51 protein-coding genes, 4 tRNA genes and 1 riboswitch (1 of these 56 cut by a window edge) are annotated in these 55,708 nt (G+C 60.0%); of the genes, 22 read left to right on the top strand and 33 right to left on the bottom strand.

Annotation, left to right across the window (positions count from 1 at the left end; genetic code table 11):
• The 3 genes from ACB040_RS14650 to ACB040_RS14640 form a co-directional block, all read right to left on the bottom strand.
• On the bottom strand, nucleotides 1-73 hold the start of the coding sequence (locus ACB040_RS14650) for a YafY family protein (RefSeq protein ID WP_338773213.1). Its footprint begins 632 nt before the window's first position; 73 of the gene's 705 nt are visible here — the first part of the coding sequence; the start codon lies at nucleotides 71-73; the stop codon falls past the left edge of the window.
• Nucleotides 74-138: 65 nt separating this feature from the next.
• Entirely contained in the window at nucleotides 139-1,098 is a 960-nt protein-coding gene (locus tag ACB040_RS14645; RefSeq protein WP_338773216.1) for a helix-turn-helix domain-containing protein, read from the bottom strand.
• Nucleotides 1,099-1,193: 95 nt separating this feature from the next.
• Entirely contained in the window at nucleotides 1,194-1,964 is a 771-nt protein-coding gene (locus tag ACB040_RS14640) for an MBL fold metallo-hydrolase (RefSeq protein WP_338773218.1), read from the bottom strand.
• 280 nt (nucleotides 1,965-2,244) lie between these two features.
• Here ACB040_RS14640 and ACB040_RS14635 point away from each other — a divergent pair, with 280 nt between their 5' ends.
• Both ACB040_RS14635 and ACB040_RS14630 read left to right on the top strand, forming a co-directional pair.
• Nucleotides 2,245-2,658, top strand: a complete 414-nt coding sequence (locus ACB040_RS14635; protein WP_005339298.1) for an Hsp20 family protein — start codon at nucleotides 2,245-2,247, stop codon at nucleotides 2,656-2,658.
• Nucleotides 2,659-2,750: 92 nt separating this feature from the next.
• Nucleotides 2,751-3,191, top strand: a complete 441-nt coding sequence (locus ACB040_RS14630; protein ID WP_005339297.1) for an Hsp20 family protein — start codon at nucleotides 2,751-2,753, stop codon at nucleotides 3,189-3,191.
• Between the two features lie 72 nt (nucleotides 3,192-3,263).
• Here the strand turns inward: ACB040_RS14630 and ACB040_RS14625 are convergent, their stop codons facing one another.
• Complete coding sequence (locus ACB040_RS14625; RefSeq protein WP_164535751.1) at nucleotides 3,264-4,514, bottom strand: valine--pyruvate transaminase; 1,251 nt, start codon at nucleotides 4,512-4,514, stop codon at nucleotides 3,264-3,266.
• A 293-nt stretch (nucleotides 4,515-4,807) separates the two neighbouring features.
• Here ACB040_RS14625 and ACB040_RS14620 point away from each other — a divergent pair, with 293 nt between their 5' ends.
• Nucleotides 4,808-5,041: a hypothetical protein gene (locus ACB040_RS14620; protein ID WP_100652158.1), complete on the top strand. Its 234-nt coding sequence runs from the start codon at nucleotides 4,808-4,810 to the stop codon at nucleotides 5,039-5,041.
• On the opposite strand, the gene ACB040_RS14615 is transcribed toward ACB040_RS14620, so the two are convergent.
• Nucleotides 4,971-5,795, bottom strand: a complete 825-nt coding sequence (locus tag ACB040_RS14615) for a helix-turn-helix domain-containing protein (protein WP_371155361.1) — start codon at nucleotides 5,793-5,795, stop codon at nucleotides 4,971-4,973. The genes ACB040_RS14620 and ACB040_RS14615 overlap by 71 nt on opposite strands.
• 92 nt (nucleotides 5,796-5,887) lie before the next feature.
• Between ACB040_RS14615 and ACB040_RS14610 the strand changes: the two genes are divergently transcribed.
• On the top strand, nucleotides 5,888-7,015 hold the full coding sequence (locus tag ACB040_RS14610; RefSeq protein ID WP_371155363.1) for a multidrug effflux MFS transporter: 1,128 nt from the start codon (nucleotides 5,888-5,890) through the stop codon (nucleotides 7,013-7,015).
• A gap of 4 nt (nucleotides 7,016-7,019) precedes the next feature.
• Here the strand turns inward: ACB040_RS14610 and ACB040_RS14605 are convergent, their stop codons facing one another.
• The 10 genes from ACB040_RS14605 to ACB040_RS14560 all read right to left on the bottom strand — a co-directional run bounded on the left by ACB040_RS14605 (nucleotide 7,020) and on the right by ACB040_RS14560 (nucleotide 23,782).
• Entirely contained in the window at nucleotides 7,020-7,703 is a 684-nt protein-coding gene (locus tag ACB040_RS14605; RefSeq protein WP_033138525.1) for a response regulator, read from the bottom strand.
• A gap of 58 nt (nucleotides 7,704-7,761) precedes the next feature.
• Entirely contained in the window at nucleotides 7,762-10,350 is a 2,589-nt protein-coding gene (locus tag ACB040_RS14600; RefSeq protein ID WP_043820734.1) for a sensor histidine kinase KdpD, read from the bottom strand.
• A 126-nt stretch (nucleotides 10,351-10,476) separates the two neighbouring features.
• Entirely contained in the window at nucleotides 10,477-11,004 is a 528-nt protein-coding gene (locus ACB040_RS14595; protein WP_371155366.1) for a potassium-transporting ATPase subunit C, read from the bottom strand.
• 62 nt (nucleotides 11,005-11,066) lie between these two features.
• The gene (kdpB, locus tag ACB040_RS14590; RefSeq protein ID WP_371155368.1) at nucleotides 11,067-13,124 is read right to left on the bottom strand and encodes a potassium-transporting ATPase subunit KdpB; all 2,058 of its coding nucleotides are present in this window, start codon (nucleotides 13,122-13,124) and stop codon (nucleotides 11,067-11,069) included.
• A gap of 67 nt (nucleotides 13,125-13,191) precedes the next feature.
• Complete coding sequence (gene kdpA / locus ACB040_RS14585; RefSeq protein WP_338773226.1) at nucleotides 13,192-14,886, bottom strand: potassium-transporting ATPase subunit KdpA; 1,695 nt, start codon at nucleotides 14,884-14,886, stop codon at nucleotides 13,192-13,194.
• Between the two features lie 561 nt (nucleotides 14,887-15,447).
• The gene (gorA, locus tag ACB040_RS14580) at nucleotides 15,448-16,797 is read right to left on the bottom strand and encodes a glutathione-disulfide reductase (protein WP_236272351.1); all 1,350 of its coding nucleotides are present in this window, start codon (nucleotides 16,795-16,797) and stop codon (nucleotides 15,448-15,450) included.
• A 76-nt stretch (nucleotides 16,798-16,873) separates the two neighbouring features.
• Entirely contained in the window at nucleotides 16,874-18,841 is a 1,968-nt protein-coding gene (locus ACB040_RS14575) for an ATP-binding protein (RefSeq protein WP_338773232.1), read from the bottom strand.
• A 118-nt stretch (nucleotides 18,842-18,959) separates the two neighbouring features.
• A complete protein-coding gene (locus tag ACB040_RS14570; protein WP_005355755.1) occupies nucleotides 18,960-22,040 on the bottom strand; it encodes a multidrug efflux RND transporter permease subunit in 3,081 nt (1,026 codons plus the stop codon).
• Nucleotides 22,041-22,055: 15 nt separating this feature from the next.
• On the bottom strand, nucleotides 22,056-23,189 hold the full coding sequence (locus tag ACB040_RS14565) for an efflux RND transporter periplasmic adaptor subunit (protein ID WP_005339268.1): 1,134 nt from the start codon (nucleotides 23,187-23,189) through the stop codon (nucleotides 22,056-22,058).
• Nucleotides 23,186-23,782, bottom strand: a complete 597-nt coding sequence (locus ACB040_RS14560; protein WP_252656587.1) for a TetR/AcrR family transcriptional regulator — start codon at nucleotides 23,780-23,782, stop codon at nucleotides 23,186-23,188. Before ACB040_RS14560 ends, ACB040_RS14565 begins: the two co-directional genes overlap by 4 nt.
• A 232-nt stretch (nucleotides 23,783-24,014) precedes the next feature.
• On the opposite strand from ACB040_RS14560, the gene ACB040_RS14555 reads away from it, so the two are divergent.
• The 5 genes from ACB040_RS14555 (at nucleotide 24,015) to ACB040_RS14535 (ending at nucleotide 25,172) form a co-directional block, all read left to right on the top strand.
• A tRNA-Arg gene (locus ACB040_RS14555) sits at nucleotides 24,015-24,091 on the top strand.
• A 51-nt stretch (nucleotides 24,092-24,142) separates the two neighbouring features.
• A tRNA-His gene (locus tag ACB040_RS14550) sits at nucleotides 24,143-24,218 on the top strand.
• Nucleotides 24,219-24,238: 20 nt separating this feature from the next.
• A tRNA-Leu gene (locus tag ACB040_RS14545) sits at nucleotides 24,239-24,324 on the top strand.
• Nucleotides 24,325-24,400: 76 nt separating this feature from the next.
• A tRNA-Pro gene (locus ACB040_RS14540) sits at nucleotides 24,401-24,477 on the top strand.
• Between the two features lie 179 nt (nucleotides 24,478-24,656).
• The gene (locus ACB040_RS14535) at nucleotides 24,657-25,172 is read left to right on the top strand and encodes a ricin-type beta-trefoil lectin domain protein (protein ID WP_216960166.1); all 516 of its coding nucleotides are present in this window, start codon (nucleotides 24,657-24,659) and stop codon (nucleotides 25,170-25,172) included.
• A gap of 34 nt (nucleotides 25,173-25,206) precedes the next feature.
• Here ACB040_RS14535 and ACB040_RS14530 read toward each other — a convergent pair whose 3' ends face one another.
• The 8 genes from ACB040_RS14530 to ACB040_RS14495 all read right to left on the bottom strand — a co-directional run bounded on the left by ACB040_RS14530 (nucleotide 25,207) and on the right by ACB040_RS14495 (nucleotide 33,173).
• A complete protein-coding gene (locus tag ACB040_RS14530; protein ID WP_279467508.1) occupies nucleotides 25,207-26,022 on the bottom strand; it encodes a Cof-type HAD-IIB family hydrolase in 816 nt (271 codons plus the stop codon).
• Nucleotides 26,023-26,111: 89 nt separating this feature from the next.
• Nucleotides 26,112-27,152 (bottom strand): alpha/beta fold hydrolase, encoded by a 1,041-nt coding sequence (locus ACB040_RS14525; RefSeq protein ID WP_338773235.1) that lies wholly within the window; start codon nucleotides 27,150-27,152, stop codon nucleotides 26,112-26,114.
• Complete coding sequence (locus ACB040_RS14520; protein WP_338773237.1) at nucleotides 27,152-27,811, bottom strand: CatB-related O-acetyltransferase; 660 nt, start codon at nucleotides 27,809-27,811, stop codon at nucleotides 27,152-27,154. The genes ACB040_RS14525 and ACB040_RS14520 overlap by 1 nt, the downstream gene beginning before the upstream one ends.
• Nucleotides 27,811-28,542 carry a tRNA (guanosine(18)-2'-O)-methyltransferase TrmH gene (gene trmH, locus ACB040_RS14515; protein ID WP_005355744.1) on the bottom strand — a complete coding sequence of 244 codons (732 nt, stop codon included), beginning with the start codon at nucleotides 28,540-28,542 and terminating at the stop codon, nucleotides 27,811-27,813. The genes ACB040_RS14520 and trmH overlap by 1 nt, the downstream gene beginning before the upstream one ends.
• 44 nt (nucleotides 28,543-28,586) lie before the next feature.
• A complete protein-coding gene (gene spoT, locus ACB040_RS14510) occupies nucleotides 28,587-30,704 on the bottom strand; it encodes a bifunctional GTP diphosphokinase/guanosine-3',5'-bis pyrophosphate 3'-pyrophosphohydrolase (RefSeq protein ID WP_005339255.1) in 2,118 nt (705 codons plus the stop codon).
• A 131-nt stretch (nucleotides 30,705-30,835) separates the two neighbouring features.
• Nucleotides 30,836-31,111: a DNA-directed RNA polymerase subunit omega gene (gene rpoZ, locus ACB040_RS14505; protein ID WP_005307060.1), complete on the bottom strand. Its 276-nt coding sequence runs from the start codon at nucleotides 31,109-31,111 to the stop codon at nucleotides 30,836-30,838.
• 79 nt (nucleotides 31,112-31,190) lie between these two features.
• Nucleotides 31,191-31,817: a guanylate kinase gene (gene gmk / locus ACB040_RS14500; RefSeq protein ID WP_005357125.1), complete on the bottom strand. Its 627-nt coding sequence runs from the start codon at nucleotides 31,815-31,817 to the stop codon at nucleotides 31,191-31,193.
• Between the two features lie 303 nt (nucleotides 31,818-32,120).
• Nucleotides 32,121-33,173, bottom strand: a complete 1,053-nt coding sequence (locus ACB040_RS14495; RefSeq protein ID WP_371155374.1) for a glycosyltransferase family 9 protein — start codon at nucleotides 33,171-33,173, stop codon at nucleotides 32,121-32,123.
• Between the two features lie 222 nt (nucleotides 33,174-33,395).
• Between ACB040_RS14495 and ACB040_RS14490 the strand changes: the two genes are divergently transcribed.
• On the top strand, nucleotides 33,396-34,109 hold the full coding sequence (locus ACB040_RS14490) for a 3-deoxy-D-manno-octulosonic acid kinase (protein ID WP_005339249.1): 714 nt from the start codon (nucleotides 33,396-33,398) through the stop codon (nucleotides 34,107-34,109).
• Between the two features lie 70 nt (nucleotides 34,110-34,179).
• Nucleotides 34,180-35,043: a sensor domain-containing diguanylate cyclase gene (locus ACB040_RS14485; protein WP_040069586.1), complete on the top strand. Its 864-nt coding sequence runs from the start codon at nucleotides 34,180-34,182 to the stop codon at nucleotides 35,041-35,043.
• Nucleotides 35,044-35,049: 6 nt separating this feature from the next.
• Here ACB040_RS14485 and ACB040_RS14480 read toward each other — a convergent pair whose 3' ends face one another.
• Nucleotides 35,050-35,904, bottom strand: a complete 855-nt coding sequence (locus tag ACB040_RS14480; protein WP_139440370.1) for a carboxylate/amino acid/amine transporter — start codon at nucleotides 35,902-35,904, stop codon at nucleotides 35,050-35,052.
• Nucleotides 35,905-35,946: 42 nt separating this feature from the next.
• On the opposite strand from ACB040_RS14480, the gene ACB040_RS14475 reads away from it, so the two are divergent.
• A complete protein-coding gene (locus ACB040_RS14475; protein WP_338775029.1) occupies nucleotides 35,947-36,405 on the top strand; it encodes a DUF6314 family protein in 459 nt (152 codons plus the stop codon).
• Nucleotides 36,406-36,528: 123 nt separating this feature from the next.
• Here the strand turns inward: ACB040_RS14475 and ACB040_RS14470 are convergent, their stop codons facing one another.
• Nucleotides 36,529-36,690 (bottom strand): hypothetical protein, encoded by a 162-nt coding sequence (locus tag ACB040_RS14470; RefSeq protein ID WP_005339236.1) that lies wholly within the window; start codon nucleotides 36,688-36,690, stop codon nucleotides 36,529-36,531.
• Nucleotides 36,675-37,574 (bottom strand): DMT family transporter, encoded by a 900-nt coding sequence (locus ACB040_RS14465; protein ID WP_005357113.1) that lies wholly within the window; start codon nucleotides 37,572-37,574, stop codon nucleotides 36,675-36,677. Before ACB040_RS14465 ends, ACB040_RS14470 begins: the two co-directional genes overlap by 16 nt.
• Nucleotides 37,575-37,665: 91 nt before the next feature.
• Here ACB040_RS14465 and ACB040_RS14460 point away from each other — a divergent pair, with 91 nt between their 5' ends.
• Nucleotides 37,666-38,625 (top strand): LysR family transcriptional regulator, encoded by a 960-nt coding sequence (locus ACB040_RS14460; RefSeq protein WP_005357110.1) that lies wholly within the window; start codon nucleotides 37,666-37,668, stop codon nucleotides 38,623-38,625.
• On the opposite strand, the gene trpS is transcribed toward ACB040_RS14460, so the two are convergent.
• Both trpS and ACB040_RS14450 read right to left on the bottom strand, forming a co-directional pair.
• Entirely contained in the window at nucleotides 38,604-39,617 is a 1,014-nt protein-coding gene (gene trpS, locus ACB040_RS14455; RefSeq protein ID WP_042054381.1) for a tryptophan--tRNA ligase, read from the bottom strand. The genes ACB040_RS14460 and trpS overlap by 22 nt on opposite strands.
• 192 nt (nucleotides 39,618-39,809) lie before the next feature.
• Complete coding sequence (locus ACB040_RS14450) at nucleotides 39,810-40,247, bottom strand: universal stress protein (RefSeq protein ID WP_335828888.1); 438 nt, start codon at nucleotides 40,245-40,247, stop codon at nucleotides 39,810-39,812.
• 401 nt (nucleotides 40,248-40,648) lie between these two features.
• Between ACB040_RS14450 and fabV the strand changes: the two genes are divergently transcribed.
• The 6 genes from fabV (at nucleotide 40,649) to ACB040_RS14420 (ending at nucleotide 47,633) form a co-directional block, all read left to right on the top strand.
• Entirely contained in the window at nucleotides 40,649-41,836 is a 1,188-nt protein-coding gene (gene fabV, locus ACB040_RS14445) for an enoyl-ACP reductase FabV (RefSeq protein ID WP_338773248.1), read from the top strand.
• Between the two features lie 92 nt (nucleotides 41,837-41,928).
• Nucleotides 41,929-42,453 carry a non-heme ferritin gene (gene ftnA / locus ACB040_RS14440; RefSeq protein WP_005339225.1) on the top strand — a complete coding sequence of 175 codons (525 nt, stop codon included), beginning with the start codon at nucleotides 41,929-41,931 and terminating at the stop codon, nucleotides 42,451-42,453.
• Nucleotides 42,454-42,603: 150 nt separating this feature from the next.
• Nucleotides 42,604-43,788 (top strand): NAD(P)/FAD-dependent oxidoreductase, encoded by a 1,185-nt coding sequence (locus tag ACB040_RS14435; RefSeq protein WP_080764968.1) that lies wholly within the window; start codon nucleotides 42,604-42,606, stop codon nucleotides 43,786-43,788.
• An 81-nt stretch (nucleotides 43,789-43,869) separates the two neighbouring features.
• Nucleotides 43,870-45,543: a sensor histidine kinase gene (locus tag ACB040_RS14430; protein WP_338773251.1), complete on the top strand. Its 1,674-nt coding sequence runs from the start codon at nucleotides 43,870-43,872 to the stop codon at nucleotides 45,541-45,543.
• Between the two features lie 46 nt (nucleotides 45,544-45,589).
• Nucleotides 45,590-46,333: a LytTR family DNA-binding domain-containing protein gene (locus ACB040_RS14425; RefSeq protein WP_058052680.1), complete on the top strand. Its 744-nt coding sequence runs from the start codon at nucleotides 45,590-45,592 to the stop codon at nucleotides 46,331-46,333.
• A gap of 109 nt (nucleotides 46,334-46,442) precedes the next feature.
• Nucleotides 46,443-47,633 (top strand): MFS transporter, encoded by a 1,191-nt coding sequence (locus ACB040_RS14420; RefSeq protein ID WP_040069602.1) that lies wholly within the window; start codon nucleotides 46,443-46,445, stop codon nucleotides 47,631-47,633.
• A gap of 73 nt (nucleotides 47,634-47,706) precedes the next feature.
• Here ACB040_RS14420 and ACB040_RS14415 read toward each other — a convergent pair whose 3' ends face one another.
• The 4 genes from ACB040_RS14415 to ACB040_RS14400 form a co-directional block, all read right to left on the bottom strand.
• The gene (locus ACB040_RS14415) at nucleotides 47,707-48,831 is read right to left on the bottom strand and encodes a 5-(carboxyamino)imidazole ribonucleotide synthase (RefSeq protein WP_338773254.1); all 1,125 of its coding nucleotides are present in this window, start codon (nucleotides 48,829-48,831) and stop codon (nucleotides 47,707-47,709) included.
• Nucleotides 48,828-49,337, bottom strand: coding sequence for a 5-(carboxyamino)imidazole ribonucleotide mutase (gene purE, locus ACB040_RS14410; protein ID WP_202004860.1), 510 nt, complete (start codon nucleotides 49,335-49,337; stop codon nucleotides 48,828-48,830). Before purE ends, ACB040_RS14415 begins: the two co-directional genes overlap by 4 nt.
• A 63-nt stretch (nucleotides 49,338-49,400) precedes the next feature.
• Complete coding sequence (locus ACB040_RS14405; protein ID WP_005321666.1) at nucleotides 49,401-49,703, bottom strand: P-II family nitrogen regulator; 303 nt, start codon at nucleotides 49,701-49,703, stop codon at nucleotides 49,401-49,403.
• Between the two features lie 4 nt (nucleotides 49,704-49,707).
• Nucleotides 49,708-50,634 carry a sodium-dependent bicarbonate transport family permease gene (locus ACB040_RS14400; protein ID WP_005342109.1) on the bottom strand — a complete coding sequence of 309 codons (927 nt, stop codon included), beginning with the start codon at nucleotides 50,632-50,634 and terminating at the stop codon, nucleotides 49,708-49,710.
• A 109-nt stretch (nucleotides 50,635-50,743) separates the two neighbouring features.
• On the opposite strand from ACB040_RS14400, the gene ACB040_RS14395 reads away from it, so the two are divergent.
• From ACB040_RS14395 to murI, 3 genes are all read left to right on the top strand, one after another.
• A complete protein-coding gene (locus ACB040_RS14395; protein WP_302247009.1) occupies nucleotides 50,744-51,646 on the top strand; it encodes a LysR family transcriptional regulator in 903 nt (300 codons plus the stop codon).
• Between the two features lie 35 nt (nucleotides 51,647-51,681).
• A riboswitch (cobalamin riboswitch) is annotated at nucleotides 51,682-51,860 on the top strand.
• Between the two features lie 51 nt (nucleotides 51,861-51,911).
• A complete protein-coding gene (locus ACB040_RS14390; protein WP_338773262.1) occupies nucleotides 51,912-53,777 on the top strand; it encodes a TonB-dependent receptor domain-containing protein in 1,866 nt (621 codons plus the stop codon).
• A 110-nt stretch (nucleotides 53,778-53,887) separates the two neighbouring features.
• Nucleotides 53,888-54,691, top strand: coding sequence for a glutamate racemase (gene murI, locus ACB040_RS14385; RefSeq protein WP_338773263.1), 804 nt, complete (start codon nucleotides 53,888-53,890; stop codon nucleotides 54,689-54,691).
• 7 nt (nucleotides 54,692-54,698) lie between these two features.
• On the opposite strand, the gene ACB040_RS14380 is transcribed toward murI, so the two are convergent.
• A complete protein-coding gene (locus tag ACB040_RS14380) occupies nucleotides 54,699-55,190 on the bottom strand; it encodes an RNA-binding protein (protein WP_005339200.1) in 492 nt (163 codons plus the stop codon).
• Between the last annotated feature and the right edge of the window lie 518 nt (nucleotides 55,191-55,708).

Below are 55,708 nucleotides of genomic sequence, written 5' to 3'. Positions count from 1 at the left end.
CCCCGCCAGTTATGGCGTAACGGTGGCCGCGCAGCAGCTGGAGCAGGGCCAGCAGGCGTTCGGAGCGGGACATGGGATGACTCCTCGGGATTTCTGGTTAGCCTGCCATAGCGGAGTGAGCGGGTATAGAGGATGTCATCAGACATTGTTGCCGCGAAAAGATCGTCGCCACTCGCTGGGGGAGATGGCAAAGCGGGCGCGGAAGTGATTGCGCAGGGAGGTGGCACTCTTGAAGCCGACCAGCTCGGCGATGCGATCGATGGAATGACCGCTCACTTCCAGTAACTCCTGACTGCGCCTGAGCCGCTCCGCCAGCAGCCATTCACCCACTGAAAGGCCGGTTGCCTGATGAAAACGGCGGGTAAAGGTGCGTCGACTCATCAGGGTGTGATCTGCCAGAGAGTCCAGGGTGTGAGGCTCGGCCAGATGGGCACGCAGGTGGTCGAGCAACTGGTTCATCCGGACATCGCGGGTGGAGGCGGGCACCGGCTGCTCGATAAACTGGGCCTGACCCCCTTCCCGGTGGGGCGGGATCACCAGCCGCCGCGCCACCTTGTTGGCGATGGCTGAGCCGTGGTACTGGCGCACCAGATAGAGGCAGCAGTCCAGCCCAGCGGCGGTGCCTGCCGAGGTGACCAGTCCATCATCATCGACATAGAGGGCATTGGTATCGAGCTGCACGCAGGGAAAGCGGCGGCAGAAATCCTGCTCGTACTCCCAGTGGGTCGATGCCTTGCGACCATTGAGCAGTCCGGCGTAGGCGAGCACATAGGTGCCGAGGCAGAGCCCGACCAGCCGGGCACCTCTGGCTCTGGCGGCGATCAGGGCATCGAGCAGTGCCGCCGGTGGCCGGGCTGCCGGGTCATGCCAGAAGGGGATGACGATGATCTCCGCCTCGGCCAGCACCTCCAGCCCATAGGAGGCCTGAATGGTGAAGCCTTGTGCCGAGTGTGCGTGGCGGTTGCCATCGCCGCAGCAGATCTTGAGCTCGAACAGCGGCTGGCCCGGCAGAATATCGCCGAAGATGAGGCAGGGGACGGCGCAGTGAAAAGGGCTGAAGTGATCGAAGGTCACCACGGCAACGCTCGGGGTGGTCATGGTGTTGGCTCCTCTCTACGCGCAGACCTCTCATCATAAGCATTTGGCAGTGAAAGCCGAAGGGCCGTGCGCGCTGTTCGGCATGGCCCAGTCAGTTACAGCGAGAGAGCCTCGCCATCCGCCGGTATCCGCACCCGATCCATCATGCCTCGCTCGGTCAGATAGGTATGAAGTTCCTGACGTGACAGCACGGCGTGGTTGACCGCCTCCATATGGCTGGCGATCAGCGTGGCTTGCGGTGCGGCCTGATAAGCGGCGGCGACATCCTCCTTGCCCATGATGATGGAACCGAGTCCGGGCACCTGTGCATCGCCACAGTTGAGGATGATGACCTCGGGTTGATGCTGTTGCAGGGCTTGTTTGACCGAGGGATGCCAGATGGTATCACCGGCCAGATAGAGGCTCTGTTCATCGGGATGGGAGAAGACCACGCCGCATACCTCTCCCATGCGCTCGCCCAGTACCGCCATCAACTGGTCGCTGCCGTGCTGGCCACCAGTCTGCTGCAGGCGAATGCCGGCAAACGCGGGCTGGTCGCTCAGCAGGCGCACATCCTCAAAGCCACTGGCACGAATGGCATCGGCATCTTTCTGATGTTGCACCAAGAGCGGCAGATGCTTGGGGAGCAGGGCTCTGGCGGCATCATCCCAGTGGTCGGGATGGTCGTGGGTGACGATAACGGCATCCACATCGACCAGCTCATCGAGCGGCAGCGGCAGCTCGACCAGCGGATTGCGCAGCTGGCTGTTGGCGGTGCCCTCAAAGCCGGGGAAGGCCCCCTTGGCCGAGAGCATGGGGTCGATCAGAAAGCGGGTGCCGGCATAGTCGAGCAGCAAGGTGGCGTTGCGAACCTGGGTAATCTTCATGGGATGGCTCCATGTTGGCTGGTGGATATGCAACCAATTATGGGGCGCTAAGCGAGTTGCCATCAGTGGCCCACGGGTCGATTATCATCACCATCGGGCCAACAGGTTGATGTTCTACAGGTCGGCGCGGCCATTTAAAAAATTTGAAAAAATCCCCTTGAAAGGAAAAAGTGAACCCCTATATAGGTAACAAGGCCGGAATGCTCGACAGAGGTTTCGACCAAGCGCCCGTCCATAAGGAGGGCAAACAATCCGTTATCGCTCATAAGAGGGTAATACTATGCGTTCTATCGACTTTTCTCCGCTCTATCGTTCTGCCATCGGTTTCGATCGTCTGGCCAATCTCATCGAATCTGCGGCCAGCAATGGCAATGCCGGCTATCCCCCCTACAACATCGAGCAACTGGGTGACAACGACTACCGCATCAGCATGGCGGTGGCAGGCTTTACCCAGGAAGAGCTGGAGCTGAGCTTCCAGGAAAATCTGTTGACGGTGAAGGGCAACAAGCAGGCCGATACCGGGCGCAACTATCTCTATCAGGGGATCGCCGAGCGTGGTTTCGAGCGCCGCTTCCAGCTGGCCGACTATGTGCGGGTGAAAGGGGCCGACCTGAAAAACGGCTTGCTGCACATCGAGCTTGTGCGTGAAGTGCCCGAGGCGATGAAGCCGCGCAAGATAGAGATCAACGGCTGATAGCTTGAATTCACTGAAATTTTAAAATTTCCCGGGTGCCGATGACGGGCCTGTGGAGAGTTGACCCTGTTGCTTATTAGAAGGATAGGATTATGCGTAACCTCGATTTTTCTCATCTCTATTCCAACGCCGTCGGCTTCGAGCGGATGGCCCGTGAGCTGGAAGGTCTGTTCGAGCAGAAGACCGCCGCTTACCCCCCGTACAACATTGAAAAGCGCGATCAGGATGGCTATCGCATCACAGTCGCCGTGGCTGGCTTCGAGCGCGAAGAGCTGGAGCTGGAGACCGAAAACGGCACCCTCAAGGTGAAGGGTCGTAAAGGGGCCGCGGCCGGTGAACGTCAGTTCCTCCATCAGGGGATTGCCGAGCGTGACTTCGAGCTCGCCTTCAAGCTGAGCCAGCACGTGGAAGTGCAGGGCGCCAAGCTGGAGCATGGTCTGCTGACCATCGATCTGGCCCGTGAGTTGCCGGAGGCGCTCAAGCCCAGAGCCATCCCCATCGGCAAACCCGAGCAGCTGGCGCTGCCCGGCTAAGCAAACCGGGTCGCGATAAACGACAAAGGCCTGCATCTGCAGGCCTTTCTGTTTTTGTATCGCTGGATTGGATTAACCAGCGTAGAGGGTGTTGATCTCGTCGGCCAGAATGGCGATGCCGCGACGCACCAGCTCCTCGCTCTGGGAGTAGTTGAGGCGAATGCACTCCTGGCTGTGACGCCACTCGGGGTCATCGATGCCGGGGAAGAAGTAATGGCCCGGCACGATCAGCAGGTTTTTCGCCTTCAGTCGCTCGTACAGCTCCTGACAGTGGATCGGCAAGCCTTCAAACCAGAGCCAGAGGAAGAGGGCCCCTTCCGGTTTATGAATGTGGAAGCGCGGGTCGGGGATCGCTTCGCGCAGCAGCTGCACCGCCAGCTCCGCCTTCTGCTGATAGAAGGGTTTCACCACCTGTTCGCTGAGGGTGATGATCTCGCCGCTCTCGATCATCGGGATGGTTATGGCAGGCCCCAGACTGCCCGGCGCCAGATTGATGATGCCGCTGAGGTTGGTGATGGCCTGGATGATCTTCTCGTCGGCAATGACGATGCCGCAGCGGGTGCCCGGCAAGCCGAGCTTGGAGAGGCTCATGCAGAGGATGGTGTTGGCGTTCCAGAACGGCTTGGCTTCGCTGAAGATGATGCCCGGGAAGGGAACGCCGTAGGCGTTGTCGATCAGCAGCGGGATTCCCTTGTCGCGGGCGATCTGGTCGAGGTGTTCGATCTCTTCGTCGGTCAGAACGTTGCCGGTCGGGTTGGTCGGGCGGGAGACGCAGATCACCCCGATATCGTCACCTACCTGCAGGCTCTCGAAATCCACGTGGTATTTGAACTGGCCATCGGGCAGCTTCTCGATGGTGGGCTTGTAGGCCACGAAGTAGTCGTCGGCCAGCGCTGAGTCGGCATAGCCGATGTATTCAGGAGCGAGCGGGAACAGCACCTTCTTCTTGCGGCCATCGGCAAATTCGCCAGCCAGCAGGTTGAACAGGTAGAAGAAGGCATTCTGACTGCCGTTGGTCAGGGCGATATTGCGGGCCGAGATATCCCAGCCCAGCTCCTTGCTGAGCAGGGCTGCCAGCGCTTTGGTGAACCTGTCTTTGCCCTGTGGGCCGTCGTAGTTGGCCATCGCTTTGACCAGCTCGCCGTTGTCGAGCAGGCTCTTGGCCTCGGCTTGAAAGCGTTCCAGCATGGCGGGGATGGGGGCCGGATTGCCCCCACCCAGCATGATGGCGTCCGGATTGGTCAGCCCCTGATTGAGGTCATCCATGAGTTGGGTAATACCGGCGTGGCGAGTGAACTTCTCGCCGAACAAGGAAAATTCCATTCAGTGACAGATCCAGATTTGAGTTACGGGGATGTAGCACCATAGCTCAGTTTAAAAGCGGGTGTCGATCAAAAAGATGGGACGTTCCACGTGGAACATGGTGCAAAAATCAAGCGTGGTTAAAAGCACCAACTGTTGGTTTAAAAATGACCGAGCGGGATGCATTTTGCGACTCAATTTGGTATCGAGATATAGTTAATTTAAACAAAATCATCATGTTATGAATTTCGTGAGGATTGGCACAACTATTGGAATAGCTGTCTGGTCATCTCAACCATACCGGAGCAAACCAGATGAAAAGCCTGATCGCTACCCTGATTGTGAGTGCCCTGAGCCTGAACGTGATGGCCAACGAAAATCCGCGGCCCGAGCTGGAGAGTGCCCAGCTGGAGCAGGATGTGCAGAGCGAGTTGCAACAGGCATCCCATGCCGTGGTGAAGGATGCGTTGCATAACCTCAAGCCGCTGGCGCTGGATACCCTGGTGGTGGAAGCGAGTCAGGCTGTGGCGACTCACCCCGAGAGTTGAGGTAGCGCAGGGGGGTCTGTCCTGTATGTTGTTTGAAGAAGCTGATGAAGGCGCTGTCGCTGGAGAACTCCAGCGCAGCGGCAATCCGGCTGATGGACTCGCTTTCGGCCAGCAGCTCCATGGCGCGCAACAGCCGCCACTGCTGACGCCACGCCTGATAGCTCATGCCGGTCTCCCGCACGAAGATGCGGCCAATGGTCTTGTCACTGGCACCCACCCGTTCGGCCAGCCGGTTGAGCCGATCGGGCAGGGCATTCCCCCGTTTCAACTGCTGTAGCCAGTCGCCCAGTCTGGGATCGGTCGGCAGCGGCAACTGCCACGACTCCCGCGGTGCCTGCCCCAACTCCTCCATAAACAGTGCCACCGTTCGTTGCTGCTGCTCTTGCGGTTTGTCCCACGGCCAGAGCGCCATCCGCTCGATCAGTTCGTGCAGCAGCGGATTGACCACCAGCACTTCGACCGTGCCGGGCAACTCGGGGTGCGGCTGGAAGTAGAGGGATCTGTAGGCGACGACACCGCGCATCAGTACCCGGTGGGCAGTGCCCGCTGGCAGCCAGGCGGCGCGGGTGGGCGGCAGCAGGCAGACCCGACCTTCCAGCTCCATGGTCATGCAGCCGGATTGGGCGAACAGTAGCTGATGGCGTTGATGTTGATGCAGGCCCGAGTCGTGCCAGCCGAGGGCGGAGGCAATGCCGATCACGCTGCCCGTCAGCTGGTCGGGGTCAAAAGGGTGATCGGGAAGAATAAAAGCCATGTGTCTTATTTTTGATGTTTATAGTCCTACTTATTGTAATCAGACAGTCGGCATCTCTCTAGAATGGCGACCTCTTGTGAAGGAGGTTTGTCATGAACAACAAGTTGCCACCGCTTTGGCTGGTGGTGGGATTGATGATGTTTCCCCAAATTGTGGAAACCAACTACAGCCCGGTCCTGACCCACATCGCCAGCCAGTTTCGGGTGAGCGAAGGGCAGGCATCCCAGACCCTGTCGGTCTATTTTCTGGCGTTTGCGGTAGGCGTGGTCTGTTGGGGACGGCTCTGCGATCTCATCGGGCGGCGTCCCGCCATGCTGGCAGGTCTGCTTACCTATGGCGTCGGCACCCTGCTGGCGCTGCTGGCCAACCAGTTTGAAACCCTGCTGCTGGCCCGGGTTATCTCGGCCTTTGGCGCCGCCGTGGGCTCCGTGGTGACCCAGACCATGCTGCGCGATAGCTATCAGGGCAGCGATCTGGCACGGGTCTTCTCGGTGATGGGCATAGCGCTCTCCTTGAGCCCGGTGCTGGGGCTGCTCAGTGGCGGCCAGCTGGCGAGCGGGTTCGGCTATCTCGGGGTGTTCAGCGGTTTGCTGATACTGGCGGTAGGCTTGCTGCTGGTGACCTGCTGGCAACTGCCGGAAACCCGTCCGGCCACCAGCCAGCGAGTCGCACTCTGGCCGCTGGCATGTCGGATGATGAAAGATGGCGGGCTTTGGCGCAGTGCCATGCTGGTCGCCCTGTTCAACACCATGCTGTTTGGTTACTACAGTCTGGCCCCCTTCCTGTTTGCCGGATTGGGATTGAGCACCGGCGAGTTTGGTTACTCGGGGATCTTGCTGGCGCTGGCGACTCTGCTCGGCAGCCTGCTCAACAAGCATCTGCTGGGGAGGGGGTGGCTGCCGTCATCTCTGGTCAGATTGGCTTGCGCTCTGGCGCTGGTTGTCGGGCTGCTGGTATGGGCGAGTCAGTCCAGCCTCTGGTTCCTGTTGCCCATGATGGGTGTGGTGGTGGCCTTCGGGCTGGCTATCCCCAATGTGCTGAGTCAGGCGCTGCTGGCCTATCGCGAAGTAGCGGGCAGTGCTGGTGCCCTGTTCGGGCTTGGCTACTACCTGCTGCTCAGTCTGGGGTTGGCGGTGGCGGCCGGATTGCAGGATCTCGGCCTGTTGCTGAGTGGCTGCGGTCTGCTGGCGCTGCTTTGCTGCGGGCGTCGTTCCACGTGAAACATCAGTTGCCGATAAAGCGGTAGCCAATACCGGATTCGGTCTCGATAAGCGTCGGTTGCTGGGGGTTATCCCCCAGCTTTTTGCGCAGGCTGGCGATGACGATGCGCAGGTAGTGGGTATCCTCCTTGTGGCTCGGCCCCCAGATGTCGTTGAGCAGCTGGGTCTGCATCACCAGCTTGCCGGGGTGGCACACCAGCGCCTGCAACAGGGCGAACTCTTTGCGGGAGAGAGGGATCTCCTCGTCCTTCATGGTCACCTTGTGGCTGCTGATATCAAGCGTCAGGCCGCATTGGGGGAAGTGGCGCCGCTCGCCGCTGCTGACGCCAGCCCGCTGGCGCAAGAGCACACGGATGCGGGCCATCATCTCGCCGATGCCGAACGGCTTGCTCATGTAGTCGTTGGCACCGGCATCCAGCAGTCGCACCTTCTCCTGCTCCGAATCACGGGCCGACAACACCAGCACAGGATTGGGGTGGTGTTCGCGAATGGCCTGCAACACCTGAATGCCATCGCCATCCGGCAGACCGAGATCGAGGATCACCAGATCGGGGTTGAGGTGGCGATACTGCTCCAGCCCTTCATTGACCCCCACCGCCTCACTCACCTGATGCCCCTCGGCAATCAGGCTGATCCGCAGAAAGCGACGGATCGCCGCTTCATCATCTATGACCAGAATGTGCGCCATCGAACCTCCAGAGGCGAATGGTGGGAGGGGCTGAGTGACCCGATCTGGCGGTCAACCATCAGACCTCCGGTGAATTGAGAGCGAGCGGCAGGGAGATACGCATGCAGGTGCCGTTGCCATTGGGGCCGGAGAAGGCCCAAATCTTGCCGCCGTGGGCCTCTATCATAGCGCGGGAAATGGCGAGGCCAAGTCCGGTGCCGCGGCTGCCGCAATCGCCAACCGGCTGGGTGTAGAAGAGGTTGAAGATCTTCTCCCGATCCGACTCGGCGATACCGACCCCGATATCGATGATGTCGATGATGAGGTCGGGCTCGGCCACCATCACCTTGAACTCTATGGGGGTGCCTGCCGGCGAGTAGCGGGAGGCGTTGTCGAGGATGTTGACCAGCACCTGCTCGATCAGGGCGCCATGGACATAGAGCTGGGGCACATGCTGATCGAAATGGACCAGCAGCTTGTGCTGGCGCCAGGAGGAGTCGAGCCGCTTGCGGGCGCTCTCCACCAGATCCGCAAGATCGACCCAGTCCCGTTTCAGCTGGAAGTCGGGGGAGCCGATGCGGGTCATATCCAGCAGATTCTGCACATAGCTGTGCAGGCGGCGCGCCTCCTCCTGCACCGAGTGGAGCAGTTCGTCGCGGTCTTCGGCGGGGATCCGGTCACCATATTCCAGCAGGGTGCTGCCAGCCCCCATGATGGTGGCCAGCGGCGTTTTCAAATCGTGGGAGACCGAGGAGAGCAGGGCCGCGCGCATCCGGTCTGTCTCTGCCTGCAACTGGCTGTCGGCCAGCCGCTCGTTGAGGTCGATCCGCGCCAGCGCGGCGCGAATGTCGGTGAGCAGCGCCTGCAGCTGATGCTCGGCGGAGGAGGAGAGCGGATTGGCCAGCGTTATGCCGATCACCAGATCATCGCTGAGGTGGTGATACTGGGCCTCGGCGGCATTGAGGGTGGCGGTGTGGGCCCCGGCGCTCTGCTTCTGGGCCAGACACCAGTCGATAGCCGCCTTGTCGGTCTGGCCGGGCCTGTGCTTCTCGTTGCCGAGCCTGTCGTTGAACTCCTTGTCGATCACCACGGTTGGCTGGCCTAGCGCCAGTGAAATGGCCTGGGCACCTTGTCTCAGCACCTCCTCCGGGCTGCTGGCGGTGGCTAACCCCTGACTGAGGGAGAGCAGGGCATTGCCCAGCTGCTGGGTCTCGCGCAGACCGATCAGCTGTTGCCGCTGGCGGGAGGCGAGGCGCCCCGCCGTCATGCCGACGATAAGCAGCACAAACAGGGTGAGCAGGTCGCTGTGGTTGGCGACGCTCAGGGAAAAGTAGGGGGCGGTGAAGAGCAGATTGTGGGCGATAAAACCCAGCACAGCCGCCAGTGTGGCGGGCACCAGACTGGTGGTGAGGGCAGTCGCCAGCACCCCCAGCACGAAGATGAGCGGCAACGCTGCTGGTGGCAGCCAGTAGGAGAGCCCCCAAGCGGCGGCTGAGGTGATCCCCATGATCACCACTGCCAGCATGCTGTGGTGTATATCCTTCGGGGTCGGGACGCGCATCCCCACTTCGGGCTTCTGCTTCTCGGTATCGACCAGCGTGATTTCGAGCCCCTGCGCCTGCTTGAGCAGGTGCTGCACCAGCGAGCGGCGCCATGGCGCCTTGTGAGGTTTGCCGAGCAGCAGCTGGGAGACCTGTTGCTGTTCGGCGGTCTCCAGCAGGGTGTTGGCGACCGCCGGACTGGAGAGGGTCAGCACCTTGGCACCGAGGTGGGAGGCGAGCGCCAGCGCCTGCTCCACATCGGCCGAGCGGCGGCCATTGCTGTCGACATGCACCACCAGCCACGGGAGCTGACGGCGCTGGGCAAAGCGGTGGCCGTAGCGCACCAGCGCCGAGCCGTGCAGGTCACCGAGGCAAACCATCAGCTTGCCCCGCAGCGGCAAGGTGCTCTTGCCTGCTGCCTGCCACTGCAGTTGCAGATCGCCCTCCACATGGCTGGCGGCAGTCTGCATCGCCAGCTCCCGCAATGCGGTGAGGTTGTTGAGGGAGAAGAAGGATTGCAGCGCCGCCTTGGCCTGATGGGGCACATAGACCTTGCCCTCCTTGAGGCGGCCGAGCAGCTCCTTGGGGGGCAGGTCGATCAGCACCAGACTGTCGGCTTCCAGCAGCACCTGATCGGGCAGGGTCTCTTTCACCCTGACCCCGGTCAGCTGCCACACCAGATCGTTGAGACTCTCCAGATGCTGCACGTTGAGGGTGGTGTAGACGTCGATCCCGGCGTTGAGCAGCTCCTCCACATCCTGCCAGCGCTTCTCGTGGCGGCTGCCGGGGGCGTTGCTGTGGGCCAGCTCGTCCACCACGGCGATGGCCGGTTTGCGGGCGAGCAGGCCGTCGAGATCCATCTCCTCCAGTCGCTGCTGGCGGTGCATGTGGATTTTGCGCGGCATGATGGCGAGCTTGTCGAGCAGAGCCAGCGTCTCCTGACGGCCGTGGGTCTCCACCACGCCGATCAGGATGTCGACCCCCTCTTTGGCCTGTTCCCGCACCGCCTGCAACATGGCGTAGGTCTTGCCGACGCCGGGAGCGGCCCCGAGAAACACCTTCAGCTTGCCCTTGTGCTCCTGTTCCAGGCTCGCCAGCAGGGCGTCGGCCCTTACCTCATCACGCATCCCCATGCTCCTGCATCAGACTTGTCAGCAGGGCGTCAGCGCTTGCTACATCAGCCATTGTTATCCCTATCGAGCCAACCGCCCGTTGCGAAAATCGAGGTCATCACCAAACCGGAATGGGCACCATCAGGCGCCCTTTTGATGATCCAGTTGCAGATTCAGCTGGAGAATGTTGACCACCTGCGGGCCAAGGATACCAGCTTGTGTGGCCGACTTGACCTGCTCCGTCAGTTGGGCGGGATCCAGTCCACGTTCTTTGGCGACGCGGTCGACCTGAGCCAGCACCGCATCCAGCGGCAGGTGGGGATCGAGGCCGGAGGCGGAGCGGGTCAGCATGGCGGGGGCGCTGGTTCCCGGCTGAGCCTTGGCAGCCTGTTCGGCAAACTCTGCCCGCAGTGGCGAACTCATCCCCAGATTGCTGGCGCTGCCGCCTATGGTGTTGAAATCGCTGGCTGAGGGGCGGGGATGGAAGTAGTCAGCTCGCTCGAATTTCTGCCCCAGCAGGGCGCTACCGATGAGTTGCTGTTTGCTGTCGGTCAGCTGGCTGCCGTTGGCCTGCCAGGGGAACAGCAGTTGGGCCAGCCCGGTCACCGCCAGCGGATAACCCACGCCCAGCAGCAGGGTCAGGGTCAACAGGGTTCTGATTGCTATCATGATTCTCTTGCTCCAAATGGATGGCAGGGGATACGGGTCTGACCCGCATCCCGATTATGTCGTTACACCAGACCCAGGCCGGTAATGACCAGGTCGATCAGTTTGATGCCGATAAACGGCACCAGCAGACCACCGACCCCGTAGATCAACAGGTTGCGGCGCAGCAGGCTGGCGGCCGAGCCTTTCAGGTCGACACCACGCAGTGCCAGCGGCACCAGCGCCACAATGATCAGGGCGTTGAAGATGATGGCCGACAGGATGGCGCTCTGCGGGCTGCCCAGCTGCATCAGGTTCAGCACCCCCAATTGCGGGTAGGCGGCGATGAACAGGGCTGGCAGGATGGCAAAGTACTTGGCCACGTCGTTGGCGATGGAGAAGGTGGTCAGGGCGCCACGGGTCACTAGCAGCTGTTTGCCGACCAGCACCACATCCAGCAGCTTGGTGGGGTTTGAGTCGAGATCCACCAGATTGCCCGCCTCCTTGGCGGCCTGGGTACCCTCGTTCATGGCCAGCCCCACATCAGCTTGCGCCAGTGCGGGCGCATCGTTGGCGCCGTCGCCGCACATGGCAACCAGACGACCATCGGCCTGCTCCTGACGGATATAGGCGAGCTTCTTCTCCGGCGTCGCTTCGGCGATGAAGTCATCCACCCCGGCTTCGGCGGCGATGGCGGCGGCGGTTTTCGGATTGTCACCGGTGATCATCACGGTGCGGATCCCCATATGGCGCAGGATCTGGAAGCGAGCCTTGATACCGGGCTTGATTATGTCCTTGAGGTAGACCACCCCCAGCAGTTTCTCCTGAGTGCAGACCAGCAGCGGAGTGCCACCCTGACGGGCGATGCTGTCGACTGACTTGAGCACCAGCTCAGGTACCGCCTTGCGGTCGAGGCTGAGGTAGTTCAACACGGCATCCACCGCACCCTTGCGATATTGATGACCGTTGCGATCCAGCCCGCTCAGCCGGGTCTCGGCGCTGAAGGGGATCACCTTGTCGCTCTCCAGCTGGCTCGGCTTGGCCATGCTCTTGCTGGCCAGAGTCAGGATGGATTTGCCCTCCGGGGTGTTGTCACCCAGCGAGGCCAGCATGGCGGCTTGTGCCAGCAGGGCAGGGTCGACGCCGGGGGCCGGGATCAGCTCATCCGCCATCCGGTTACCGAAGGTGATGGTGCCGGTCTTGTCCAGCAGCAGGGTGCGCACATCACCAGCCGCTTCCACGGCACGGCCAGACTTGGCGATGACGTTCAGCTTCACCAGTCGATCCATGCCGGCAATGCCGATGGCGGAGAGCAGGCCGCCGATGGTGGTCGGGATCAGAGTGATAAAGAGAGCGATCAGGTAGAGACGCGGGACCTGGGTGCCGTTGTAGTCGAGGAACCAGGGCAGGGTGGCGACCACCAACAGGAAGATCAGGGTCAGGCCCACCAGCAGGGCGTCGAGTGCCATCTCGTTGGGGGTCTTCTGGCGCTTGGCCCCTTCCACCAGTGCGATCATCCGATCCAGCGTACTTTCGCCCGGATTGTTGCTGACGCGTACCCAGATCTCGTCGGAGACGACCGTCGTGTTGCCGGTCACGCCGCTGCGGTCGGTACCCGACTCGCGGATGACGGGGGCGGATTCGCCGGTGATGGCGGCTTCGTTGACCGAGGCGATGCCGGCGATTACTTCACCGTCGGCAGGGATCATCTCGCCGCTGCGTACCAGCACCAGGTCCCCTTTCATCAGGCTGGTGGCGGGTACCCACTCGCCCTGACCATCTTTGGCATTCGCCACCCGACGGGCCTTGAGCTGGCTCATGCCCGCCTTCAGGCTGTCGGCGCGAGCCTTGCCGCGCCCCTCGGCCAGGGTTTCCGCGAAGTTGGCAAACCAGAGGGTCAGCCAGAGCCAGGCGGTCAGCTGCCAGGCCAGCGAGGGGGCGACGCCGGAGAGAGGCTGCCCCAGCAGGGACTCCACGGTCGCCATGACTGCGGCCAGCCAGAGGGTAAACAGGATGGGGCTGCCAAACAGCGCCTTGGGATTGAAGCGATAAAGGGCCTCAACCATTGCCTGGATGATCTGTGATTTCTGTTTTTTGCCCTTCACCAACATGGTGTCGGTGCTCATTGCAGTGGACTTGCTCATTGGAAAGCTCCCAGCATCAGATAGTTGGCCATTGGCATCCGGATAGTGATCGACAGGGTCAGGTTCATCAGAATGCACCTCCGATCAGACTCAGATGTTCAGCCACCGGGCCCAGTGCCAGCACCGGCAGGAAGGAGAGGCCACCTATCAGCAGGACGGTGATGATCAGCAGGGTAACGAACAGCGGGCCGCTGATGGGGAAGTCCCCTTCGCTCGTCTCCTGACGGGGCGCGCGGGCCAGCTTACCGGCGATGGCCAGTACCGGAATGATGTAGCCGAAGCGTCCGAGCAGCATGGCCAGACCGATGGCGATGCACTGCCAGTTGTCACCGGCGGCAAAACCGGCGAAGGCGGAGCCGTTGTTGCCGGCAGCCGAGGCGTAGGCATAGATGAGGCGTGACAGACCGTGGGGGCCATCATGGCCGATGATGGTGCTGGCATCCGGCATCAGCAGGGTGACACCACCGATCACCAAAACCCCCACCGGCATGACCAGCATGCTGGCAACCACCCACTTCATCTCGGTGATGCCGAGCCGTTTGCCCAGATAGGTCGGGGTACGTCCCACCATCAGGCCGCACAGGAACACGGTCAGCAGCACGAACAGCATCATGCCGTAGATACCGGAGCCGACCCCGCCGAAGATAACCTCGCCCAGCAGCATGTTGATCATGCCCACCATGCCACCGAGCGGAGTAAAGCTGTCGTGCATGGCATTGACGGCACCGTTGGAGGCGGCGGTGGTCGCCACTTCCCAGATGCTGGAGAGCACAGGGCCGAAGCGGCTCTCCTTGCCTTCCCAGTTGCCAGCCATGTTGCTGGCGTCAGTGGTGAGCTGGGCGAGGGCGGGATCCGGTTTCAGCTCCTGGGAGAGGGAGATGAAGAGCCCCAGCACCAGCATGAGGGTCATAGCACCGAGAATGGCGCGGCTGTGGGCCATGTCCTTCACATAGCGGCCCAGAGTAAAGACCATGGCGGCGGCGATGGTGAGCAGGGCGACCATCTCCAGCCAGTTGGAGAGGGCTGTCGGGTTCTCGAACGGATGTGCCGAGTTGATGCCGAAGAAGCCGCCGCCGTTGGAGCCAAGCTGCTTGATGGCGATCTGCGAGGCCGCCGGGCCGAGGGGCAGCAGCTGCTCCTGACCTTCCACACCGTGGAACGGCAGATAGGCGGAGAGGCTTTGCGGCACCCCTTGCCATACCAGCACCAGCGCCATGATCAGTGCGATGGGCAGCAGCACATAGAGGCAGAAACGCACCAGATCCTGCCAGAAGTTGCCAAGGTTGATGGTCTGCTGGCGGGCGATTCCGCGGAACAGGGCAATGGCGACGGCTGCGCCCGTCCCTGCGGAGACAAAGTTCTGGGTGGTCAGCCCCACCATCTGGCTGAAGTAGGAGAGGCTGGCCTCACCGGAATAGGCTTGCCAGTTGGTGTTGGTCATAAAGCTGACCGCGGTGTTGAATGCCAGTTGCCAACTCAGACCCGGCAGTTGCTGCGGGTTGAGGGGCAGCAACCCCTGCGCCATCAGGATCAGGAACAGCAGACCGAAACCGGCGCCGTTGAAGGCCAGCAGGCTGAGGGCGTAGGACTTCCAGTCCTGCTCCCGTCCATCGGTGCCACAGCAAGCCAGCGTGGCGCGCTCGACCGGTGCCAACCAGCGGATTTTGCCTTCAAATACCCGGTAGATGTAGTTGCCCAGCAGCGGTGCCGGCAGCAGAACCAGCAGCACGAAGGCCACCGGATAGATTATTTCTTGCCACATGTTCTAGTTCCTCACTCGTGGTCACGGTGCGTCAGGGCACGCATTGGATTGCTCACGAGGCTCGGCAGTTTGCTGGCCACCGGGTAGATAATTTCTTGCTGCATATAGGTAGTCCCTCACTCGTGACTGCGCGTGAGTGCGCGCATCAGATAGGCCATCAAGGCGAGGACGAGCAGCAGATATAGCCAATTCATATCGACTCCATTGAGATAATTAGCTGCGAGAGCCGATGTAAGACCATATCGACTCTGTTGGTGTCATTGACGCTGAAAAGGGTATGTAAAACAGGCGTAAAGGCGCCATAAAGCGCCATGTGGCAGGCGTAAAATCGGCGTAAAGAACGACGGATTTGCGAGAGAAATGGCGAGGAGGGATCAAAAACCCGGCCTGAGCCGGGTTTGGGGGAAGGGGTTAGATGGCTGTAGAAGCAGGCTGCTCGTGACAGGCCAACTTCATCTGCCCTTAACGCATAGTGACGAACTCTTCCGCGCTGGTGGGATGAGGCGTAGGAACGCATTTGTTGAAGTTGGCCTGATAATGACAGGCCAACTTCAAACGTACCTATCGCATTGTCACGAACTCTTCAGCACTGGTCGGATGGATAGCCACGCAGTTGTCGAAATCTGCCTTGGTGGCGCCCATCTTCATGGCGACGCCGAAGCCTTGCAGGATCTCGTCCATCGCAAAGCCGATACCATGCAGACCGACCACCTTCTCTTCCGGGCCGACACAGACCAGCTTCATCCGGGTGGGCTGGCGATGCTGGGTCAGTGCCGAGTACATGGCGGTAAACTGGCTGCGGTAGACCTTCACCTGGTCCTCGCCGTATTCGGCGATGGCTTCAGGTTCGGTCAGGCCTATGGTGCCGATGGGCGGGTGGCTGAACACCACGGTCGGCACCAGATCGTAGTTGAGGTGCTCGTTCGGCTTGTTGTTGAACAGCCGTTCGGAGAGGCGACGGCCCGCAGCGACGGCCACCGGGGTGAGCTGGATGCGACCCGTGTTGTCACCCACCGCATAGATGTTGGCGACGGAAGTGTTCTGGAACTTGTCGGTCGGGATAAAGCCCTTCTCGTCCAGCGCGATGCCTGCGGCGGCCAGATTGAGGTTGTCGGTAGCCGGTATCCGGCCGATGGCCCAGATCAGGCAGTCAACGGTGAGGTGGCGACCATCTTCCAGTTGCAGGGTCAGGCTGTTGTCAGCGTTTTTGAGCACGGCTTTGGGAATGGCGTGGGTGTGCAGCTTGGGCCCTTCCTGCGCCATGATTTCGACCAATGTCTCGTGGATCATGGGGTCGAAGTTGCGCAGCGGCGCGTGCTTGCGCACCACCAGATGGGTCTCGGAGCCGAGCGCCTGCATCACCCCTGCGATCTCGACTGCGATGTAGCCCGCACCCACTACGGCAACCCGCTTGGGTTGGCTTTGCAGGTCAAAGAAACCGTCGGAGTCGATACCCAGCTCGGCACCCGGGATCGCCGGAATTTCCGGGCGGCCACCGGTGGCGATCAGGATGTGATCAGCCGTGTAGTGCTCGCCATTAACCTCGATGGTGTTGCTGCTGACGAAGCGGGCGAAGCCCTTGATGACGGTGATCTGGTTCTTGCCCAGCACGTTCTGATAGGACTGGTGAATGCGGCCGATGTAGGCCTGGCGGGACTCGACCAGCTTGGCCCAGTTGAAGTGGTTGAGGGTGGTGTCAAAGCCGTAGTCGGCACCATATTTCAGGGCATCGGCGATCTGGCCTGCATACCACATGGCCTTCTTCGGTACGCAGCCTACGTTGACGCAGGTTCCACCCAACTCTTTGGCTTCAATCAGGGCAACTTTCTTACCGTACATGGCAGCACGGTTGGCAGAGGCGATACCGCCGCTGCCGCCGCCGATGGCGATATAGTCAAAATGCTGTGCCATTGCGAGGTTCTCCGCTCATTAAGAATGCAATCACAGCATGATGGGGATAAAGCGGCTGGCTCACAAGAGCCAGCGCTCAGTTATGTTGGATCGGCAGGCGAATATGGAACTGGGCGCCCTGGCCCGGTTCGCTGGCACAGCTGATACGGCCTTTCAGCAGTTGCACCACCAGGTTGTAGATGATGTGGGTGCCAAGACCGCTGCCGCCCTGACCCCGCTTGGAGGTAACGAAGGGATCGAAGATGCGCGGCAAGATTTCGGGCGGGATGCCGCGGCCGTTGTCCGAGTAGTCGATAAACAGCTCCTCTCCCTGCTGTTCCACCTTGATGGTGATCTTCTTCGGTTTGTCCCAGTTGTCGAACCCGTGGTTGATGGAGTTGAGGATCAGGTTCGAGTAGATCTGGGTAAAACTGCCCGGGAAGGAGAAGATAGACAGCTTGGGATCGCACTGGATATCCACTTCGCACTGGCTCTTCTTCAGTTTGTGGCCAAGCGATACCACCACCTGATGGAGGTTGTCGGCGAGGCTGAAGTTGTAGCGTGCTTCCGATGACTGGTCGACAGCCACCTGTTTGAAGCTGGCAATCAGCTCGGAGGCGCGCCGCAGGTTGCTCTGCAGCAGCTGCATCGACTCGTCGAGGTTGACGGTGAACTCGTTGAGATAGGAGCGCGACAGCTGCTTGGAGTCGATATGGGACTTGAAGTCGGCGACCCGCTCTTGCAGGTAGGAGGAGGCGGTCACGCTGATGCCGATCGGAGTGTTGATCTCGTGTGCCACCCCGGCCACCAGCGAGCCGAGGGAGGCCATCTTCTCCGACTCCACCAGGGTTTGCTGGGCCTGTTTCAGGTCGTCGTACGCCTTGCCCAGCTGGTTGTTGGCTTCACTCAGGCTGCGGGTGCGCTCTACCACCTTGCCTTCCAGCTGTTCGTTGAGCTGGATAATCTCCCGCTCGACCTTTTTCAGTTGGGTGATGTCGTAGCCGAAGCCGATCTGGTACTTGAGGTTGGGGCCATCGTAGAAGGGGACGAAGGTCCATTGCAGTACCAGCTCATGGGCCTGCTGGTCATGCATGATGACCTCTTTGTCGGCCAGTGAACCTTCCGCCGCCAGAATATCGTTCAGCTCTTCCCGTTGCGCCGGGCTGACAAAGAGATCCAGCCAGTTGTGCTGCAACAGCTCCTGCTGGTGGTAGCCGGTCAGCAGTATGGCTGCCGGGTTGATGCTGGCGATGGTCAAATCCGGTTCCATGCAGCAGATGACCATGTTGGCGGAGTTGATCAGGGTGGCGGAGAAGTCCCGTTCCTTTTGCAGTTGTTCGACCGCCTGATGGCGGGCAACCAGCTCGTCACGCAGTCGGGTACGCATCTGGTTGAGGGTGGAGACCAGGGTATCCAGCTCATCAGGTTTCTTGCGTGGCTGCGGGCGGCCTTCCAGCTCCAGCGCCATGTCGAGCCGATCGAGGTTGAACTTCTGGGCGTAGTTGGCGATGCGGTTGATGTGCCTGACCACCAGATAGTAAATGATGATCAGGATGCAAAATGAGACCACCAGGGTCTTGATGGTCTGGCTGACCATGATCAGCACCGATTTTTCGATGAGGCGCTGGTAGATCTGCTCGAGAGAGGCGGCAACGAACAGCTTGCCGACGATTTCACCCTGATAGGTGAGGTTGAATTCGCGGGAGATATCATAGCTTTCCCGCTCGACCCCCTGGGTCAGCAGCGGGACTTCGGAGTTGCCGAGCATCTCCTTGACCATCACGAACTGCATGTTGGGCAGGTTCATGATCCCTTCAATTTGCACTTTGACCTGCTCTTCATCCAGGTTCCACAAGCTGGCTGCGATGGGTTGCAGGAACGAGGCCTCGATCTGGCCGATGCTGTCTTCGATGACGGCGACATCCTTGCGGTAATCCCACGCGAGTTGCAGCGCCGTAATGATCATCGCCAATACGGTACTGCAGACCAGAATGTAGGAGAGCAGGCGATATGAGAGTCCGTTGCGGCCTACGGCCCTGGCGGTCTTGGAGAAGAGTCCTGACATGGCGTCCTTGCGGTCTGGATGTGGTGTTTTTTAGTTTAACTGCTTCATGCACTTATGTCGTCTTTCCTGCGAAGCATAAAAAAGGCCCCGATACGGGGCCTTTGCATGTCATTGATGATTAATGTCCGCCGTTTGCTTTGGGCGGAATGGTTTCATCGAATACCGGCAAGGGTTTGTGCTCGGAAGCCAGATAGGTGTAGATCACCGGCAGCACGAACAGGGTGAACAGGGTACCGATGGCAAGACCTGCCACGATGACGATACCGATGCTGAAACGCTGTGCCGCACCGGCGCCAGCGGCGTAGAGCAGCGGGATCAGACCGGCAATCATGGCGGCCGTGGTCATCAGGATCGGACGCAGACGCACCTTGGCGGCCTGCATCACGGCTTCCATTCGGTTCATGCCGCGCAGCAGCTGCTCTTCCTTCGCTACTTCACAGATCAGGATACCGTGCTTGGTAATCAGACCCACCAGGGTGATGAGGCCCACCTGGGAGTAGATGTTCATGGTCGCCATCCCCCATGCCAGGGCAATCAAGGCCCCGCTGATGGCAAGCGGTACAGAGACCATGATGACCAGCGGGTCACGCACCGACTCGAACTGGATTGCCAGCACCAGGAAGATGATGGCCAGTGCCAGCGCGAAGGTGGCATAGAGCGCATTGCCTTCGGTGACAAACTGACGGGCTTCACCCATGAAGTCGTAACGATAGCCTTGCGGCAGCTTCTCGTCAGCGGTGGTCTGGAACCAGTTGATCGCATCACCCATGGCCACACCCGGAGCCGGAACGGCGCCTATGGTGGCAGAGTTCAGCTGGTTGAAGTGGGGCAGGGCGCGGGGCTCGCCAACCACTTCAATGCTGATCAGGCTGCCGAGCGGGATCGACTTGCCGTCGGCGGCCCGCACGTAGTAGCCCTTGATGGACTCCGGATTGAGACGGTACTTGCGCTCGACCTGCGGGATCACCTCGTAGGAGCGGCCATCCAGGTCGATACGGTTGACGTAACCGTCCGCCATCATGGTGCCCATGGTGATACCTATATCCTGCATAGTGATGCCGTAGGCACCCGCCTTGTCCTTGTCGATGCGGATCTTCATGGTGGCGGAGTCGTAGTTCAGATCGAGATCCGAATAGACGAACTGACCGTTACTCTGCGCCGCTGCCAGAATTTCACCGGCCACCAGGAACAGGCTTTCGAAGCTGTTCGGGGTGGTGATGACGAACTGGATAGGCAGACCACTCGATGCACCCGGCAGTTCCGGGAACTGGAAGGTGGTGATGGCCATACCCGGGATGTCTTTCACCAGATTGGCGACCCGATCCAGCACCTCTTTCTGGCTCGCTTCACGCTGGCTCCAGGGCACCATGGAGGCGATACCGAACGCCTGGTTGGCGTTGAACACCCCGGAGAAGACCTGGGAGAAGGCGATCTCGGGCTGGTCGTCCAGGATCTTGTTCACATCCGCCATGGTGTTTTCGATGTAGTCCAGGTTGGCGTTGGACGGTGCGGTACCCAGCACGGCCATTACCCCCTTGTCCTCTGACGGTGCCAGTTCGCTCGGGATGAACTTGAACAGCAGCGGCAGGCTGGCGAAGACGATGACGGCGAACACCACGATGACGGGGCGCTTTTTCATCACGGCGTGCAGCATGCTGTCGTAGCGATCGGTCATCCGCTCCAGCAGGTGGTGGACTGTGCTCTCGAACTTGCCCGGTTGCTCGTTGGCCTTGAGCATCTTGGAACACATCATCGGTGACAGAGTCAGGGCGATGATGCCCGAGACGAACACGGCACCGGCCAGCGTCAGGGCAAACTCTTTGAACAGAGAGCCGGTGATGCCCCCCATCAGGGCGATAGGCGCGTATACCGCCGCCAGGGTGACCGTCATGGCGATAACCGGTACCGCAATTTCACGGGTACCGATAATGGCAGCCCGGAACGGTTCTTCCCCCTCCTTGATATGACGGTCGACGTTCTCCAGCACCACGATGGCGTCATCCACCACCAGACCGATCGCCAGCACCATCGCCAGCAGGGTCATCAGGTTTATCGAGAAGCCGAACATATCCATCATCATCACTACGCCGATAAGACTGAGCGGAATGGTGATGATCGGGATGATGACCGCGCGGAACGAACCGAGGAACAGGGTGATGACCACCAGAACGATGGCGGCTGCCTCCAGGATGGTCTTGATAACCTCGTGGATGGATTCGTTGATCGCCACGGTGGAGTCATACATCACGTTGAGACGCATGGTGCTCGGCATGTTGCGCTCAAGGCTCGGCAGCAACGCCAGCACATCGTGGGCGATGTTGATGGGGTTGGCTGTCGGCGCGGCGTTGACCGCCATGACCACGGCTTCGCGTCCGTTGGCGCTGGCGCGATAGATGTCGTGGCTCTTCTCGAGGGTCACCTTGGCAATGTCGGAAAGGCGGATCACCTTGCCGTCACGGGTAGCAACGACCAGACGCTTCAGTTCGTCGACATCCTTGACCTGGGTCTCGGCGTTGCCGTTGAACAGGGTAAAGTAACCGGTCGCCTGACCTGTCGCGGACTGATAGTTGTTGCTGTTGAGCACCGTCATCACGTCACTGGCAGTCAGGTTGAAGGCCGCCATCTTGGCCGGATCCAGCCATACCCGCAGGGCAAACTCGACACCGCCGTAGAGGTCAACCTTGGAGACCCCGCCCACGGTAAAGAGCTGCGGCTTGATAACCCGCTCCAGATAGTCGGTGATCTGGCTGGAGTTGAGCTCCGGGCTGGTAAAGCCGAGGTAGAGCACCGCCGTGGTTGAACCGGTGGAGGAGGTGACCGACGGGTCTTCCGCCTCTTTCGGCAACTGGGATCGCACCGAGTTCACCTTCGCCAGGATGTCGGACAGCGCGGCGTTGGGGTCGGTGTTGAGCTTCATGTACGCAGTGATGGTGGAGCTGCCCAGCTGGCTGGAGGAGGTCATGAAGTCGATGTTGTCGGCTTGCGCGACCGCCTGTTCCAGCGGCTGGGTGATGAACCCCTGGATCAGATCAGAACTGGCGCCATAGTAGCCAGTGCTGACGGTGATCACCGTGTTGGTCACCTCGGGGTATTCCCGTACCTGCATCTTGAAGATGGCCTGAAAGCCCAGCAAGGCGATCAGGAAGCTGAGCGAGATCGCCAGCACAGGCCGTTTTATAAATATGTCAGTAAATCGCATCGCAGATCTCCGCGCTTACAGCATCGGGGTTTGTGCCGGAACGGCCAGGGCGTCGTTCTCGACCACATGCACCTTGGTGTCGTTGCTCAGGCGAACCTGACCCGACAGTACGATCTGGTCACCGGCCTGGATGCCGGAGAGCACATGCACATCGTTGCCACGGCGCTCACCGGCCTTGACCACAACCTGCTTGGCTCGCAGCACTTTCACCTTGTTACCCTCTTTGTCGGTCTCTTCGCCCTCTTTGAGCACGTAGACGTTCTGACCGTAAAGGGTGAAGGAGATAGCGCTCTGCGGGATCACGATCTGATCTTTCACCGTCGGCAGAATGATGCTGGCGCGGGCGAACATACCGGAACGGAGCTGACCGTCGTTGTTCGGAATGTCTGCCTGTACCTGGATCAGGCCGCTCTGGAAGTTGACCGCAGGTTCGATGGCGGTGATGTGACCATCAAACTGGGTTTGCGGATAGGCATCCACATTGATCTTGATGGTCTGGCCCAGCTTGATTTTGGAGATATCGGTCTGGGGCACGGTGAAGCGCAGGCGCATCACGCTGGTATCTTCCAGGCGCACGATATCTGTGCCCGGCTGCAGATACTGACCGAGGAACACATTGCGCAGGCCGACCACGCCGCTAAAGGGCGCACGGACTTCACGACGGGCAATGGTCGCCTTCAGACTCTCGATATCTGCTTCCAGCGAGCGATAGGCCGCTTCGGCTTCATCCAGCTGCTCTTTGGAGATGGAGCTGGTCTTGTAGAGGTTCTGGAAACGATCGAACTTGGCTTTTGCCGCCGGCAGCTTGGCCTGGGAGGCGCGCAGATTGGCCCGCTCCACGGTGGAGTCCAGGCTCAGCAGCAGCTGGTCAGCCTTGACCGGTTTGCCCGACTCGAAGGTGATGGCATCAATAGTGCCTGCCAGTTCGGTGGAGAGGGTCACCCCCTGATTCGGCTCGATGAAGCCGATCGCTTCGATGGTCGGTACCCAATCCTGTGCCTTGGTCACCATGGCGGTGACGGGGAACTCGGGTTCCGGCCGGTTGGCCATGTATTGGGCAATCATCTTCTGTTTGAACAAATTGAAGCCGATGACGCTGCCAAACAAGGCGATCGCTATCAGCAACATAATGGCCATCCACTTTTTCATGAACAGGCTCCTGAGGTGGAAAGATTGGGGGATAAAATGGCATTCCAGCTGGCCCGGATCGCGGTTTCCAACTGCGATTCGGTCAGCGTGATGTTGTGAACCCTGCACTGCAGGGCCAGATGCATGACACTGTCCAGACTCAACACCTGGAGTGCCCGTATCGGTAAATCAATAAACAATCCTTGTTCAACGCCCTGTTCAAAAAATCGGTCCAGAGGCTCCCAGGCAGCCAGAATGGCAGGATTGGTCTCCAATTCTGCCCCTAGCGGAGAGCTCTCGTACTGCAATTTGCACCGGATAGCGTTGGGTTCGTTAACAAAAATGGCATGAATATTGAGCCATAATTGGCGAAATTGTTGAAATGAAACTTTATCGATTGCTACATCGGCCATGACCATGGGCACACACTGCAAGATAGTGTGCTGGTGCAGTTGCCGGATCAGATCATCCTTGTCGCCGAAGTAGCGATAGATGGTGCCGGTGGCAACATTGGCCTTCTTGGCGACTTCTGCAATCGACAGACCATGAAAACCCCGTTCACCCAGCACCTCATGGGCCGCGTTGAAGATGCTCTCTTTTTTATCCAGAATCATCAGTGTGACTTTCGATTGAATGAACGTTCATTCATTCTAGATGGGCATCAAATCAAGTCAAGGCAGCAAGGCGATTTGCGACTGCGATCTGCCCCTTTTCGGCTGGCAGCAGGGGAATAGTGGAAGAAAAGTGCGCAATGTGCTTGAAAAAACAACGAACAGTGTTTCGGTGACAGAAAAGTGTAGACAAACCAGCAACCATCATTAATAATGCGCCCCGTTCGACAGCGTAGCGCCCGTAGCTCAGCTGGATAGAGCGCTGCCCTCCGGAGGCAGAGGTCACAGGTTCGAATCCTGTCGGGCGCACCATCAAAAGTGCGTAGGTTAAACGGGCGTTGTTGTGGAACGAAAGCAGCTGTGGTGGCTGTAGCTCAGTTGGTAGAGTCCCGGATTGTGATTCCGGTTGTCGTGGGTTCGAGCCCCATCAGCCACCCCATTTTACAGCTTGTCAGGTACGCGAAGGTGGCGGAATTGGTAGACGCGCTAGCTTCAGGTGTTAGTGCCCCCCGGGTGTGAGGGTTCGAGTCCCTCTCTTCGCACCATACTTGCTGTATGACGAGGATGACCATCAGGTCGTCTTTGTTTTTTTGAAGTAAACTATTTTGAAAGAAATAGCCTCGGTGATTAGCGCAGTCCGGTAGCGCATCTGGTTTGGGACCAGAGGGTCAAAGGTTCGAATCCTTTATCACCGACCAAGTTTAGAAAAACCTCGCTTCGGCGAGGTTTTTTGCTTTCTGGCCTCCGTTGGGCCAGCACTCTCTCCCTGTTACGTCTGTTTACACTCTATTTGGGCAGCGCGCCCCGCCTTTCGGTTATGCTTCAGCCTCGAGTCACTGACAACCGGATGTCATCGGCCCATTTCAGGCATTTTTCCATGAATAACAAAATTTCCTTTGCTTGCTCTCCTGCCCTGCTGGCTGCCTTGCTGCTGGGTGGCTGTACCATCAAGCCGCCATCCACCGATGTGATGATGGGCTCCATTGCATCACAACCGCAGGAGGAGCGTTCTCTCTCCCCCTTGCTGACCAGCGGTGATTTTTGCGTTGCTGTGTCCCAACAGAAGGTGTTGGCACAACCTTGCAGCGGAAAAGACGATCAACTGTTCGAGTGGGATCTGGGTGAGTTGCGCCTGCAGGATCTCTGCCTGCAAGCCAAAAACGACAGCGAAGTGATGCTGGCACCCTGTGACGGTCAGGCGCAGTGGGAGTGGCAGAAAGACAAGCTGTTCAATAGCAAGGTTTCCCGCTGCCTCGATGTGGCCGGACGACGCCATACCCCCGGCACGCCGCTGCGGCTGGCTGAATGCTACGGCGGGGCGAACCAGAGCTTCAGCTGGCAGCGGCCCAATCCCTGGCTGGAGACCCTGAAAAAACAAAGCCTCACATGGTGAGGCTTTGCTGAATCGGATGGCGGGCTGAAGAGGATCAGGCTGCGCTGACGCTCTCCAGCTCGAACAGCTTCTCCAGATAGACGGCGACGCCATCTTCGTCGGAGGTGAGGGTCTGCTCATACTCCGGCAGCGCCATTTTCAGGCGGTCATGGGCGTTGCCCATCACGATGCCGCGTCCCACCATGGTCAGCATCTCGAAGTCGTTCATGCCATCGCCGAAGGCGATCGCCTCCGACATATCGAACCCGTTCTGCTCCAGCACGGCCCGCACAGCATTGCCCTTGTGCACCCCGGCGTGCATCACTTCGAGACAGTCCGGCAGGGAGAAGGTGACGTTGAGCTCATCGCCATAGCGCTGGTTGAGGTGCGCCTCGATCTTCAGCAGCTTCTCGTGGTCGCCGATGTAGAACACCTTGTTGATCTGCTCTTTCGGTTCCTGTTTCAGGTCATCGACCAGACGGTAGGTGAACCCTGACTCGTCGTGGAACTGCAGCAGCCAGGGCAGCTCCTCTTCCACCACCCAGTCATCACCCTGATAGACATTGAGGTGGATAGAGGGGTCGCGCTCCAGGGCAATCAGTTCGGCGGCGATCTCGGTCGGCAGCGGCTGGTTGAAAATCAGCTGGTCCTGTTTGTCATGGACCACGGCGCCATTGGAAGTAATGAGGTAGATGTCCATCCCCAGCGCATCGCGGAAGCTGCGTACGTCAACGTGATGACGGCCGGTGGCGACCACGAATTTCACACCTTGTTCTACCAGGCGGTGCAGGGTATCCCGGGTACGGGGAGAGATCTGGTGCTGCTTGTTGAGCAGAGTGCCATCGAGATCGGATACAACTACCTTGAACATCATTACCTCGGCATCGATTGAAAACAGGGGCAGTTTACCTTAGCCCGCACTGTCACCCCATTTATTTAGGGTTACAAAAAATAGCCAGCTCAGAAGCGGGCGAAAAAGTCGACCATCGCGGTCAGGGCGGGCTGGCGTTTGTCATCGGATTCGATAAACAGTTCGTGCCAGGCTCCCTCGATGCGCAGCGGTTTGCCCCCTTCGCACTTGGCAATAGTGCAGAAGCGATCCTGCGCGGCATTGTCCACCACGCTGTCGCTGCCAGCTTGCAGCACCAGCAGCGGGGTTTTGATGGCGCCCGCATCGGCGATGGCGGCATCGGCACCGGTGATCCCCTGATAAATCCAGTGGGCGGTCGCGCCACCCAGCTTGATCTGCGGGTGCTGTTCGTAGATTTGGCGGAACGCTTGATAGCGGGGCTGGCTGTGAGTCAGTTCGTTATCGGCAAAGCCGTGATCCTGATAGGCGCCCTGACCGGGACCGTATGGAGGCTCACCAATCCAACCGCCGACCGTGCCTATGGTGCTCGCCAATCCCTTGGCCAGCCACTTGGGCAGACCGCCGAGATTGATGCCCAGCATGGGGGAGGAGAGCACGGCCGCCTTGATATCATCGGGCCAGCGTTCCAGATAGCGGGCTGAGATGGCTCCGCCCATGGAGTGGGCCAGCAGGAACAGTTTGGCAGGCTGGTCCGCCATGATGATCTGGTCGTGAAACTGCTTGAGATCGACCACATAATCGTCGAACTGGTCGACATATCCCTTCTGCGGGTCATTCAGCATCCGGCCAGACATCCCCTGACCGCGATGGTCGATAAGGTAGAGGCTGTAGCCCTGACGCCAGAGATCCCACGCCAGCTCCTGATACTTGAGGTAGCTCTCGACCCGGCCATTGACGATGAGGATGGCGCGATCGACCTTGGCTTGCCGCAGCGTAGCATAGCGGATGGTCACCCCATCCTTGCCCTTGAACTCTCCTTCCACCGCATGCTGGCGCCAGAAGTCGGGCAGGGTTTGCTGGTAGAGGCTGGGTACATCGGCTTCGCTGGTGAGCTGATAGGTATTGGTCACGGCAAGGGCTCCGGCAGAAAACAGGGTCAGGGCCAACAGGGAAAGAGAGAGGGATTTCATCAGGCACACTCCTGTTGCCAATGGTGATAAAGGGCGGCGATATCCCCCGAGCAGAGCAGCGTCATGCTGGTTTGCAAGCGGGGCAGGGCCCAGTCCCACCACTGCATCTCTTGCAGCATGAGGATCTGCTCATCACTGAAGCGACGGCGGATCGGTTGGGCCGGGTTGCCGCCGACTATGGTGTAAGGGGCCACATCCTTGGTCACCACGGCGCGGGTGGCGATGACGGCGCCATCACCTATGGTGATGCCGGGCATGATCATCGCTTCCGAGCCGATCCAGACATCGTTGCCAATCCGGGTGTCCCCCTTGCGCAGAAAGCCGCTGCGGGCCCCTTCGCCAAAGGTGTCGGGGTTGAACGGGAAGGTGGAGACCCAATCCAGCCGGTGGCCCTGATTGCCCGCCAGCATGAAGGTGGCGCCCGAGCCGATGGAGCAGAACTTGCCGATGATCAGCCGATCCACCTCGCCCCAGAGGCCGCTCTCCCAGGTGTCGTGGGTCGAGCCATCGCCGAGCAGGTAGCGGACGCAGTGATCCTCGAACGGCTTGCCGTGGTAGTAGCCAGAGTAGTAGCTGTAGTCGCCGGCCTCTATGTTCGGGTTGGTCAGGTGATCCCGGATGATTTGCGATTCCAGCCAGCTGCCAAAAGGGTTTTCCATCACTCCTCCTGTAGGTCGTCCTGCTCGCTCTGCTGCGCCCACCCTTTGCGGGTCAGCTGCATCCGCTGCCACCACTCTTCGTCCGCCAGAATTTCACCGGCCGGGCCGAGCTGGGGGTAGGGCATCTCTTTCTCTTTGCAGAGTTGGGCATAGATAGGATAACCCCCCTCGAACAGGATGCTGTTCTGCTCCTCCAGCGTGAGCGGGCAGCCGCGCTGATAGCAACCGGCCAGCTCGCGCTGACGCTGGGCTTCGTAGAGGATGGCGGCAGCAGCCACCGAGACGTTGAGGGACTGCACCATGCCGACCATGGGAATGACGATATGGTGGTCGGCCAGCGCCAGCGCCTCTTCACCGATGCCGTGCTTTTCCTGACCCACCAGAATGGCGGTCGGTTTGGTGTAGTCGATGGCGCGAAAATCGACCGAGCTGTCAGATAGATGGGTCGCCAGGATCTGCATGCCGGAGGCTTTCAGCTCTGCAACGGCTGTGCCGATATCCGGGTGCAGTTTTACATCCACCCAGTTCTGGCTGCCGCGGGCGGTGCCTTTGCGCTTGTGGATCCAGGTTTTGGGCCAGACGGCGTGTACCCGGTGGATGCCGATGGCATCGGCGGTACGCACGATGGCGGCCAGATTGTGAGGTTTGTGGACCTCTTCCATGCAGACGGTCAAATCGAGCTGACGTTGGGCCAGCATGTCGGTGATGCGCTTGAAGCGTTCGGGGGTCATGGCTTGTCTCTATAAAAGCAGCAGGCGGCTTGCGCCGCCTGTGTTCAGTTCTTCTGTCGGCTCACCTTGAGCACGTTGGGCATCACGCGGATCTTGCGCATGATGTTGGCCAGGTGGATGCGGCTCTTGGTGGTGATGAGCAGGCTGACCTGATAGACCCGGCCATCCTTCTCTTCGGTGCTGATGGCGTGAATATTGGCGCCGGTGGCGGCAATCACGTTGGCCAGCTCGGCCAGCGCACCCTGATGGTTGACGATCTCGATGCTGATACCGGTGCGGAACTCCTGTTCCTGCTCCTTGTCCACTTCCCACTGCACCGGCAGGTACTTGTCCGGTTCCTTGCTGTAGCCCTTGATGTTGCGGCAGGCTTCCTGGTGGATCACCAGACCCTTGCCCGGGCTGATGTGGGCGATAATGGCATCTCCCGGGATCGGACGGCAGCAGTTGGCGAAGGTGACCAGCATGCCGTCGGCACCCTTGATCGGCATCTTCTTGCTGCTGGTTTTGGGCTGCTCTTCCGGCGGCAGTTCATCCCCCAGCATGCGGCGCGCCACCATGACGCTCATGGCGTTGCCAAGGCCCACATCGGCCAGCAGCCCCTGCAGGTTCTCATGCTTGGTATCCGCCAGCACCTGCTTGATGCGTGGCTCGGGGATGTCTTCGATATTCTTGGCGCCCAGCGCATGGTTGAGCAGGCGGCGACCCAGCACCACCGACTCTTCGGTGCGCAGGTTCTTGAGGAACTGGCGGATCTTGGAGCGTGCCTTGGTGGTCACCACAAAGTTGAGCCAGGCCGCGTTGGGGCGGGCGCCCGGCGCCGTGATGATCTCCACCGTCTGGCCCGAGTGCAGCGGGCTGCTGAGCGGGTAGGGGTGGCGGTCGACCCGCGAACCGACGCAGGCGTGGCCGATGTCGGTGTGCACCGTGTAGGCGAAGTCCACCGGCGTGGCGCCAGCGGGCAGCTCCATGATGCGCCCTTCCGGCGTGAACACGTAGATCTCGTCGGGGAAGAGGTCGGTCTTGACCCCTTCGATAAATTCAAAGGAGCTGCCGGCGCTCTGCTGCAATTCCAGCAGGCTCTGCATCCAGCGCTGGGCGCGGATCTGGGCAGTGGTGCCCGAGCTGTCGCCATCCTGCTTGTAGGCCCAGTGGGCGGCAACCCCTTTGTCGGCCATCTGATCCATGAACTCGGTGCGAATTTGCACCTCGACCGGTACCCCGTGCGGCCCCACCAGCGAGGTGTGCAGCGACTGGTAGCCGTTGGTCTTGGGGATGGCGATGTAATCCTTGAAGCGGCCGGGGCGCGGTTTGTAGAGGCTGTGCATCTGCCCCAGCACCCGGTAACAGGTATCTATGTCCTTCACCTTGACCCGAAAGGCGTAGATATCCATTACCTCATGAAATTGCAGCTCTTTTTTCTCCATCTTGTTGTAGATGGAGAAAAGATTCTTCTCGCGGCCACTGACCTGATGCTCGATCCCCGCCTCTTTCAGGCGACCGCTGATTTCGCTCTGGATGGAATCGATGATCTCGCGGCGATTGCCACGGGCGCGGCGCACCGATTCGCGCAGCACGCGGGATCGCATCGGATAGAGCGCCTCGAAGCCCAGCTCTTCCAGCTCGTTCTTCATGGTGTGAATACCGAGGCGGTTGGCGATGGGGGCGAAGATTTCGAGGGTTTCCCGAGCGATACGGCGGCGCTTGTCAGGGCGCAGGGAGCCCAAGGTGCGCATATTGTGGGTGCGGTCGGCCAGCTTGATCAGAATGACCCGGATATCCTGGGTCATCGCCATCACCATCTTGCGGAAGTTCTCGGCCTGCGCCTCTTTGCGATCGCGAAATTTCAGCTTGTCGAGCTTGGAGACCCCGGCCACCAGTTCTGCAACCGCATTGCCGAATTGTTCGGCCAGATCGGCCTTGGTGACAGAGGTGTCTTCGATGACGTCGTGCAGCACGGCGGCCATCAGGGTTTCATGATCGAGGCGCATGTCACCCAGGATTCGGGCAACGGCAACAGGGTGGGTGATGTAGGGTTCGCCACTGGAACGCATCTGGCCTTGGTGGGCATCACGGGCCACCACATAGGCTTGCTTGAGCTTCTCAACCTGCTCTGGCGGCAGGTAGGAACTGGCTATTTCTTTAAGGTTTTCAAATAAATACAAGACAGTCCCCGCAGCGGTGAAACGGCAATTCGTGGAATTGAGGGTATAGCCCTGAGTTTGCGAGGTTTTCGAGCGGTTGTAAATGGGGATGAACAGTCGGCACCCGGGCGGGTGCCAACCGGAGGAATAACTTAACCGCGGCCTTCGGCGATGGCAGCAACGGCAGCCAGCTCGGCGGCTTCCTGCTCTTGCTGTTCGTAGCGGTCCTGGGTGTCCATCACTTGATTGTTCACCAGACCCAGCTCGATCTCACGCAGGGCGATCACAGTCGGCTTGTCGTTCTCTTCGTCGACCAGGGGATCTTTGCCTTGTACCGCGATTTGACGAGCGCGGCGCGCGGCGACCAGCACCAGGTCAAAACGGTTACCTACCTGTTTTACAGCATCTTCTACAGTAACGCGTGCCATGCAGGACTCCAGTGTTTGGGCTTTCTGTATTTAGAAAAGCAGTGTTTAAAAATGACGCAAAAGTTTACTTGTTTTTGGCTTACTCTGCCAGTAGCTGTTGCAGCAAGTTTTTTTGAGCCTGTTGCTGGTGACGCATCTCCAGCCGTTGGCACTCAATAATGGACCTGAGCTGGAACAGCGCTTGCTCGAAGTCTTCATTGATAATGACATAGTCATACTCGTCGTAGTGCACCATTTCGGCAATGGCTTTCGCCATCCGGCCGGCAATCACTTCGGCGCTGTCCTGACCGCGCCCAATCAGGCGGCGTTCCAGCTCTTCGCGGCTGGGGGGCAGGATGAAAATGGATTTGGTCGGCATCTGCTCGCGGATCTGGCGGGCACCTTGCCAGTCGATGTCGAGGAATACGTCGATCCCCTTGGCCAGACAGGCTTCGATGGCGGCGCGTGAGGTGCCGTAGTAGTTGCCGAACACTTCGGCCCACTCCAGAAAATCACCGCGTTCGATCAGTGCCTTGAACTCTTCCACTTGGACGAAGTGGTAGTGTACGCCGTGCTCTTCGCCAGGACGGGTGGCGCGAGTGGTGTGGGAAACCGACAGCTGCATCTTGCCCGCAGCGTTATGTTGGGTCAGCAAGGCATTGAGCAGACTGGATTTACCAGCGCCGCTCGGAGAAGAGATGATATAGAGAGTGCCTTGTTGCGCCATATTATTACCTTTAATCGAAACCGCTGTTTTGGTTGTAGCAGAGACCGCCGTCTTGTGCCCGAAAGGGAGACAGCCAAACGCAAAACGCGGAAAATTCTTGAGTCAGGAGGATGTAAAGGCGGCGAATTTTACCAGAATGCGGCGAATAAAAAAACGGCCGGAATCATATTCCAGCCGATCAAAGTATTCGTAGCTTGCTGCGGGAGCGTAACCCACATCAGCCTGCATTGTGCCTTTGGCTGAGGGCAGAGGCTATCAGGTTATCCCTGCCTGATGGCTCGGAATTCCCGAGGTGCCCTGTCACTACGGCAGCTGACGATCGGCACAGAGCCGATCGAAGGCGGCGATCACCTGCTCGCTGGTGATTTTTCGCATGGCCTCCGGGTCTTTGAGACGGGTGCGCCAGCTCAATTCGGCCAGCGGCTTGCCGGTCTCCTGCTCGACCAGCTTCTGATAGACGCTTACCACGTAGTCGCGGCAGAGATAGGGGCCGGTGCGGGCCGGATTGTGGTGGGCATAGAGGCCGATCACCGGCGTGCCCACTATGGTGGCCATATGGGTGGGGCCGGTATCGGGGGCCAGTACCAGACTCGCCTCGCCAATCAGCGCCAGCAGCTGCTTGAGGTTGGTCTGCCCCACCAGATCGACCGGCTTGCTCTGGCTTAAGCGCTGGATGTCGGCAGCCAGATCCCGCTCCAGCTTGGCCGGCCCGCCACAGAGATAAACCTGAAAGCCCTTGTTGGCGGCGTGATCCGCCAGCGCGGCATAGCCTGCGGCAGTCCAGTTCTTGAAGGCCTTGCTGGCGGCAGCGCAGATAAGCAAGGTCGGTTTGCCGCCAATCTTCTCCCTTGCCCACGCCTGATGTTCGGCGCTGATGGACAGTTGCCAGTCCGGGGTCAGATCCTTGATGCCGAGCTCTTTGGCGAAAGCGAGGAAACCGTCCAGCACATGGGGGGAGGCGGGGGAGGGCACCTTGTGGTTGGTGAACAGCCACTGGCCGTCGTTGGCCCGTTCCCGATCAAACCCGAGTTTGACCTTGGCGCTGATGCCGAGGGTGGCGATGCTGGCTCGCATCGCTGCCTGCAGGTGGAGCAGGGCATCGAATTTGCGCCCCTTGAGGGTCTGCCAGAGATCGCGATAGCCGCGCCATCCCTTGCTCTTGTCGAAGGGGATCACCTCGACGCCGGGCAGATCGGCAAACAGGGTTGCCTCGATTTTGCCGGTGATCCAGGTGATGCGGGTCTGTGGCCACTCCCGCTGGATGACGCGCACCAGCGCCAGTGCGTGGCAGCAATCCCCGATGGCGGAGAGCCGCAGGATGCAGATGGAGGAGGGGGGCGTTTGAAATAGCGGCATGTTGTGGCGCACGGCTGGCAAAAAGGGTGGATGGCATTATGCAAACTCCCCTCTGGATTGTAAAATTGCGCACAATCGTCAGCCAGGATAGGCCGGGCCCAGCGCCATGACCTGTCTCTGCACGTCGTTGATTAAAGGCCACTATTGCGGGCATGCCAGAGCGGCAGCCTCATCGCCAATTGAAAAATTGCGATCCATGACCCACCGAGCGGGATCTCCACGATGCGAGTACAGACCGAACACAACCAGATCTGCTGGTATGCCGAAGGGGCCTTTCGCGACCCCTCTCCCCAGTTATTCGATCCTGCCTGGTGGCAGAACAACCGTCAGGTGGTGGGGACCTCCATCGGACGGGGAGTGACCTGGTTCGTCAAGGATGAGTCCCGCCATCTGGTGCTGCGCCACTACTATCGCGGCGGCATGGTGGGCAAGGTGGTGCGGGATCGCTTCTGGTTCGAAGGGGTCGAGTCGAGCCGTGCCATGGCCGAATACACCCTGCTGGCCAAGCTGTGCGAGCTGGGGCTGCCGGTGCCGCGTCCGTTTGGCGCCCGCATGGTCAAACAGGGCCCCTTCTATCGCGCCGATATCCTGATCGAGCGAATTCGCGGTGCCAAGGATATGGTGGCGCTGCTCAAGCAGGGGCCGGTGGCGACCGAGGTGTGGCACAAGATAGGCCAGACGGTGCGCCAACTGCACGATGCCGGGGTCTATCACGCCGATCTCAACAGCCACAACCTGCTGCTCGATAAAGAGGGCAAGGTGTGGGTGATCGATTTTGACAAGGGTGCGATCCGCTCCCCCGGCGAATGGCAGAAGGCCAATCTGGAACGCTTGCTCCGTTCATTCAATAAAGAGTCTCAACTGCATACCAGTTTCCACTTCGTACCGGAGAACTGGCAGACCTTGATGAACGGGTATCAGGGAAAAGCACTCTGACCCTGTTGCTCGGCGTGAACGCCAATGTTACTTATTGAGCAGGTATTCAGATCCTGTTTCGAGGCGCCCCATGGAAATGCTCAAGACACCTTTGGTCGATGTGACTGCCCGGCTTGATCCGGGTCTGCTGTCTGATGCCATGGCGCTGCTGGAGGCGGGGATCTGGAGCTGGTCAGCCCAACATGGACTGCAGCGTGATCCCTCCTGCCTGCGCCTGTTGGGATTGGGAGAGTGCTGGCCGGATGATCTCGGCTGGCTGGATCGGGTGCATCCCGACGATGTTGCCCGGCTGGAGGATGCCCTGCTCGCCTGCCAGAGCGGCCGCAGCAGCGGTCTGCGCCTCGAATACCGCATTCTGCATCATCACGGTCACTACATCCGGCTGGAAGAGCGGATGCGTCGTGATGAGCGGGGTTATCTGCTGGGGGTCGTCCGTCACCTCGATCCCGCTGCCGTGCTGGTGGAGGAGCGACATGGCACCGATCCGCTGACCGGTCTGGAGAGCCGTGGCCGTTTCGAGCAACTGCTTGAAGAGCGGCTGGCGACCGAGAGCGGCACTTTCAGTCTGCTGCAGTTTTCGGTCGATCACATGGCCAAAATCCAGCAGTTGTTTGGTGAAGCGGCTTGCGACGCCATGCTGGCCAAGCTGGCGCGTATCGTGCGTCACGAACTGCGGCGGGAAGATCCCTTCGCCCGCTGGGATGAGGACGGTTTTATCCTGATGCTCTCCCAGACCGAGCGGATGAGTGCGCTGGAGATCGCCGAGCGGCTGCGCCTCGAGATTGCCGACGCCAGTCTGCTGTCACAGCGGCCGGTCACCGTCAGCATCGGGCTGGTGCAGAGTCAGGCTGGCGAGCAGCTCGATCATCTGCTGGCCCGGCTGGCCAGCTGTCACAGTCAGGCCAGACGGGAGCACAACACCGTCGTCGGCTGAGTGTGGTCAGGGTTGGCCGCGCTTGTCACGCTGGCAGACCCAGAGCGAGGCCAGCATCAGCAGGCCGCCGATGGTCAGCCGGGTCAGGTCGGTATCCTTGCCCCAGAGCAGCAGATTGACCAGCAAGCCGGCCGGAATGAGCGCATTGTTCATGATGGCCAGCACCCCGCTGGTGACCAGCGTCGCCCCCTTGTTCCAGAGGAAGTAGCCGAGGCCGGAGGCACCCACCCCCAGCCAGAGCAGAATGCCCCACTGCAACCCTGACGTCGGATATTGCGGCTTGCCCAGCAGCCACCAGGCGGGCAGTGCGATCACCAGCGCCCCCAGATAGAAGCAGCCGAACACCGCCAGTTGCGGCGGTTGCTCCGCCTCCCTTGCCAGCAGTACCTTGTAGCCCACTTGACCCAGGGCGAAACAGAGGTTGGCCCCCTGCACCACCATAAATCCCAGCACATAGCTTTCGGTCAGGCCGTCGAAGCGGATGACGGCAGCCCCGAGCACCGCCAGCAGGGCACCCCACAGATAAACAGGCTTGAAGCGGCGCTCCAGCAGATCGTGGAGCAGGGTGACGTAGATGGGGGTGAAGATGGTAAAGACCAGCACTTCCGGCACCGTCAGCAGCAGGAAGGAGTGGTAGTAGAAGAGATACATGATGCCGAGCTGGATGGCGCCGAGGGCCATCAGCTTGGCCGCCAGATCGGGGCGCAGCCAGCGGCGGCGCAGGAAGGGGAGAAACACCAGACTGGCGAGGGCGATGCGGGTCAGCACCGAGAAGTAGGCATCCACCTGGCCAGCGAGGTAGACCCCGATAAGGCTGAAGGAGAATGACCAGAGCAGGGTGACCCCTATCAAGTAGTTCATGTGTTTGATTTATCGTCAGTTGTCAATTTTAAGGGGGCTATGATGGCCGAGATGGAAGCGGCAATCCAGCGTTTATGGGCGCGATTGCCACAGGTCGGAGCATTTTCCTTTACCGCCAGCAATGGCGAGGGGTCGGCGACCGACTGGAATGGTCGCGGCGAGGGGGGTGTGCAGGTGACCGATCATCAGGGAGGCTGGCTCTTTAACGAGCGGGGTCGCTACACCACGCCTCATGGCAGGGAACTCGCCATGCACAACAGCTTCTGGTGGCAGCGCAGTGCGCGGGGGATCCGTCTCTCCCATCTGCGTTATGAAGCGCCGGTCGAACTGTTCGAGCTGCTGCCGCAGGGGGATGGCCGCTGGCTGACCGTCGAGCCCCATCTGTGCGGGGCGGATCACTACAGTGCCGAGTTGACCGAGATCGACGGTGGTTTTCTGCTGAGCTGGCAGATCACCGGGCCGCGCAAGAACGAGCGACTCAGCTATCGCTATCTGGTCTGACGCCGGCTGGCTGGCATAAAAAAACCGGCGCAGAGCGCCGGTAGCGGGGGACAAATCGGAGGTTTTTTAAAACAGTCCCAAAACAGGAGAGATAGACTCTCGTCACACATTCAGAGATGGACTTCAGGCATTCAGGGCATAGCTCAGCATGGCTTGCAGCTTGCTATCGAAGAACCAGGGCAGCAGTACCATCAGCAGGCCCAGGATCCCGGCCAGCCGCTGGCGATACTGCCAGCCGGCAATCAGTACCAGACCACCGCACAGTGTGGTCAGGATGCCTGACATAGGGAGACCTCGCGCTGCATACGACGCTGTTGCGCCCACTGGTTCATGGCGACCGAGCCGAGGATCAGGGCCAGAGCAACACCTGTGGTGGGGTGGATCTGCTCGCCGAGGAACAGGGCTCCCAGCATCACACCGAACAGCGGCACCAGATAGTTGCTGAAGGAGGCGAACGTCGGGCCGGCCTTCTGGATCAGCGCCATGTAGAGGAAGTAGACCAGACCGGTACAGAGGGTACCCAGCACGGTAATCGCGCTCAGGGCCTGGGTGCTCGGCAGGGTCAGGCTGCCGAGATCAACCATGAAGGGGGCGACCAGCAGCAACTGGATTGCCGAGGAGATCAGGATATTGCGGGCGACCACGACCGGATGGTCCTTGGCGAAGCGCTTGATCATCAGCAGGCCGATGGCGAAGCAGCTGGCACCCAGCAGGATGGCCATGGCACCGAGCAGACCGGCGTTCATGCCCTGGGAGAGTTTCGGCCAGAACAGGGTGAGTACACCGGCAAAGCCGATGATCACGGAAAGAAGACCGGTTTTGGTGATTCTTTCACCAGAAATAAACAGCGGTGCAGCCAGAATGGTCACAAACGGGATACAACCCATGACCACGGCGGCGATGGCGCTATCCACATACTGTTGGCCCCAGGCGACCATGATGAAGGGGATGGTGGCATCCAGCAGGGCGATCAGCATATAGGTGCGCCACGGGGTGTGCTCACTCTTGAGCCGCATGAACAGGCAGAGCAGACCCAGGGTCAGGCTGCCGCACAGGGCACGACCGGCAGCCACCAGAATGGGGGGCAACTCGGCAACGGCCTGGTGCATGAAAATGAATTGGGAACCCCACAGCAGGCCAATGGCCAGCAATAACAGATAGCTACGCATTTGAATCTCCGATGTATTAAGCCTGCGCATTCTAGGCAATCTGTTACTATGGTAAAAATGAATTGTTGGCATTTAACTATGGCTAATATCGATGGATAGCTCGCTCGCCCGTCTCGACCTCAACCTGCTCGCTGTATTCGACATGCTGATGCAGGAGCGCAATGTCACTCGTGCCGCCGAACGGCTGCATCTCTCCCAATCCACCGTCAGTCACGCCTTGGGGCGGCTGCGGGTGGCGCTGGATGACCCGCTGTTCGTGATGAGTCGGCGCGAGATGATGCCGACCGAGCGGGCCAAGGCACTGGCCGGGCCGGTGCGCCAGGCGCTGGCGATGCTGGAGCAGGGATTGCGGCAGGCCAAGGGGTTTGATCCCGCTACCGCGCGGCGGATTTTCCGCATTGCCACCCCGGGCTCGGTGGAGCATGGGTTGGTGCCGGTGCTGGTGGAGCGGCTCCATCGGCAGGCCCCTCACTGTCGGCTTGAGGTGTGCGAGCTGGCCGACAGCGACTACGAGCGCGAGCTGGAGAAGGGGGAGCTGGATCTGGTGATCGGTTTCGCCGGGGCGAATCATCTCTCACCGCGCTTGTGGCGGGAGGAGTGGTTCAACAACCCGTTGGTCTGCCTGTCGCCGCTCGGCAGCGAGTTGCCCGATGTGCTGACCCCGGTCGAGCTGGTGAGCCGTCCCCACATCCACACTTCCAGCTGGGGCCACAGTCAGGCGATGGTGGAGCTCTGGCTGGCCCGCTTCGGGGTGGAGCGGGAGCTGGGGGTCAGGTTACCGAGCTTTATGGCGGTGCCGCCGCTGATGGCGACCGGCCGCTATCTGGTGGTGGTGCCCGAGATGATCGGGCGCCACTTCTGCCGCTACTACCCGCTGCGGATGCATCAACTCGACCCCGCCATCCCCATCGTCTACCTGATGGCGGGGCACCCGCTGACCGCCCATGACGAGGCGATCGGCTGGTTCAAGAGCCTGCTGCACCAGCTGGTGTTCGACCTCTACGGCGACGATGCGCTCGGGACCCCCGCTCAGCGGATGCTGGCGAAGTAGTCGAGCCCCATGGCGCTTTTCACCTCCGCCAATACCTCATCGGTGATGATGCGGGCCTGCTCGGTGCCCTGATAGAGCAGCTCCAGCAGCATCTTCTTGTCGGCGATGGCCGCGGCCCGGCGCTCCCGCATCGGAGCGAGCAGGGTCTGCAGGCAGTCGTTCAGCACCTGCTTGCAGCGCATGTCCCCCAGTCCGCCGCGCCGGTAGTGGGCCTTCATCTCGGCGACCAGCGCCTTGTCGGGGTGAAAAGCATCGAGATAGGCGAACACCGTATTTCCCTCCACCTGGCCCGGATCGCTCACCTTGAGGTGGTTGGGGTCGGTATACATGGCGAACACCGCCTGCTTGACCTCTTCCGCCGACATGCCGAGCTCTATGGTGTTGCCGAGGGATTTGGACATCTTGGCCTTGCCGTCGATGCCGGGCAGGCGGCCGGTGTCGCTCAGGATCGGCTGGCATTCGGTCAGCACCTCTTTGCCTACCAGAGAGTTGAAGCGGCGGACGATCTCGTTGGTCTGCTCCAGCATCGGCAGCTGATCCTCCCCGACCGGCACATGGCTGGCGCGAAAGGCGGTGATGTCGGCGGCCTGACTGACTGGATAAACCAGAAATCCGGCCGGCAGCGTTCGTTCAAACCCTTTTTGCTGGATCTCCGCCTTGACGGTGGGGTTGCGCTCCAGCCGGGCGACGCTGACCAGATTGAGGTAGTAGCAGGTGAGTTCGGCGAGGGCGGGCAGGGCGCTCTGCAAACAGAAGGTGGTCTTGGCCGGGTCGAGACCGACCGCCAGATAGTCAGCCATCACCTCCAGCACGTTGTCGGTCACCTTGGCCGGGTTGTGGCCGTTGTCGGTCAACGCCTGCAGATCGGCGATCATCACGAATTGACGGTAGTGGTGCTGGGCTTCGACGCGCTGGCGCAGGGAACCGACATAGTGGCCGATGTGCAGTTTGCCGGTGGGACGATCGCCAGTCAGGATTACGGGGTTGTGCATGTCACTCTCTCCAGTTGGGTGAGCCGGGAGGCGACAAAGGGATAAAAACAGTTGACCGCCTCTCGGCGGTCACGGTGTTTTCTTTGGGAAATTTACAATAGAAACGCGGTGCCGCCTGTTTAGGAGCAGCACCACCAGTAGTTGTGATTGAATGCGGTCATATTCATGGCAAATCAAACTACGCCGGTTTCATTACTTCTGCAAGGGGACGACCAGCAGATCGCAGGGCACCGTATTCATCAGCTGACGGGCGCTGGAGGTGAGCAGGCTCCAGAAGCTCTGGCGATGGCCGCACACCAGCAGATCGATCTCGTACTCCTTGACCGCCTGATTGACCCGCTCGCTCAGATCGCCGCAGATCACCAGCTTCTTCTCGATGGGATAGCCCACCGAGGCCAGAAATGCCTCCAGCTTCTCTTTCGCTTCGGCGATCACCTGATCCTGCACGTTGTCGATGTCGATATCGATCATCTCGGTGTAGAGATCCTTGAGGTCCACATCGACATGGATAACCGACAGCTTGGCGCCGTTGGAGCGGGCTCTGTCCACCGCCTTGTCGATCACCTTGCGGTTATCTTCAGAGAGGTCGATCGCGGCCAGAATATGCTTGTAATAGGTTGTTCCACTCATGGGGGTTCTCCTTACCGATCCTTCAGCCCACTATACCAATCTCTGCTGAAACTAAAATGGTGCCTCAGGCACAGTTTTGGGATTTAAATGAGTTTAATGACGTGTGACACAGGGTCCGCCACTCAGTTATTAACCACTATTTGCCTATAAATTAAACAGGAGTTTGACGCCGGTCACACCCCTCGGCTTGCCGATCAGGGGGGAGAGGCATAGGATGGGCCCGTGCTTCGCAATGAACACAAAACAACAAAAAGCATCTGAATACCGCTTTGGGGAGCCACGTGCTCCCTTTTGTTTTTCTGCCTCAATTCCCGCGGCTTTTCTGACTGATAGCGATCCGGCATCAAGTTAATCTCCTTCGATTTGGTTATGCTGTAGCCAGTTTCTTTGGAGGCCTTCCCATGATCATTCATCCCCAGATTCAAGGTTGTGTTGCCCGTAACTGTCACCCCATCGGCTGTCGCGCCGCCGTGCAGCAGCAGATCGAACGTATCAAGGCCGCTGGCCCGTTCAACGGCCCCAAGCGGGTGCTGGTGCTGGGGGCCTCCTCCGGTTTCGGGCTGGCGTCGCGCATTGCGCTCGCCTTTGGTGCCGGTGCCGACACCATCGGCATCTCGTTTGAGCGCGGCCCTTCCGACAAAGGATTGGGCAGCGCCGGCTGGTACAACAACATCTGGTTTCGCAAGGAGGCGGAGCAGGAGGGGCGTATCGCCATCAACCTGATCGGTGATGCCTTCTCCGACGGGATGCGCCAGCAGGCCATCGATACCATCCGTCAGCAGCTGGGGCAGGTAGATCTGGTGATCTATTCGCTCGCGAGCGGTATCCGGGTGCTGCCCGACGGCACGCAAGTGCGCTCCGTGCTCAAGACAACAGGCCAGCCGTTCAGCGGTTGGGGGCTGGATTTGGAGCGCGATATTCTGGTGCAGCAATCGCTGGCACCTGCCACGCCGGAGGAGATCCGCGATACCGTCACCGTGATGGGCGGCGAGGATTGGCAGCTCTGGATGCAGGCGTTGCAGCAGGCCGGTTGTCTCGCCCCCGGTGCGCAAACCGTGGCCTACTCCTACATCGGCCCCGAATCCACCTATCCCCTCTATCGGGATGGTACCATCGGTTATGCCAAGGAGCATCTGCACGCCACCGCCGAGACCATCAACCTGCAGCTGGCCGAGATTGGTGGCCATGCCTGGGTGTCAGTCTGCAAGGCGCTGGTAACCAAGGCGAGCGCCTATATTCCGGTGTTGCCGGTCTATCTGGGCCTGCTGATGGGGGTGATGAAGGAGCGCGGTGTACACGAAGGCTGTATCGAGCAGATGCAGCGGCTGTTTGCAGCCAAGATGTACGGGCCCAATGGGGTGGTGGCCGATGGTAACCGGCTGATCCGGATGGATGACCACGAGCTCGACCCGGCCATTCAGGCCGCCGTTTCGGCGCTCTGGCCCAAGGTGACGCCGGACAATTTCCACGGGCTGGGGGACTTTGCCGGGCTGCGGCAGGATTTCATGCAGCTCAACGGCTTCGAGCTGCCGGGCGTCGATTATGCTGCGCCGGTGGATGTCGCCTCCCTTGGCGAGCTGACCCCCTGAGCTGAAAGAAACGGGATCTCCCTCTCGTTGGCGGGTTGATTCGCGGCGGGAGTGTGGCGACAATCGATACCAAATCACTGAGGAGAAACAAGATGCTGGCCCAAGCCATGATCGAGAAGTTGAACGAGCAGATTAACCTGGAGTTCTACTCCTCCAATCTCTATCTGCAGATGAGCGCCTGGTGCGAAGACAAGGGCTTTGAAGGGGCGGCGACCTTCCTGCGCCAGCACGCAGTCGAGGAGCGCCAGCACATGGAGCGTCTGTTCACCTATGTGAGCGAGACTGGCGCCATGCCCAAGCTGGGCGCCATCGATGCCCCTCCCCACGAGTTCAAGTCGCTGGGCGACGTGTTCCGTACCACCCTGGAGCACGAGTACCACATCACCAAGTGCATCAATGGTTTGGCCCACGTAGCCTTCACCACCCAGGACTACTCCACCTTCAACTTCCTGCAGTGGTATGTGGCCGAGCAGCATGAAGAGGAGAAGCTGTTCAAGAGCATCGTCGACCGTCTGGGTCTGGTGGGTGAAGATGGCAAAGGCCTCTACTTCATCGACAAGGAGCTGGCCGAACTGGCCAAGGGCGCCCCTGCCAGCATCATGGACAGCAACGCCTGATAGTCGTGGACACTTAGTGTTCAGCCAGTACAATAACGGCCCTTTTAAGGGCCGTTGTTTATTCTGGTGGGCAGTCACTATGGTTCTGTTCCGCCAGAGGCAATCACGGTTCAGGCCAGGTGCCGTTTCTATTTTGATAAGTGAGTGATGATGAAGCAGGTCGATGTGGTGGTGATCGGGGCCGGTGCGGCCGGATTGATGTGTGCGGCGCAGGCGGGCTATCGGGGCCGCTCCGTGCTGGTGCTCGACAATGCCAAGAAGCCGGGCCGCAAGATCCTCATCAGTGGCGGTGGCCGCTGCAACTTCACGAACCATCAGGCAGGCGCTCACGCCTACCTGTCGGAGAATCCCCACTTCAGCAAGTCGGCGCTGGCCCGCTACACCCAGCAGGACTTTATCGATCTGGTGGATCGCCACGGGGTCAACTATCACGAGCGCACTTTGGGGCAGCTGTTCTGTCTCGAGAGCGCCAAGGATATCGTCGATGTGCTGCTCACCGAGTGTGACTGGGCCGGGGTGACCCTGCAGTTCCAGACCGAGATCCTCACCGTCAGCAAGCAGGACGAAGGCTTTGTGCTGACCACCAGCAAGGGTGAGATCGGCTGCCACTCGCTGGTGGTGGCGACCGGCGGTCTCTCCATGCCCAAGCTGGGTGCTACCCCTTATGGCTTCAAGCTGGCGGAGCAGTTCGGTCTCAAGGTGCTGCCGACCCGCGCCGGACTGGTGCCCTTTACCCTCCATCAGGCCGAGAAAGAGGCGTTCGCCGATCTGGCGGGCATCAGCCTGCCGGTAGCGGTGACCGCCGAGGATGGCACCCGCTTCAAGGAGGCGATGCTGTTCACCCATCGCGGCCTCTCCGGCCCCGTCATCCTGCAGATCTCCTCCTACTGGCACGCCGGCGAGAAGATCCACATCAACCTGCTGCCGGAGCTGGATATTCCGGCCGCCCTGCGCGAGTGGGCGCAGGCGCACCCCGCGCAGGAGCTGAAAACCGTGCTTGGGCGCGAGCTGCCCAAGCGTTTCGTCGACAAGCTGGTGGAGCTGGGCCAGCTGGTCAGCAAGCCGATGCGTCAGTACAACGAGCGGGAACTTGAGGCGATCGCCAACCTGCTGGGTGACTGGCAGATCCTGCCCAACGGCACCGAGGGGTATCGCACCGCCGAAGTGACCCTGGGCGGCGTCGATACCAACGAGCTCTCCTCCAAGACCATGGAAGCGCGCAAGGTACCGGGCCTCTACTTCATCGGCGAAGTGGTGGATGTGACAGGCTGGCTGGGTGGCTACAACTTCCAGTGGGCCTGGTCCTCCGGCTGGGTGGCCGGTCAGTACTGTTGATGTCACAGGGGCTGGTTTATCCGGCCCCGATTTATTGGTCGGGGTTATGGTGATCGATCGGATTGCCGCAAGGGGGCGCAGATGCTTGAGAATCAGATGATGTTGTTGGCGGTGTTCGAACGGGCGGCGCTGATGCTGATGACCCTCTTCTTCCTGACCCGCACCCGGCCGTTCCAGCGGCTGTTCCAGAAGCGGGATCACACCCCGGCGGAGCTGGTGCTGGTAGCCTCCATCTTCGGCCTGTTTGCGGTGTTCAGTACCTACACCGGCATTCCGGTAGAGGGGGCGCTGATCAACGTGCGGATCATTGCCATTATCTCCGGCGGCATCCTGTTCGGCCCCTGGGTCGGCATTCCGGCCGGGGTCATCTCCGGTCTGCACCGCTATCTCATCGACATGGATGGCCACACCTCCATCCCTTGCCTTATCGCCAGCATCATCGCCGGTCTGCTCGCCACCTGGCTGCACCTGCGCTGTCGCAAGTCACGGCTCTGGCTCTACGGTATTCTGGCGGGGATGCTCTGCGAAGGGCTCACCATGATGCTCATCTGGCTGTTGACCGAGCCCCACGAAGTCGGGGTGGAGATCGTTAACCATATCGCCTATCCGATGATCGCCGGGGCGCTCTGCATCGGCCTCATCATCAAGCTGGTGCAGGATCTGGATGACGAGAAGGAGCTGATTGCCGCCAAGCAGGCCAAGCTGGCGCTCGATATCGCCAACAAGACGCTGCCCTTCTTCCAGAACATCGATCGCCACTCCCTCAGTCAGGTGTGCGATGTGATCCGGCGCGACATCAGCGCCGATGCGGTGGCCATCACAGATACCCATGACGTGCTGGCTTATGTCGGGGTGGGCAAGGATTACTACGAGCTGGACGAGCACCACGCCATCAGCGGCATGACCCAGCAGGCGGTGCTGCTCGACCAGATCATCATCAACAACGATTTGCGCCAGTATCACCTCTCCGATTTCCACTCGGTCATCATTATTCCGCTGCGAGAAAACGGCGCGGTGAGCGGCACCCTCAAGATCTACTACCGCCGCACCCACAGCATCACCAGTTCGCTGCGGGAGATGGCGGTCGGCCTCTCCCAGCTCATCTCCACCCAGATGGAGGTGTCGCGCATCGAGCAGCTCAAGGAGATGACTCGCAAGGCGGAGTTCACCGCGCTGCAGAGCAAGATCAACCCGCACTTCCTGTTCAATGCCCTCAACGCCATCTCGTCGCTGATCCGCATCCGGCCCCAGCAGGCGCGTCAGCTGATTGCCAATCTGGCGGACTACCTGCGCTACAACCTCAACAAGGGGGATGAGCTCATCGACATTCAGGAGGAGCTGCAGCAGGTGCGCGACTACGTGGCCATCGAGCAGGCCCGCTTCGGCGACAAGCTGGAGGTGGTATTCGAGGTGGACGATGTGCACATTCAGGTACCGAGCCTGCTGTTGCAGCCGCTGGTGGAAAACGCCATCCTGCACGGCATCCAGCCCCGCAGCGCGCCGGGTCGGGTCACCATCGAGGTGAAGCAGCTGGCGGGCGGCATCCGGGTATCGGTGCGGGATACCGGTTACGGCATCAGTCAGGCAGTGATCGACGGGGTAGCCGCCGGTCGGGTGGAGAGCCGCAGCATCGGCCTGATGAACGTGCATCAGCGGGTCAAGCTGCTCTATGGCGACGGCCTGCACCTCAAGCGGCTGGAGCCGGGTACCGAGGTGAGTTTCTATCTGCCGGATCAGGAGTCGATGCCATGCTGAGTGCCATCATGGTTGAGGATAAGTGTGTGCCGCGAGAGGTGTTGTCATGCTGAAAGCCATTATTGTCGAAGATGAATATCTGGCTCGCGAAGAGCTCATCTATCTGGTGAATCAGCACAGCCAGATCGAGATAGTGGCGAGCTTTGAGGATGGGCTGGAGGCGTTCAAATACCTGCAGGATCACGAGGTGGACGTGGTGTTTCTGGATATCCAGATCCCCTCCATCGACGGCTTGCTGCTGGCCAAGAACCTGCACAAGTCGAGTCATCCGCCCCACATTGTCTTCGTCACCGCCTACAAGGAATTTGCGGTGGAGGCGTTCGAGCTGGAGGCGTTCGACTACATCCTCAAGCCTTACAACGAGCCGCGCATCATCAATCTGCTGCAAAAGCTCGAGCATGCGGGCAAGTCGCAACCAGCCACCACGGGGGAGGCGAGCGGCGAGGGGAGCAGCCCCCACAATCGCACCGTCAATCTGGTGAAGGGGGAGCGCATCATCGTCACCCCCTGCGAGCAGATCTACTACGCGGAAGCCGACGAGAAGCTCACCTATGTCTATACCCGCGATGATCGCTACGTGATGACCATGACCATCAGCGAGTTTGTCAGCCGGCTACCTGCCGAGGGGTTCTTCCGTTGCCACCGCTCCTACTGCGTCAACATCAACAAGATCCGCGAAATAGTCCCCTGGTTTAACAGCACCTATCTCATCCGGCTCCATGATCTGCCGTTCGAGGTACCGGTCAGTCGCAGCAACATCAAGGCGTTCCGTCAGCTGATGCGGCTCTGATTGTCATTCATTCCCGCCGATCTGCATTTCATGCCTTAATCGATCGGCGCGAACTGCGTCTTGCCTATAGTGGCCTCAATTTCCTTAAGGCCATCGACCGAGACGCATCATGACCAAAGAGATGAACCGCACCCGGTACCTGACACTGATCGGTACCATCATCACCCAGTTCGCACTGGGTTCTGTCTACACCTGGAGCCTGTTCAACGCCCAGCTCTCCGACAAGCTGGACGAGCCGGTGAGTCAGGTGGCTTTCGCCTTCGGCCTGCTCAGCCTGTCGCTGGCAGTCGCCTCCTCCATGGCGGGCAAGCTGCAGGAGCGGTTCGGGGTGCGCAACGTGACCCTGGGCGCCGGTGTGCTGCTCGGCATCGGCTTCTTCCTCACCGCCCATGCCAGCAATCTGGCGATGCTCTACCTCTGCGCAGGCATTCTGGTCGGTTTTGCCGACGGTACCGGCTACCTGATGACCCTCTCCAACTGCGTGAAGTGGTTCCCGGAGCGCAAGGGGCTCATCTCCGCCTGCTCCATCGGTGCCTATGGTCTCGGCAGTCTCGGTTTCAAATATATCAACCTGCTGCTGCTCTCCAGCTCCGGCCTTGAGACCACCTTCCAGTTGTGGGGCTTGATTGCGATGTCCATGGTGCTGGTGGGCGGTATGCTGATGAAGGATGCGCCCAAGCAGGCCGCCTCCGTGCAGCAGAGCGAGAGCCGTGACTTCACCCTGGCCGAGGCGATGCGCAAGCCGCAGTACTGGATGCTGGCGCTGATGTTCCTCACCGCCTGCATGAGCGGCCTCTACGTCATCGGCGTGGCCAAGGATATCGGCGAGAAGATGGTGGGTCTGCCTGCTGTAGTCGCTGCCAATGCCGTCGCCATCATCGCCATGGCCAACCTGGGCGGCCGTCTGGTGCTGGGTATCCTCTCCGACAAGATGTCCCGCATCCGGGTTATCACCATCGCCCAGCTGATTACCCTGGCGGGCATGGCGCTGCTGCTGTTCGTGCCGCTCAATGCCAACCTCTTCTTTGTGGCGGTTGCCTGTGTGGCCTTCAGTTTCGGCGGCACCATCACCGTCTACCCCTCGCTGGTGAGCGACTTCTTCGGTCTCAACAACCTGACCAAGAACTACGGCGTCATCTATCTGGGCTTTGGTCTGGGCAGCATCATCGGCTCCATTGTGGCTTCCCTGTTTGGTGGCTTTATGGCGACCTTCCACCTGATCCTGGTGTTGTTGGTGGTGGCGCTGGTGCTCTCCCTCACCATTCGCCTGCCGGCACCGGTAGCGGTGGAGCGGGCCTGATAAGTCTCCCTGCCATAGCAAGCAAAAACAGAGACCCGGGCCATGCCCGGGTCTTTGTATTTCCGATGCTCGATCAGCGTGGCGCTAGCCCCAGCAGCTGGCGGGCCTGACGGCAGCTCTCTTCCACCGTTGACCACTCATCACCGGTTACCGTGATATGGCCCATCTTGCGGCCGGGGCGGGGTTCGCCCTTGCCATAGAGGTGCAGATGCAGGACGGGCAGCGTCAGCAGGGCGGCCCAGTCTGGCGTGCCGTTTTGCCAGAGATCCCCCAGCAGGTTGATTAACAGGGCGGGACGCACGGCGATCTGCTCCGGCAGCGGCAGATCGCACAGGGCCCGCACCTGCAACTCGAACTGGCTGCATGCGGCGTTGTCGAGGCTGGGGTGACCCGAGTTGTGGGGACGGGGCGCCAGCTCGTTGACCAGCAGTCGGCCTTCCACCAGAAAGAACTCCACCGTCAGCACCCCCACGTAATCGAGGGCCGCGATCAGCCGCTCGGCTATTGCTTTGGCTTCGCTCTCCAGCACCGGCACATTGGCCGGGGAGCGAGTCTGATCGAGGATGCCGCCGCTGTGCCAGTTCTGTACCAGCGGCAGGGCGCTGATGGCGCCGCTCGGACTGCGGGCCAGGGTCAGGGCAAACTCCCCCTCCAGCGCCAGCCGTTGCTCCAACACGCAGGGCACGCCACTGGCTGCCAGCGCGCTCGCCAGCTCATTCAGATTATTCACTTGCCACTGCCCCTTGCCGTCGTACCCTTCGCGGGCCGTCTTGAGAATGGCGGGCAAGAGTTCGCTGGCCTGTGCGGGGATAGGCTCTTCCGGCAGTAGCGCCAGATAGTGGGCGATCGGGATGTTGGCCCCGCGCAGAAAGGCTTTCTCTTCACGGCGATCCTGACAGGCCCGCACCGCGCTGGCGGCCGGGCGTACCGGCTTGTGTTTTTCGAGCAGGGAGAGGGTGGCGGCGGGCACGTTCTCGAACTCGCAGCTGATGGCCTCGCAGCGGCTGGCTAGTTCGTGCAGAGCGGTCTGGTCGTCATAGGGGGCGACAATATGGTGATCGGCGGCGGCACCGGCGATGCTGGCCGGGTCGGGATCCAGCACCACCACCTTGTAGCCGAGGCGGTGGGCGGCCATCACAAAGTAGCGGCCAAGCTGACCGCCGCCGAGCATGCCGAGGGTGGCGGGGGGCAGGATCATGTCGGCTCCTCCAGTTGCAGCGCCAGCACCCGATCTCGCTCGTGGGTGCGGAAGTCGTCGAGCTGCTGCCGGTAGCGGGGGGCGTCGTCATCCAGGGCGACCGAGAGCAGGGAGACCGCGAACAGGGCGGCGTTGGCAGCCCCCGCCTCGCCGATGGCGAAGGTGGCGACCGGTACCCCCTTGGGCATCTGCACGATGGAGAGTAGCGAGTCCATTCCCTTGAGATGACGGGAGGGGATGGGCACCCCCAGCACCGGCAGCGTGGTCTTGGCGGCGACCATGCCCGGCAGATGGGCAGCGCCACCGGCCCCGGCGATGATGGCGCGCAGTCCGCGCTCGCGGGCAGTGGCGGCATACTCGAACAGCAGATCCGGGGTGCGATGGGCCGAGACTACCTGCGCCTCGTAGGGCACGCCGTGCTCCTTGAGGATGCGGGCGGCGGCCTGCAGCACGGGCCAGTCAGAGTCGGAGCCCATTACCAGGCCGATCAGGGGAGGGGTGTTCATGTGTATTGGCTCCTTGTTGTCAAACGTTTGCTTTTGGTAAACAAAAAGAGCCGGCAAGCTGGCTCAGAATTTCTCGGGTCGCACGATTTCGACCGGTTGCAGAAAGGCGATCATGGCGTAATCGGGGTAGTAACGACTCTGCAGGTGGGCCAGCAGCCGCTCCGCCTGCTCCCGGCTGCAGATCGCCTCCAGCCGGATGTTGCCGCTCTCGCTCCAGCTGGCGTTGCGCTCACCATGATCGCCACGACCGCGGGCATCTGTGATGGTGTAGCCGCGCAGCCCCTCGCGGGTGAGGGTGCGCAGCAGGGTCGGCTCCAGATTGGCTTCCGTGATGACGGTCAGCAGGGTGCGGGTCTCGGTCTGCATGTGGCTACTCCGTGAAGTGGCGGGCCCAGCTGTGGTAGAGCGGGATCCCCAGCATGATGTTGAACGGGAAGGTGACCCCCAGCACGGCGCTGAGGGACAGCCCCGGGTTGGCCTGAGGCACGGCGATGCGCATGGTAGCCGGCACGGCAATATAGGAGGCGCTGGCCGCCAGGGTAGCCAGCAGGGTCAGGCCGCCGAGAGATAGCCCCATCAGCTGGCCAGCCGCCAAACCCAGTCCCGCCGAGGCGAGCGGCATCAACAGGGCGAAGCCGAGCAGGAATAGGCCGTGGCGGCGCAGATCCTGACACTGACGGGCGACGATCAGGCCCATCTCAAGCAGGAACAGCGCCAGCGCCCCCTTGAACAGGTCGACAAACAGCGGCTTGAGCGGAGCAATTCCATCCGGTCCGGCCAGATAGCCGATGGCCATGCCGCCCAGCAGCAGAGTTACCCCTTTGCCGAGGAAGGTCTCGTGGGCCAGCATGCGCCAGCGAGTCTCGCGACTGATGCCGCGGGCGAGCACTATGCCCACCAGAATGGCCGGGATCTCCATCACCGCGAGGAAGATGGAGAGCTGGGATTCAAAGCTGATGCCCCGCTCGGTGAGCCAGTTCACCCCGACCGCAAAGGTGGCGACGCTGACCGAACCATAGTGGGCGGCGGTAGCGGCGGCATCGACCCGGTTCATCTTGAGGCGCAGCACGGCAAAGCCGAGCAGGGTCTGCACCACGCCGAGCAGGATCACCAGCGCCAGTTGTGGCAGCAGAGGTTGCAGGGATTGTTGGGCTAGACCGACGCCGCCCTTGAGGCCGATGGCCAGCAGCAAAAAGAGGGAGAGAGTGTCGTAAAGGGCGGGCGGCAGCTTGAGCTCGGAGCGCACCAGACCGGCCAGCAGACCAAACAGAAAGAAGAGTACAACAACGTCCAGCATGATGGTTCGCAGGGCAGTTCAGATAATGGTTGCATGCTAGAGCCCGCAATGTTTCGATAAAATCAGATTCTCGCTGATGGTTGTTCGGTAAAAACTGATTGGGGACGGCATGCTCAACTACAAACAGCTCTACTACTTCTGGCATGTGGCGCGCTGCGGCAGCGTGACGCAGGCCGCCGAACAGCTGCACTTAACGCCGCAGACCATCAGCGGTCAGGTCGCCGAGCTGGAGCAGTCACTCGGGGTGGCGCTGTTCAACCGGGTGGGGCGGCGTCTGGTGCTGACCGCTGCCGGACGGCAGGCGCAGGAGCAGGCGGGGGCGATTTTCTCGCTCGGCGCCGAGCTGGAGCACACCCTGCGCCACGCCAGTCAAGAGTTGACAATGCAGGTGGGGATCGCCGATTCGGTACCCCGTACTCTGGCGTTCGAGCTGCTGGCCCCCGCCATGGCGCTGGCGACGCCGCTGCGGCTGGTGTGTCACGAGGAGCGAGCCGAGCAGCTGTTCAGCGAACTGGCCCGTCACAAGCTGGATATGGTGCTGATCGATCGCCCGCTTCCTCCCGACAGTGGTGTACGTGGCTACAACCACGAGCTGGGGCGCAGCCCGCTGGCGCTCTTTGCCAGCCCCGAGCTGGCGGCGCGGGCGCGGGACGGCTTTCCCGCCTCGCTGGAGGGTTTGCCGTTTCTGATCCCCGGAGAGAAATCGGCCACCCACGATCGGCTGTTGGCCTGGTATCGCCAGCAGGGCATTCATCCCCATCTGGTGGGGCAGTTTGATGACTCTACCCTGATGAAGTCGTTCGGCAAGGCGGGGATGGGGATCTTCCCGGCGCCGCTGGCGATGGCTGACGAGATTGGTCGCCTCTACGGAGTGGAGCGGATTGCGACCCTCACCGACGTTACCCTCTCTTATTATCTGGTCTCGGCAGGGCGCCATCTTTCTCATCCCGGGGTACAGGCGGTGATGGAGGGGGCCCAGCAGCGGCTGGCGGCGCTGGTGGGCAATAAATAGAAATCTGGATGGCTATACATCCAGCTTGGCTCTGCCTATAATCCTCCCGCTTTGGCGCATCATGCTTAATAGGGAATCCGGTGAAAATCCGGAGCTGGCGCGCAGCGGTAAGGGGGAACGAAGCGACATCAGGGCACTGCCATCAGGCGGGAAGCCGTCGCCGTAGGCTATCAGCCCCCGAGCCCGAAGACCTGCCAGAGTTCGTATTTCGGGCCGAGAGAAACCGGCCACGAAGTAGATACTTACGCGAACTTAAGGATCTCTCATGTCGAAGAAATTTCTGGCGGCTGCCCTGTTGCCGACGGCGGCGTTTGCCCAAACTACCATCCCCATCAATCCAACACTGGTGATTACTGCCAATCGTGTGGAACAACCGGTCAGCTCGGTGCTGGCGCCTGTTGTGGTGATCGATCGCGCCGAGATCGAATCTCGTCAGGTGCAGAGTTTGCCTGATTTGCTGAAAACCCTGCCCGGCGTGCAGATGGCGACTCTGGGAGGCCGAGGGCACATCAGCAGCCTGTTTGTCCGTGGAACCAACTCCAACCACTCTCTGGTCTTGATGAATGGTCGCCCGATTGCCGCCATGGTGGCGGGCACGCCCGATCTCAGCCAAATCCCGCTCGGCAATATCGAGCGCATCGAGTATATCCGTGGCCCACGAGCGGCAGTGTATGGTTCCGATGCCATTGGCGGTGTTATCAACCTCATCACCAAAACATCCGCCAAGAATGGCAGCGAGACACATTTGAAGGGCGGCGCTGGCAGCAATGGTTATGGCCAAGGCGAGCTCAGAACGGTTCAGTCATTGGGCCAAAAAACCGATATGAACATGCTGATCGGCTACGAGCGTACCGACGGTTTTGATATTAAGGCGCAAGATGGCTCTACCCCTATACAGCCTGATCGGGATGGGTTTGCTGGTTTGAATGGCCAGATTGGTCTGAATCACCGTTTCAATGATGCTTGGAGTACCGACATTAACGCGCAGGGTTATAACAACCTTACTGATATAGATGGTGGTGAAGACTGGCTTGCGCCCGGCGTTCCATCATCAGATCAAAGTCGGGTTCAGGCTTTCCAATATGACGGTGGTCTTAAGTTCCAGAGTAAGGATCTGATCAGTCGATTTGAAGCCAGTTACGGTGAGAACAAGCTTAAGAACTGGCTGGAGAGTAATGGGGAAGAGACTGGCCAGCCCATTCATACAGGTTTGACACGCTTATCCTGGATCAATAGCTGGAGTGGTATTGAAGGGGTCAGCCTGACAGGCGGTGCAGATTGGCAGCGTGAAGAGATGAAGTCAGATTCTCGAGGGTCTAATAAAGCTTTCAATGCCCCCGACCGCGACAATACCGGTCTGTTTGCCGTAGGGAGCTACCGTTGGCAGGCGCTGCTGTGGGAGCTGTCAGGTCGTACCGATGACAACCAGCAATATGGTCGTCACAACACCTGGTCTGCCGCCAGCGGGCTGGATATCGATGAGAACCATAATGTCCGGCTGAGCTACGGTACTGGCTTCAAAGCGCCGACCTTCAACCAGCTCTATTATCCTGGGTTTGAGAATCCGACACTCAAGCCGGAAGAGAGCAAAAACCTGGAGTTGGGTCTGTCAGGTCGCTATTCGGTATGGGATTGGTCTGTGAATCTGTATCGTAACCGCATCGACAATCTGATTTATTGCCTGACCAGCATGAGCAACACCTGTAATCCCAAAAATACCACTGCAGATATCAAAGGGGTGGAAACGGAGTTCGGCATCGACACCGGACCAGTGCATCATCGTCTAAGTTACGACTACACCCGAGCCAAAGATACGGGTAACCAGGATTTGCAGTTGTTGCGTAGAGCTGAGCATAAAGGCAGCTGGATTGCAGATACCCGATTCGATGCAGCAACACTGACTGCTGAGCTGCTCTATGTCGGCAAGCGCTATGACAACAACTGGGCGACTAGCCAGCGGGTGGAACTCAGTGCCTATACGCTGTTGAACCTGGCTGCCAGTTACGAGTTGACTCAGCAATTTACCTTGGGTGGACGTATCGATAACGTGTTCGATCGTGATTACGCCCCCGCTTATGGTTACGCATCGCCGGGTACCGAGTTCAAAGTGACTGCCGACTACCGCTTCTGATGCTTTATTCGGTTCATCCTTGAAAAACCCGGGCCCTGCCATTGGCAGGGCCTTTTCTATTGGCGGCAGGCGGGAGTATGATCGCCGCCTTGCACCAAAGGGGAGCTCAAGTGGCCAATATTCTCGTGTTTGATTCCGGTATGGGTGGCCTGACCATCTACCGCGAAATCCGCCGCGTTCTGCCGGCACACAACTATTTCTACTGCTTCGACAACGCCAACTTCCCCTATGGTGAATTGAGCGAGCCTGCCCTGATTGCTGCCTGCACCCGCTTGGTGACCACCATGGTGGCCCGTCATCAGATCGATCTGGTGGTGATTGCCTGCAACACGGCCAGCACCATAGCGCTGCCGGCCTTGCGTGAGGCACTGGATATTCCCGTGGTGGGGGTGGTGCCAGCCATCAAGCCCGCCGCTGCACAGACTCGCAACGGTTGTATCGGTTTGCTGGCTACGCCAGGCACTGTGAGTCGCGACTATACCCATGAACTGATCGCCCAGTTTGCTCCCGGCAAGCGGGTGCTGCTCAAGGGCACCACCGAGCTGGTCATAGAAGCCGAACACAAGCTGGCGGGCCTACCTGTCAATATGGCGCTGCTGCGCGAGGTATTGGCCGACTGGCTGGAGGGGGAAGAGCAGCCGGATACGCTGGTGCTCGGTTGCACTCACTTCCCGCTACTTAATGAAGAGATTGGGCAACTGATGCCGCAATGCCAGCTTGTTGACTCGGGCTGTGCCGTTGCCAAACGGGTGGGCTGGTTGCTGAGCAATGGCGGGCATGCCACCGTGCAGCCTGTACATATAGAAGAGGTGGTTGCCAGGGCTTACTGTACCCGGCTGGATGGGGAGGCCCAAAAACTGACAGCCCCCTTGCAAGCATGGGGGCTGTCATCACTGGAAGAGGTGAAGTACTGACGAGCGGTTAGGCGTCAGTTTCGCTACCTTCTCTTTCCTCTTTATCACGTTTGTCATTTGCTTCACGCACCTTAAGGGTGCGCTGCTGATACTCTTTGTCATTCAAAGCGGCAATCGCCTTGGCGGCATCGGCGGCGGGCATCTCCACGAAACCGAAACCTCTGCGCTTGCCGGTTGCCTTGTCCTTCATCAACCGCACGGAAATGACCTGGCCCTGTTCGGCAAACAATTCGCGCACTGCAATCTCATTGGCGCGATAGGGCAGGTTGCCTACATATAAGGTGCAAGTCTCCTGATTGGCGATCGACTCGGCGACATTAGCCGGGGTTCGCTTCAGGAACAGCGGTACCACGAAACCGCCGATGGCCAGACCTGCTGCAAAAATCACTTCCGCTTTCAAAGAGAACTGCAGGGCCTGGGCAACCAGGTAGCCAACCACTGCCAATACCAGAGCAAGGATTGCGGCCTGCATATATACGGGAAACTTGGATAAATTCATCTTAAAAGACCTTTTGTAAATGAAAGCAAAAAAGGTGCAACACTATATTCACCTCCATGGTAACCAGCTTTCCTGATTGGCGCTACCATGGACCACTCGGGAGAGGTTATCGGCTCCAGTATGGCATTCCCAAGGTCACTAAAGGCGACATAAATGACGCTAAAATGGGAGTGAAATAACCGGATTGTGGATAACATTGTATATATACACTGAATAAGCTGTTTCTAATTGAATAATTTGAAATTTTCGTGATTTTCTTCAAAAAAAGTCTTGTCATCGCAGCGCGGCTCCCTATAATGCGCCCCTACCAGCACGGCGGAACACGCCGAACTGATGAGCCAGCTTCCTAGCGAAGTGGGCGCCGAAAGAAAAGCGAAAACAATCGCTTGACTTTCGAAGTGAGAGGCGTAATATGCGCCTCCTCAACGCGACAAGCGTGACGCTCTTTAACAATTTGAATCAAGCAATCTGTGTGGGCACTCACAGCATCGAACATCAAAACAATTTTTGATTTTCAA

The organism is Aeromonas sp. S11(2024), assembly GCF_041402345.1.
In the GTDB taxonomy this organism is placed as follows: Bacteria; Pseudomonadota; Gammaproteobacteria; order Enterobacterales; family Aeromonadaceae; genus Aeromonas; species Aeromonas veronii.
The sequence above is the reverse complement of the archived record's forward strand: the minus strand, read 5'-3'. Positions and strand labels throughout refer to the sequence as shown.

Coding starts and splice junctions, on each gene's coding strand:
- ACB040_RS14645 (WP_338773216.1), bottom strand. CDS start 1,098: ATGACCACCCCGAGCGTTGCCGTGGTGACCTTCGATCACTTCAGCCCT.
- ACB040_RS14450 (WP_335828888.1), bottom strand. CDS start 40,247: ATGAGTGGAACAACCTATTACAAGCATATTCTGGCCGCGATCGACCTC.
- fabV (WP_338773248.1), top strand. CDS start 40,649: ATGATCATTCATCCCCAGATTCAAGGTTGTGTTGCCCGTAACTGTCAC.
- ACB040_RS14610 (WP_371155363.1), top strand. CDS start 5,888: ATGAACAACAAGTTGCCACCGCTTTGGCTGGTGGTGGGATTGATGATG.
- kdpB (WP_371155368.1), bottom strand. CDS start 13,124: ATGAGCAAGTCCACTGCAATGAGCACCGACACCATGTTGGTGAAGGGC.
- ACB040_RS14420 (WP_040069602.1), top strand. CDS start 46,443: ATGACCAAAGAGATGAACCGCACCCGGTACCTGACACTGATCGGTACC.
- ACB040_RS14430 (WP_338773251.1), top strand. CDS start 43,870: ATGCTTGAGAATCAGATGATGTTGTTGGCGGTGTTCGAACGGGCGGCG.
- ACB040_RS14480 (WP_139440370.1), bottom strand. CDS start 35,904: ATGAACTACTTGATAGGGGTCACCCTGCTCTGGTCATTCTCCTTCAGC.
- ACB040_RS14605 (WP_033138525.1), bottom strand. CDS start 7,703: ATGGCGCACATTCTGGTCATAGATGATGAAGCGGCGATCCGTCGCTTT.
- ACB040_RS14525 (WP_338773235.1), bottom strand. CDS start 27,152: ATGAAATCCCTCTCTCTTTCCCTGTTGGCCCTGACCCTGTTTTCTGCC.
- ACB040_RS14565 (WP_005339268.1), bottom strand. CDS start 23,189: ATGAAAAAGTGGATGGCCATTATGTTGCTGATAGCGATCGCCTTGTTT.
- ACB040_RS14635 (WP_005339298.1), top strand. CDS start 2,245: ATGCGTTCTATCGACTTTTCTCCGCTCTATCGTTCTGCCATCGGTTTC.
- ACB040_RS14640 (WP_338773218.1), bottom strand. CDS start 1,964: ATGAAGATTACCCAGGTTCGCAACGCCACCTTGCTGCTCGACTATGCC.
- ACB040_RS14425 (WP_058052680.1), top strand. CDS start 45,590: ATGCTGAAAGCCATTATTGTCGAAGATGAATATCTGGCTCGCGAAGAG.
- ACB040_RS14415 (WP_338773254.1), bottom strand. CDS start 48,831: ATGATCCTGCCCCCCGCCACCCTCGGCATGCTCGGCGGCGGTCAGCTT.
- kdpA (WP_338773226.1), bottom strand. CDS start 14,886: ATGTGGCAAGAAATAATCTATCCGGTGGCCTTCGTGCTGCTGGTTCTG.
- ACB040_RS14470 (WP_005339236.1), bottom strand. CDS start 36,690: ATGTCAGGCATCCTGACCACACTGTGCGGTGGTCTGGTACTGATTGCC.
- trmH (WP_005355744.1), bottom strand. CDS start 28,542: ATGACCCCCGAACGCTTCAAGCGCATCACCGACATGCTGGCCCAACGT.
- purE (WP_202004860.1), bottom strand. CDS start 49,337: ATGAACACCCCTCCCCTGATCGGCCTGGTAATGGGCTCCGACTCTGAC.
- ACB040_RS14435 (WP_080764968.1), top strand. CDS start 42,604: ATGAAGCAGGTCGATGTGGTGGTGATCGGGGCCGGTGCGGCCGGATTG.
- ACB040_RS14490 (WP_005339249.1), top strand. CDS start 33,396: ATGCGAGTACAGACCGAACACAACCAGATCTGCTGGTATGCCGAAGGG.
- ACB040_RS14620 (WP_100652158.1), top strand. CDS start 4,808: ATGAAAAGCCTGATCGCTACCCTGATTGTGAGTGCCCTGAGCCTGAAC.
- gorA (WP_236272351.1), bottom strand. CDS start 16,797: ATGGCACAGCATTTTGACTATATCGCCATCGGCGGCGGCAGCGGCGGT.
- ACB040_RS14535 (WP_216960166.1), top strand. CDS start 24,657: ATGAATAACAAAATTTCCTTTGCTTGCTCTCCTGCCCTGCTGGCTGCC.
- ACB040_RS14630 (WP_005339297.1), top strand. CDS start 2,751: ATGCGTAACCTCGATTTTTCTCATCTCTATTCCAACGCCGTCGGCTTC.
- ACB040_RS14530 (WP_279467508.1), bottom strand. CDS start 26,022: ATGTTCAAGGTAGTTGTATCCGATCTCGATGGCACTCTGCTCAACAAG.
- ACB040_RS14475 (WP_338775029.1), top strand. CDS start 35,947: ATGGCCGAGATGGAAGCGGCAATCCAGCGTTTATGGGCGCGATTGCCA.
- ACB040_RS14560 (WP_252656587.1), bottom strand. CDS start 23,782: ATGATTCTGGATAAAAAAGAGAGCATCTTCAACGCGGCCCATGAGGTG.
- ACB040_RS14400 (WP_005342109.1), bottom strand. CDS start 50,634: ATGCTGGACGTTGTTGTACTCTTCTTTCTGTTTGGTCTGCTGGCCGGT.
- ACB040_RS14465 (WP_005357113.1), bottom strand. CDS start 37,574: ATGCGTAGCTATCTGTTATTGCTGGCCATTGGCCTGCTGTGGGGTTCC.
- ACB040_RS14600 (WP_043820734.1), bottom strand. CDS start 10,350: ATGCGTGATGAGGTAAGGGCCGACGCCCTGCTGGCGAGCCTGGAACAG.
- ACB040_RS14485 (WP_040069586.1), top strand. CDS start 34,180: ATGGAAATGCTCAAGACACCTTTGGTCGATGTGACTGCCCGGCTTGAT.
- ftnA (WP_005339225.1), top strand. CDS start 41,929: ATGCTGGCCCAAGCCATGATCGAGAAGTTGAACGAGCAGATTAACCTG.
- gmk (WP_005357125.1), bottom strand. CDS start 31,817: ATGGCGCAACAAGGCACTCTCTATATCATCTCTTCTCCGAGCGGCGCT.
- ACB040_RS14390 (WP_338773262.1), top strand. CDS start 51,912: ATGTCGAAGAAATTTCTGGCGGCTGCCCTGTTGCCGACGGCGGCGTTT.
- ACB040_RS14520 (WP_338773237.1), bottom strand. CDS start 27,811: ATGGAAAACCCTTTTGGCAGCTGGCTGGAATCGCAAATCATCCGGGAT.
- ACB040_RS14495 (WP_371155374.1), bottom strand. CDS start 33,173: ATGCCGCTATTTCAAACGCCCCCCTCCTCCATCTGCATCCTGCGGCTC.
- ACB040_RS14395 (WP_302247009.1), top strand. CDS start 50,744: ATGCTCAACTACAAACAGCTCTACTACTTCTGGCATGTGGCGCGCTGC.
- ACB040_RS14625 (WP_164535751.1), bottom strand. CDS start 4,514: ATGGAATTTTCCTTGTTCGGCGAGAAGTTCACTCGCCACGCCGGTATT.
- ACB040_RS14615 (WP_371155361.1), bottom strand. CDS start 5,795: ATGGCTTTTATTCTTCCCGATCACCCTTTTGACCCCGACCAGCTGACG.
- trpS (WP_042054381.1), bottom strand. CDS start 39,617: ATGCACAACCCCGTAATCCTGACTGGCGATCGTCCCACCGGCAAACTG.
- ACB040_RS14460 (WP_005357110.1), top strand. CDS start 37,666: ATGGATAGCTCGCTCGCCCGTCTCGACCTCAACCTGCTCGCTGTATTC.
- ACB040_RS14570 (WP_005355755.1), bottom strand. CDS start 22,040: ATGCGATTTACTGACATATTTATAAAACGGCCTGTGCTGGCGATCTCG.
- ACB040_RS14405 (WP_005321666.1), bottom strand. CDS start 49,703: ATGCAGACCGAGACCCGCACCCTGCTGACCGTCATCACGGAAGCCAAT.
- ACB040_RS14595 (WP_371155366.1), bottom strand. CDS start 11,004: ATGATAGCAATCAGAACCCTGTTGACCCTGACCCTGCTGCTGGGCGTG.
- ACB040_RS14575 (WP_338773232.1), bottom strand. CDS start 18,841: ATGTCAGGACTCTTCTCCAAGACCGCCAGGGCCGTAGGCCGCAACGGA.
- rpoZ (WP_005307060.1), bottom strand. CDS start 31,111: ATGGCACGCGTTACTGTAGAAGATGCTGTAAAACAGGTAGGTAACCGT.
- ACB040_RS14380 (WP_005339200.1), bottom strand. CDS start 55,190: ATGAATTTATCCAAGTTTCCCGTATATATGCAGGCCGCAATCCTTGCT.